We start from the raw sequence: 55,855 nt of genomic DNA, 5'->3' as shown, positions 1-55,855 counted from the left end.
CCAGGCGACCTTGACCTCGCCCAGGTCCCAGAGGGCGGCGCTGCCGTCCGGCTCGTCGGCGGAGAGCAGCCAGCCGTCCGGGGTGCGGTCGAAGGTGAGCCGCCGGGAGAGCACCGCGGGGTGCTCGTCGGCGCCGCGCAGCCGGTGGGCGAGGCCCGCGGTGACGACCAGGCGCCCGTCCGGCCCGGGCTCGGTGACGGCGCTGATCCGGTACTCGACGGCGGAGAACGGCACGGCGGCGACCCGGGCGGCGGCCTGCTCCTGCGCGGGGCGGGCCGCGGGGGCGACCCCGGCGAGCAGGGCGGCCCGGTCGGCGCGCAGCAGGGCGCGGGCGCGGTCGGCGAGCAGGTCCTCGACGCGGGCCCGGACGCCGGCGCTCGGGGCGTCCTGCGCGAGCAGCGCCGTCCGGTGGCCCTCTGCGGGCAGCACGCGGGGCACGGAGAGCTGGGCCAGGCCGCCGACGGCCAGCAGCAGGGCGGTGCGCCGGGGGAGGCGGCCGCCGGCCGGCAGGACGGCGCGGCCCGCCCCGGTGGGCCGGGGCAGGTCGGTGACCAGGGGTTCGGCCTCCCCGCCGGACGGGCCGGGCTGCCGGTGGAAGGTGCTCAGACCCGCACCACCCCGCTGACGGGCATGGCGCTGACGTTCTCGTAGCGGACCCGGGCGCCGGGGTAGGGGGCATGCACGACGACGCCGCCGCCGGCGTACATGCCGACGTGGTGCATGTCCTTGAAGAAGATCACCAGGTCTCCCGGTCGCGCCTCGGAGAGGCTGACTCGCCGCCCCGCGTATGCCTGCGCCTGCGAGGTGCGCGGCAGGGTGACTCCGGCCTGCCGCCAGCTCCAGTACATCAGACCGGAGCAGTCGAAGGCACGAGGGCCGGTCGATCCGTAGACGTACGGTGATCCGATCTTGCTGATCGCGGCGGCCAGGGCGGCGGCCGCGCGGTCGGAGGAGGGCGGCTGGTCGCCGAGGTCGAGGCGGTCGGCGCCGCGGGCCGCGCGGCGGGCCGCGTCGGCGGCGTCGGCGGTGGCCAGCCGGACGCGCTCGGCGGTGGTGAGGCCGCCGAGCAGGCGCTGGGCGTCGCCGAGCCGGCGGCGGACCTCGTCCTTGTGGCCGGCGAGGGAGCGGCGGACGTCCTCCAGCTCGGCGAGCTTGGCGCCGGCCTCGGCGCGGCGCTGGTCGATCCTGCGCTGGCGGTCGAGCACCTGGCGCAGGGTGTCGCTCTGCCGGGTGGCGGCCTGGTCGAGGGCGCGGGCCCGGGTGAGGTAGCCGGCCGGGTCGGACTCCAGCATCAGGCGGAAGGCCGGGTCGAGCCCGCCGTCGCGGTACTGCGCGGCGGCGGCGGTGGCGAGGTCGGTGTAGAGGCCGTTGAGCTGGTCCTGGCCGGCGGCGATCTGGTCCTGCAGCTGGCCGGCCTCGGTCTGCAGGCGCTTCTGGTCCTCCGCGGCGGCGTTCGCCCGCTCGCTGGCCTGCTCGGCCTCCTCGTAGAGCCGGTCGACCTTGGCCCTGACGTCGGCGGTCCGCCAGGACGGGTCGGCGGGCGCCGCGGGGGTGGCGTACGCGCCCGTGCCGACGGTGACGCCGACGGCCGTGGTCGCCGCGGCCGTGAGCAGCAGGGCCCGGGCGAGGGTGTGACCGCCCGGCAGTTGGGGGCGTCGGTGCGCGGACATGCGGCGGCGGCTCCGTTCCTGCGGCCGGACGGCCGCCGCCGCCCCGGTCGGGCGGCCGTCCTCGCGGACATCCGGGGGCAGACGTTAGCGAGTCACACCGATCTAGTCCAAACCCATCCATCATCGAATATCTGACCGCTAATCGGACATTATGGCGAGCATGGCGGGCGGGCAGCGACGACCGCGGGCCCGGCCCCCGTGGTGGGAGCCGGGCCCGCACGAGTCCGCCGGACGGGTCGTCACACCCGGATGATCGCCGAGATCGGCATGGCGGTGGCCGCGACGTAGCGGACGACCGCACCGGTGTGCGGCGCGTGGATCACCTGCCCGCCGCCCACGTACATGCCGACGTGGTGCCGGTCGCTGTAGTAGATGACCAGGTCACCGGGCTTGGCGTTGGCGATGTTGGTGCCGATGTTGGTGCCGGCGCCGGCCTGCGACTGCGAGGTGCGCGGGATGGAGACGCCCGCCTTGCCGTACGCCCACTGCATCAGACCGGAGCAGTCGAAGGTGCTCGGGCCTGTCGCGCCGTACACGTACGGGGCGCCCAGTGCGGACTTGACGGCCGCGATCGCCTTGGCGGTGTACGTACCCGACGGCAGGTCGACACTGCCGAGGTCGGGACGGGTGGTGTCCCGCGAGGCCCGGTCGGCGGACGTGCGCGCGGCGTCCGCGGCACGCTGCTCCGCGGCGGCGAGCTCGTCCTTCTCCTTCTGGGTGAGGGAGTTCAGCAGGGACTGGGCCTTGGCCAGCTTGCCCTGGAAGTCCTCCTTCTTGGCCTTGAGCGCGCGGGTGCTGGTGTCCAGCTCGGCGAGCTTGTGCTCGGCCTCGGCCTTCTGGCCGTCCAGCTTGGCCTGCTCGGCCTTGAAGGACTTCAGGGTGTCGGCCTGGGTCGCGCTCATCCGGCTGACCGCGCCGGCCTGGCCGAGGAACTCGCCCGGGTTGCTGGAGAGCATCAGCTTGACGGTGGGCGAGATGCCGCCGTCGCGGTACTGCTGGGCGGCGACCTCGGCGAGGCGGCCCTGGACGCCGCTGACCTGGTCCTGCTGACGCGCGACCTGGTCCTGGAGCGTGGTGACCTGCTTCTGCAGCTCCTGCTGCTTCTGCTCGGCCGCGAGGTACTGCTCGTTGGCCGCTTCGGCCTGATCGTTGAGCTGGTCGACCTGGGCCGCGACCTGCTCCTTGGTGGGTGCCGGGTCGGCGTGCGCACCGGTCTGCGAGGAGAGTGCCACCGCGGTGGCGGCTGCCGCAGTCAGGATCGATGCGCGGGTACGGCCGACGGGCTTGGGACGACGATGGGACGCCACGAAGGCGGACTCCTTCTTCCTCACACCGCCTACCGGGTGAGCTGACGGGTTCGGGCCGGAAGCATTGCCCTACGACGCCTCACGCCCGCCCCTGCCCGGTCGCGGCTTCCCGCGGCCCGGCCGGCGCGGCCGACCTGACGCCGATTCACCCCGGGGGAAACGTGGTTCCCCGGCTCCGTTCGACAGCACCCCCGCAGGGGTTCCCCGTGGACGGTCGGAACCGTCCAGCTGCGTCGCGGACTCGGCGGCGACCACCACCGTCACCCGGGTCGGGCGATCACTGTGCGGCGGTCCGTGGGGACGACCCTAGTAACCGATCCGTGATCCGTTCAAATCGTTGTCAGAAAATCGACGGGGAAATGTTGTCGTGAAAATGTGAGCACGACCGCCAGTGACCGAGAATCCACGCTCGGCTGACGAGATGTCACCCCGGGACGGACAAACACGACGCCCGGGCGTGTCGCAGATCACACAGTGATCACGACACGCCCGGGCGTGTCATGCGGCATCAGAAACGCCGCAGGTGAGGCTTATGTCCGAATTGCTACTGGATGGTCAGACGCGGCGGATCGTCTTGATCGGCAGGATGTCCGCGTCCATCACCTTCACCACGTCGCCGGTCCGCGGGGCGTGGACGACGAGGCCGTTGCCGATGTACATCCCGACGTGGTGCGCGTCCGAGTAGTAGATGACAAGGTCACCCGGCTGGGCGGCGGCCAGAGAGGGGACGCGGGTGCCGACGCTGGCCTGCGACTGTGAGGTACGCGGCAGCGACACGCCGGCCTTGGCGTACGCCCACACCATCAGACCGGAGCAGTCGAAGGAGTTCGGGCCGGTGGCGCCCCACACGTACGGGGTGCCGCGCTTGCCCATCGCAGCCTCGACCGCGACCGCGGCGTAGCCGGCGGCCGGCGGCAGGTTGGTCAGGTCGAAGCGGCTGGCGTCGCGCGAGGCGCGGTCGGTGCCCAGGATCGCGGCGCGCTCGGCGGCCGTCAGGGTGCTCAGCAGGCGCTGCGCCTCGGCGAGCTTCTTCTGGACGTCCGCCTTGGAGTCGTTCAGCACCTGGGTGGAGCGGTCCAGCTCGGCGAGGATGGCGGCGGCCTCCTGCTTCTGCTGGTCCAGCCGGCGCTGCTGGTCCCGAAGACCCTTCAGCGTGGAGGCCTGGGTGTCGGTGGCCTGCTCGTTGCTGGACGCCTTCTCGAGGTAGTTGTCCGGGTTCGAGGAGAGCATCAGCGCGACCGTCGGGTCGACGCCGCCGGTGCGGTACTGGTCGGCCGCCACCGCGGACAGGCCGGACGCCACCTGGGAGAGCTGCTCCTGGCTACGGGCGATCTGGTCCTGCAGCTGGTCGGCCTGCTTGCGGAGCTGGTCGGCCCGCTCCTTGGCGCCGTTGTACTTCTCGGCCGCCTGCTCCTGCTCCTCGAGCAGCTTGTCGACCTGGACCTTGACCTCGTCCTTGCTCGGCTTGGCCGGTGCGGCGTGCGCGCTGGCCTGCGCGGAGAGGGCGACCGCGGTCGCGGCGGCAGCGGTGAGCACGGATACCCGTGCGCGGCTCGGCTGCTTGGGACGGCGGTGGGAGGCCAAGGGTCTAGCTCCTTCTTCCTGCTGGACTCACCCGATCGAGTGGACGTCCGGAAAATAGGTTTGACGCCAGACCCTAGTGAAGATCCGTCCCCGGCGCCACTCCCGAGTTGGGCGAACTTGGCGCAGAGGCCACGATTTCACCACCCCGCCACAAGCCCGCCACCCGGCCCGCGCCGGGGGCCGACCGACCGTCAGGGCCGGGCGAGCCGGTTGAGCAGCAGAATCGACGCGACCGGACGCGCACCCGCCTTCCGCACGCCGTCCGCGACCTCGCGATCCGTGGAGACCACCACCACCGGCCGGCCCTGCGGCTCGGCCCGCACCAGGCGGCGGATCAGCTCGTCCGCGGTCTCCCCCGTGCGGCTGAAGCGCACCCGCACCCCGCGCGGCGGCGCCATGATCACCGGGACGTCCAGGTCCTGGCCGTCGAAGACGCAGGTCACCTCGGCCTGGGTGCGCTGCGCCAGCATGGCCAGACCGCCCAGCAGCCGCATCCGCTGCTGCTCCAGCGGCAGCGTCGGGTACCCGGTCTTGGTCACGTTGTAGCCGTCGACCACCAGGTGCACCTGAGGGATCGCCAGCAGCTGGTCGAGCAGTGCCGGGTCGTCCTCCGCCAGGCCGCGCCGCGCCACGTCGTGCGGGTTGGCCGAGCCCGGCTCGACCGCGTCCACCAGGTCGGCCGGCCGCAGCTGGGCCACCGGCAGCGCCAGCTCCCGCTGCAGCCCCTGCGCCGACTGGAGCACCGTGTCGAGCAGCAGCCGCAGCCGCATGTCCTCCACGCTGCGGCCCTCGCGCGCCGACCGCCGGCCGGCCTCGGCGGCCGTCTCCAGCTCGGTGATCCGGTGCCGCAGCCGGCGCGCCTCGCCGTCCGCCGCACTGCGTTCGGCCGCCGCCGCGGCGCGCGCCGCGTCCAGCTCCGTCTGCAGTTTGCGGGCCTCCGCCTGTGCCCGGCGGGTGTCGCTCTCCAGGCTCCGGACGCGCTTGCGCAGCGACTCCGCCTCCCGGCGCACCCCCTCCGACTCGGCGCGCTGCCGGTCCAGGTCCACCCGGGCGGCGGCGCGCACCTCGGCGAGTTCGGCCTGCAGCTTCTCCACCACCCGGGCGGCCTCGGCCGCGGCGCCCTCGGCGTCCGCCCGTTCGACCTCGTCGCCGGCCTCGGCCACCAGCCGGCTCCAGCCGGCCGGGCGCAGCAGGTAGGCGGCGGCGGCCACGTCCATCGGGTCGGCGGCTGCCGGGACGGCGCCGGACTCCAGCGCCTTGACCAGGTCCGGCTGGCCGAGCCGCAGCCGATCGGCTATCCGGACCCTGAACACCGGCTCCGCGTCCAGCGCCGCGGCCAGCGCGGTGGCCGCGTACTTGGCCCGCCGGGCTGGGGTGAACTTGGCGTACGGGCGCAGCCCCGCGGGCAGTTCGCCGGCCGGGATGGCACCGAGGGCGTCGGCCGCGATGCCGACCACCCGGCGGCGCACCCCTTCGGGGAGCGGCCGGTCCAGCTGCTCGGACGGCGTGTCCCCGGGCCCGGGCTCCGGCCCGGCCCCGGAAGCGTCCGGCAGCGCCGCGTCCGCAGCGGGCTGCTGCCCCTGCGGCTCGGCCGGCCCGCTCGCTGCGTCCACCACGTCCTCGGCTCCGATCCTGCTCCCCGGGCCCGCGCGGCCGGTGGCCGCTGCCCTCGAAATGCACCGCTCTGTGCAATTGTCCCGTCTACCGTGCCCAGCCGGGCACCTCGCCACACACCCCGGCGGGGCCCAGGCCCTCTCTTTCGGATCTTGCGCCCGGCAAGATCCGAAAGAGAGGGCCTCCGGCTCCACCGGGGTGTGTCAGGACGAGACGATACGGCTCAGGCCCCCGGCGCGTCCGCGGCCGGCTCCTCGGCGATGTCGGCGCCCGGCCGGGGGACGAGCTCCACCTGGTCGACGGCGTTGCACCAGCGGCAGCGGACCGACTCCAGGGTCTCGCTGAGCACCTCGGTCTCCTCCACCTTCGATTCGCCGCCGAGGTCGAAGTGCAGGTACTCCACCACTCGAGCCGAGCGCGTCACGTCGAAGCGGGTGAGGTTCCCGCAGAGCGTGCAACGCCAACGGGTCTCGGCGGTGGGGGCGGCGATGGTCATCGGAGGTCCTCTCGGATGGTCCCGGGTCCGGTGTCCTCCAAGCCTATTGCGTACGGCACCACCCGCGGTGACCGGTCCTGAGGGGCGGACAGGTCACCCGCTTGCAGCACCCGCGGTGTCACCGCGGGTGCGCCGAGGAATGCTCGCTGTCATGGCCGTCCCCGCCCCCGTCCCCGCCCCCGTGCGCGCAGCGGCGGGCCGGGACGCCGCCGCGCCCGCGCGCACGCCGCTGGTCACCTACGCCCTGATCGCGCTGAGCGCCCTCGTCCTGCTGGCCGGCCCGAGCTTCGGCCTCAACCCGCGGTACGGCACCGGAGCCGCCCGGGTCTGCGCGGAGCAGCGCTTCGAGCAGCACTGGGGGGCCGTCCCGGCGGAGCTGCTGTCCGGCAAACCCCTGGACGCTGCCCGGCTGGCCACCCTGCCGCCCGCGGTGCCGGGCTGCACGGTCACGCCGACCCCGCACAAGATCCCGTTCCTGTCGGTGCTCAGCTCGCTGTTCGTCCACGCGGGTTGGCTGCACCTGGTCGGCAACCTGCTCTTCCTCTATGTCTTCGGCCCGGACGTGGAGGAACGGCTCGGACGGCTGCGCTTCCTCCTCTTCTATCTGGGCATCGGCTACCTGGCGACGTACGGCTGGGCGCTGGCCGAGGCGGACTCGACCCAGTCGGTGCGGGCGCTGGTCGGCGCCTCGGGAGCGATCGCCGGGGTGCTCGGCGGCTATCTGCGGCTCTACCCGCGGGCCCGGGTGACCACGCTGGTGCCGGTGCTGTTCTTCCTGCCGCTGCGCTTCCCGGCCTGGCTGGTGCTCGGGCTGTGGTTCGCCCTGCAGTGGTGGCCGGTCGGGCCGGCGGTGCCCGGCGTGGCGTACCTGGTGCACGTGATCGGCTTCAGCGCGGGCTGGCTGCTGGCGCGCCCGGTGCGGCCCCGGACAGGGCAGACGCGCCGCCTGACGGCGGATACGCTGGGCGGTACCCCACACACAGGAGCCGAAGAGTGATCACCGCGATCGTCCTCATCAAGACCAGCGTCGACCGGATCCCCGAGATCGCCGAGGCGATCGCCGCGATCGAGGGCGTCAGCGAGGTCTACTCGGTGACCGGCAGCTACGACCTGGTGGCGATGGTCCGGGTGCGGCAGCACGAGGACCTGGCCGAGGTGATCCCCGGTCAGGTCAACAAGGTGCCGGGTGTGGAGCACACCGAGACCCAGATCGCCTTCCGCACCTACTCGCAGCACGACCTGGAGGCCGCGTTCGCGCTCGGCCTGGACGAGTAGCGGCACCGGGCCGCCCGGCCGGGCGGCCCACTCCCTGCCCGTGCGGGCCGAGGCGGCCCGAGGCCGCTCAGGCGGCCCGGCCGGTGTCGGCGACGCAGCGGCCGCCCTCGTTGCGGTAGTTCCAGCGGGCGCCGTCGGTGACGAGCTCCCGGACGGCGGCCAGGAAGCGGTCGACGTGCTCCTCGGGGGTGCCCGCGCCGAAGCTCACCCGGATCGCGTTCAGGCTACGCTCCCCCGGCAGCGACGGCTCCGGCGCGCCGCACTCGGACGGCGCCGCCTCCTCCCCGCCGAGCAGGGTGCGCACCAGCGGGTGCGCGCAGAACAGGCCGTCCCGGACACCGATGCCGTACTCGGCGGAGAGCGCCGCCGAGAAGTGCGAGCTGTTCCAGCCGCGGACGACGAAGGACAGCACGCCGACCCGGGCCGAGCCCGCGCCGAACAGGTTGAGCACCTTGACCTCGGGGATCCGCGCCAGCCCGGCGGTGAGTCGCTCGATCAGCGCCCGCTCGCGGCCCTCCAGCTCGTCGAAGCCGGCCTCCGAGAGCGCCCGGCAGGCCGAGGCGATGGCGTAGGCGCCGATCACGTTCGGCGAGCCGGCCTCGTGCCGGGCCGGGCCGGTGTGCCACTCGACGGCCACCGAGCCGTCCGCCTCCCGGGCCACGGTGCGGCTGGCGCCGCCGCCCGCCAGGTACGGCTCGGCCGCGTCCAGCCAGTCGCTGCGGCCGGCCAGCACCCCGGCGCCGAACGGCGCGTACAGCTTGTGGCCGGAGAACGCGACCCAGTCGACGCCGAGTTCACGGACCGACAGGCGGTGGTGCGGGGCCAGCTGGGCGGCGTCCAGGACGACCCGGGCGCCGTGCCGGTGGGCGGTCTCGGTGAGTTCGGCGATCGGCCACAGCTCTCCGGTGACGTTGGAGGCTCCGGTGACGCACAGCAGGCGCGGGCCCTCGGCGGAGCCGGCGGCGAGCGCGGCGTCCAGGGCGGCGACGGCCTCGGCGTGCGAGCGCGGGGCGCGCAGGTACTCGACCGTCAGACCGGCGTGGCGCCAGGGCAGCAGGGAGGCGTGGTGCTCGGTCTCGAAGGCGAAGACCCGGGTGCCGGCGGGCACCGCACCGGCCAGCAGGTTGAGCGAGTCGGTGGTGGCGCGGGTGAACACCACCTGGTCGCCCTCGCGCAGGTCGAGGAAGTCGGCGACGGTGCGGCGGCTCTGCTCGAACAGGTCGGTGGACAGCTGGGAGAGGTAGCCGGCCCCGCGGTGGACGCTGCCGTAGTAGGGGGCGTACGCGGCGACGTCGTCCCAGACCCGCTGCAGGGCGGGAGCGCTGGCGGCGTAGTCGAGCGCGGCGTAGCCGACCTTCTCACCGGTGGCGAGCGGCACCTGGACGTCGTGGCCGAGAACGGCGAGGGGGGCGCAGAGATCGGTCGACAGCGACATGAGGATGCACTCCTTCACGGGGTGGGGACCCCGGGGATGCGTCGCCGGAAGTCCGCGCTTGCCACGCGGACGGTGTGCCGCACGGCCCGGTCCTCACCCAGGGCACCCCGCCACGGACGGAGGGTTGCCGGACAGCAAGCTGGGGCTTGACGCTGCCACTCATGACCTGCCGGAGACTCTAGGTGACCGCCGCGCGACCGGTCAAGACGGACAGGGGCGCGTGGGGCTGTGCCCCACGCGCCCCTGACGGGCTCCGCCCTGCGTCCGTGCGGCCTCGGACTACTTCTGCGTGGCCTCGGCCCAGCGCTTGAGGGTGGCCTCGGCCGTGCCGGAGTCGATCGCGGCCGCCGCCCGCTCGATCCCCGCCGCGAGCTGCTCGGTCAGCGGGGCGTCGGTGAGGTCGATCGCGGCCAGTGCGGCGGCGGTGTTGAGCAGGACGGCGTCCCGGACGGGCCCCCGCTCGCCGGCGAACACCCGCCGTGCGACACCGGCGTTGTGCTCGGCGTCGGCTCCTCGCAGCGCCTCGATCCCGGCCAGCTCGATCCCGACGTCCCGCGGGTCGAACGAGGTCTCGGTGACGGCACCGTTCTTGACGATCCAGACGTGCGAGGTGGTGCAGACGGTCAGTTCGTCGAGGCCGTCGTCGCCGCGGAAGACCAGCGCGGAGGCGCCGCGGCGGGCGAAAACGCCCGCGATCAGCCCGGCCAGCCGGGTGTCGAAGCAGCCGACGGCGTGCGAGGTGACCTTCGCCGGGTTGGTCAGCGGCCCGAGGATGTTGAAGGCGGTGGGCACGCCGAGCCCGGCCCGCGCGGTGGCCGCGTGCCGCATCGCGGGGTGGAACTTGGCCGCGAAGCAGAAGGTCAGGCCGACCTCCTCGGCCACCTCGGCGACCCGGCGGGCGCCGAGGTCGAGGCTGACGCCGAGCTTCTCCAGCACGTCCGAGGAGCCGGAGGCGGAGGAGGAGGCCCGGTTGCCGTGCTTGACGACCTTGGCTCCGGCCGCGGCCGCCACGATCGCCGACATGGTGGAGATGTTGACGGTCTTGGCGCGGTCACCGCCCGTGCCGACGATGTCGACGGCGGGCCCGGGGATGTGCAGCGGCTCGGCGTGCGCGTACATGGCGTCGACCAGGCCGGCGATCTCCTCGACGGTCTCGCCCTTCGCCCGCAGCGCGACCATGAAGCCGGCCACCTGGACGGGCGAGGCCTCGCCGCTCATGATCTGGTCCATCGCCCAGGAGGTGTCCGCCTCCGCGAGGTTCTCGCCGCGCAGCAGTGCCGACAGGACGTCCGGCCAGGTGCGGACCACCTGCACGGGGTCCTTGCCGCCGTTCGCAGGGTTCACGTTCACCATGGCCGACTCCAGCTCTCATCGGTAGTGCGCCGATACAGGGACGGAGCCAGCCTAGCGAGCGGCGGCGGGCGGCCGCGCCGATCCCGCCGCCCCTTCTCTCCTGGTGAGACGGGTGGGTGGTGCGCCCTTGTCAGTGGTGCGCGGGTGTCAGTGGTGTGCGGGTGTCAGTGGTGTGCGGGTGTCCGCCGGGCGATCCGGCCGCGGAGCAGGGTGGCCGCGGCGTCGGCGAGCGCGACCGGGTCGACCGGCCGGGCGATCGCGGCGTCGGCCCGGCTCCAGGCGGCGAGCCAGGAGTCCTGCGGGCGGCCGATGAGGACCAGGACGGGCGGGCAGCCGTAGATCTCGTCCTTGAGCTGGCGGGTGAGGCCGAGGCCGCCGGCGGGGACGGCCTCGCCGTCCAGCACGCACAGGTCGACGCCGCCCTTCTCGAGGGCGCGGAGGACGGCCGGGGTGGTGGCGCACTCCAGGTACTCGACGGCGGGGAGGTCGGCGGCGGGCCGGCGGCCGAGCGCCAGGGTGACCTCCTCGCGGGTGTTGCGGTCGTCGCTGTAGACGAGAACGGTGAGCGTCTCGTCGGTCGTGTGCGCCATGGGCCCTGCTCCCGGGTGCTCGTCCTCTTATATGTACAGCTCCGAACGGCCCAGTGTGATCCGGACCACGTTCACCTCCGGATGCTACTCCGGCGGAGCCGTCCCGGTGAGTCCCTGACGCGATCTCCCTCAACCCGCCGCGCCCGGATCTCACCCGCGCGGGGTACCCGGCATCGCCCACCCCGAACAACCATCAGAAAACGGACACGCGGCCAACCGGCCCTCCGGGCGTCGACGCAGGCCAGGCCCAGGGGGGCATACCGCACGCACCGGACACTCCGAGGAGCACCCCCCGGCGTGAAGACGGAATAAGGGACCGACATAATGTCCGTCGTGGCGACAGCAACAGCAACAGAAACCGGACACGCGCACGGAGCGGTCAACAGGCCGAACCTGGTCAGCGTCGGAACCATCGTCTGGCTGAGCTCCGAGCTGATGTTCTTCGCGGCCCTGTTCGCGATGTACTTCACGCTCCGCTCGGTCATGGGCTCGGAGTTCTGGGCGGAGAAGGCGGAAGCCCTCAACGTGCCGTTCTCCTCGGTGAACACCACGATCCTGGTGCTCTCCTCCCTCACCTGCCAGCTCGGCGTTTTCGCCGCCGAGCGCGGTGACGTGAAGAAGCTCCGCTCGTGGTTCTACATCACCTTCGTGATGGGTGCGATCTTCATCGGCGGCCAGATCTTCGAGTACACCGAGCTGGTCAAGGTGGACGGCCTGTCGCTGTCCTCGGACCCGTACGGCACGGTGTTCTACCTGACCACCGGCTTCCACGGCCTGCACGTGACGGGTGGTCTGATCGCCTTCCTGCTGGTCCTGGGGCGGACGTACGCCGCCAGGCGGTTCACGCACGAGCAGGCCACCGCCGCGATCGTGGTGTCGTACTACTGGCACTTCGTCGACGTCGTGTGGATCGGCCTGTTCGCGACCATCTACCTGATCAAGTAAAGGCTGATCAGGTCGCTGGCCGCCGGCCGGAGAGCACCCGCCCCGTGCGGGAGCCCCGCCGACAGTCCGCCCCGCCCCGGGTACCGGCCCCGAGCAGACCGGCTCCCGCGGGCGCAGCCACCCAGCCGACCAGATCCTGACACCGGGGTTAATCCGTGAAAAAGCTCTCCGCACGACGGCGCCACCCACTGGCGGCGCTGGTCGTCCTACTTCTCGCCCTGGCGGCCACCGGGGGGCTGTACGCCGCGTTCGCGCCCGCCGAGAAGGCGCAGGCCGACACCTCCGCGCAGTCGCTCGCCATCGAAGAGGGCAAGAAGCTCTTCGCCGTGGGCTGCTCCTCCTGCCACGGCCTCGACGGCCAGGGCAGCTCCGACGGCCCGAGCCTGGTGGGCGTGGGTTCCGCCGCGGTCGACTTCCAGGTCGGCACCGGCCGTATGCCGGCCCAGCAGAGCGGCGCCCAGGTGCCCGCCAAGAAGGTCGTCTACTCCCAGGCCCAGATCGACCAGCTGGCCGCCTACGTGGCCTCGCTCGGCCCCGGCCCGGTCGTTCCGACCAAGGAGCAGTACACCTCCACCGACCCGAACGACGTGGCCAAGGGCGGCGAGCTCTTCCGGACCAACTGCGCCCAGTGCCACAACTTCGCCGGTAAGGGCGGCGCTCTGACGAAGGGCAAGTACGCCCCGTCGCTGGAGGGCACCTCCCCGAAGCACATCTACGAGGCCATGCAGACCGGCCCGCAGAACATGCCCTCGTTCCCCGACACCACCATGCCGGAGGAGCAGAAGAAGCAGATCGTGGCCTGGGTCAGCCACACCAACGACGAGCCCAACCCCGGTGGCCTCTCGCTGGGCAGCCTCGGTCCGGTGACCGAGGGTCTGTTCGGCTGGATCTTCGCCCTCGGTTCGCTCATCGTGGTCGCGATCTGGGTCGCCGCCCACACCACCAAGGCCAAGAAGTCATGAGCCACGAGATGTCTGACGAGAAGCTGCCGGAGTCGCACGGCTCCGAAGGGCACGAGGTCGCCGTCCACGGCGACCCGTTCGCCGACCCCGGTCTGCCGGCCCACGGGCCGCGCCGGACCGACATCGACGAGCGCGCCGCCAAGCGCGCCGAGCGGCAGGTCTCCCTGCTGTTCATCGTCTCGATGCTCGCCACCGTCGGTTTCATCGCCTCGTACGTGGCGATCGACATCGACAAGATCGTCTACATCTTCCCGCTGGGCCACGTCAGCGCGCTGAACTTCGCGCTCGGCATGACCCTCGGTGTGGCGCTCTTCTGCATCGGTGCGGGCGCCGTCCACTGGGCGCGCACCCTGATGTCGGACCACGAGATCCCGGCCGACCGCCACCCGATCGAGGCGGACGACGAGCTGCGTGCCGATGTCATCGAGCAGTTCCAGACCGGCGCCGCGGAGTCCGGCTTCGGCCGCCGCAAGATGCTCCGCAACACCCTGATCGGCTCGATGGCGCTGGTGCCGCTCTCCGGTGTGGTGCTGCTGCGCGACCTGGGCCCGCTGCCCGAGGACAAGCTGGCGCACACCGGCTGGGAGCTGGCCACCCCGGCCAAGCCCCTCAAGCTGATCAACATGAACACCAACGAGCCGATGAAGCCCGAGGACATCGTCACCGGCTCGCTGACCTTCGCCAAGCCCGAGGGCCTGGAGGAGGACCAGGAGATCTTCCAGGAGCAGATCGCCAAGGACGCCCTGATGATCATCCGGATCGCTCCGGAGGACCTGAAGGACAAGACGTCCGCCGAGCTCGGGTTCGAGGGCATCCTCGCCTACTCGAAGATCTGCACCCACGTCGGCTGCCCGATCAGCCTCTACGAGCAGCAGACCCACCACGCGCTCTGCCCCTGCCACCAGTCGACCTTCGACCTGGCGGACGGCGCGCGCGTCATCTTCGGCCCGGCCGGTCACCCGCTGCCGCAGCTGAAGATCACCACTGACGAGAAGGGCTTCCTGGTCGCCACCGGCGACTTCCAGGAGCCCGTCGGCCCGAGCTACTGGGAGCGGCCGTGAGTACCGCGAACAACGCCACTTCCGGCGCCTCCAAGCCAGCCAGCACCCGCGCCAAGCCCGCGAACAAGTTCGAGGCTGCCGCTGACTGGACGGACGGACGGCTGGGGATCTACACCCTCGCCAAGTCCAACCTGCGCAAGATCTTCCCGGACCACTGGTCCTTCATGCTGGGCGAGATCTGCCTCTACACCTTCATCATCATCATCCTGACCGGCGTCTACCTGACGCTGTTCTTCAAGCCGAGCATGGCCGAGACCGTGTACCACGGTACGTACGCCCCGCTCAACGGCATCCGGATGTCCGAGGCGTACGCCTCGACCATGGACATCAGCTTCGAGGTGCGCGGCGGTCTGCTGATCCGTCAGATCCACCACTGGGCGGCGATCGTCTTCGTCGCCGCGATGCTGGTGCACATGATGCGCGTCTTCTTCACCGGCGCGTTCCGCAAGCCGCGCGAGATCAACTGGCTCTTCGGTGCCGGTCTGCTCTTCCTCGGCATGTTCGACGGCTTCATGGGCTACTCGCTGCCGGACGACCTGCTGTCCGGTACCGGTATCCGGTTCATGGAGGGCGCGATCCTGGCGGTGCCGCTGGTCGGCACGTACCTGCAGTTCTTCCTGTACGGCGGTCAGTTCCCCGGCACCGACATCGTGCCGCGGTTCTTCACCATCCACGTGCTGCTGATCCCGGGCATCATGCTGGGCCTGCTGGTGGCCCACCTGATCCTGGTCTTCTACCACAAGCACACCCAGTTCGCGGGCCCCGGCCGCACCGAGAAGAACGTCGTCGGCATGCCGCTGATGCCGGTCTACATGGCCAAGGCCGGTGGCTTCTTCTTCCTGGTGTTCGGCGTCATCGCGGCCGCCTCGGCGATCGCGACCGTCAACCCGATCTGGGCGTACGGCCCGTACCGCCCCGACCAGGTGTCCACCGACGCCCAGCCGGACTGGTACATGGGCTTCTCCGAGGGCCTGATCCGTGTCATGCCGGGCTGGGAGATCCGCGCGTGGGGCCACACCCTGAACATGGGTGTGTTCGTCCCGCTGATGGTCTTCCCGCTGGTCCTGATGGCCATCTGGGTCTACCCGTTCCTCGAGGCCTGGGTCACCGGCGACAAGCGCGAGCACCACATCGCCGACCGCCCGCGCAACGCCCCGGTCCGCACCGGCTTCGGCGCGGCCTGGATCAGCCTGTACGTGCTGCTGCTCCTCGGCGGTGGCAACGACCTGCTGGCGACGCACCTGCACCTGTCGATCAACACGATCACCTACTTCGTCCGCGTCGGCTTCTTCGTCGTCCCGGTGCTGACCTTCTTCATCACCAAGCGGTGGTGCCTGGGTCTGCAGCGCCGTGACAAGGACAAGGTGCTGCACGGCCGTGAGAGCGGCATCATCAAGCGCCTGCCGCACGGTGAGTTTGTCGAGATCCACGAGCAGCTGCCGCAGGACAAGCTGTACAAGCTCACCGCGCACGAGCAGCCGCAGCCGATCGAGCTGCCGGCCGAGGTCGACGAGAACGGTGTCGCCCTCAAGGCCGGCCGCCTGGCGAAGGCCCGTGCCAAGCTCTCCGGAGCGTTCTACGGCGAAGGCGCCCAGATCGCCAAGCCGACCGCCGAGGAGCACCACGAGATCACCAGCGGCCACGGCCACCACTGATCCCGTACCGATCGCCACAGACCGAGGGCCCCTGCCGTACCAGGCAGGGGCCCTCGGCCTTTCCCCGGGCGCCGGGCCGGCCTGCCGGAGCCCTGCCACAATGGGCGCGTGCAGCTGACCATCGATCACACCGCCGCCACTCCCCCGTACGAGCAGGTGCGGAGCCAGATCGCGGAGCAGGCCCGCAGCGGGGGGCTTCCCGTGGGCCTCAAGCTCCCCACCGTGCGGGCGCTCGCCGAGGAACTGGGGCTGGCCGCGAACACCGTGGCCCGGGCCTACCGGGAGCTGGAGGCGGACGGGGTGGTGGAGACCCACGGGCGGCGCGGTACGACGATCGCCGCCACCGGGGACAGCGCCCACCGGCTGGCCGCCGCGGCGGCGGCCGAGTTCGCGGAGCGGGTGCACCGACTGGGCCTGGACCGGGACGAGGCGCTGGCCGCCGTCCACACGGCCCTGCAGGTGGCCTACCGCGGCTGATCGGCCGCCGGACGGGTCAGAGCTGGGGCTGCATGTCCCCGGAGGCCTGGACGGCCGTGTCGGCGGTGCCCGCGGTGGAGACCTGGGTGCCCGTCGCCGAGTGCTTCACGTAGTCCGTCCAGCCGATGTTCCAGTCGCCGAAGCCGTTGCCGAACGGCTCCATCTCGTGGCCGAGGCTGTTGACGACCTGGACGATGTCACCGACCCGGGTGTTGTCGAAGAACCACTTGGCGTTCTCCGTGCTCATCCCGGTGCAGCCGTGGCTGACGTTGGCCCTGCCCTGGGAGCCGACCGACCAGGGGGCCGCGTGCACGTACTCGCCGCTCCAGGTCACCCGGGTGGCCCACTCCACCTGCAGGTCGTAGGAGTCGGCGCTGCCGGCGGCTATGCCGATGGTCTCGCCGCTCATCCGGACGGTGGCCTCCTGGCCGAGCACCACCTTGATGCCGTTGCGGGTGTCGAACCCGGGCTTGCCGGTGGTCACCGGGATCGTGCGGACCACTTCGCCGTTGCGGCGGTACGTCAGCTCGTGGGTGGCGGCGTCGACGACGGCCTCCACGCGGTCCCCGGTGCGGAAGGAGAGGCTGCTCGGCTCGCCGCCGTACAGGCCGTCGGATATCGCGGCGCCGGTGAGGTCGTAGCCGAGCTTCACCGTGGCGTTGGCCGGCCAGTACTGCTCGGGCCGGAAGTGCAGGTTGCTGTCGTCCACCCAGTACCAGGCGCCGGTCACGGCGGGCTGGGAGGTGACGGTGAGGCCCTGCTCGACCGCGCGGCGGGCCGCCGGGTCCTTCACCGGGGCGGAGAGCTTCACCGTGAGCGGCTGGCCGACGCCGTAGACGCCGCTGCCGGAGGAGTCCGGGCCGAGCTGGGCGGTGAGCAGGTTCTGCGCCGCGACCGTGGTGAACGCGGTGCTGGTCTCGCCGCGGCCGCCCTTGCCGTCGTCGGCGGCTATTCGGGCGGTGTAGGCGGTGCCGGCCCGCAGCCGCCCGGTGGTCCGCCAGCTGCGCCGGTCGTCCGACAGCTTGCCGGCCACCAGCCGGCCGTCCGGGCCGGCGACGGTGACGTCCGTGAGCGTGCTGCCCGGTTCGGCGGTCACCGTGAAGGGCTTGGCGGGGTCCACCCGTTCCCCGGCCGAGGTCCGCACCAGGGGTGCGGCGTCGACCGTGCGGGTGACCGGTCCGATGGACGAGTCCGGGCCTCCCGACGAGCAGGCCGCTATCGGGGCCAGAAGTATGAGGGCCGTTATGCCGGCCTTGCCGTGTGCGAGTCTCCGACAACCGTTCACCGGTGCCTCCGAGGTCTCCCGACGATGTACCAGAGCCTAGGAACGGCCGGGAGCGCTCAGCACCCCGGGAGGCGGCACGATTGGACCGGCCGGGTGAGACGGCGGCGCAGCGTGACGGGCACGGCGAAGGGCCGGGCTCCCCCGAAGGGGTGCCCGGCCCTTGGCCCGACGTGCCGGAACCTACTGGTTCTGGTCCTCGCCGCGGTAGAACTCGAAGACCCAGCCGTAGATGCCGATCAGGATGATCGGCAGCGACCACCAGAGCAGCCACCAGCCGAAGATCACGCCGAGGAAGGCGAGCGCGCCGCCGATGGCGAGCGCGAGCGGCTGCCAGCTGTGCGGGGCGAAGAAGCCGACCTCGCCGGCGTCGTCCGCGACCTCGGCCTCGGGGTTGTCACCCGCGCCGCTGTCCACCCGGCGGGCGGTGAAGGCGAGGTAGTACCCGATGAAGGCACAGAGGCCGAACGCCAGGAACAGCGCGGTGGTGCCGGCCGGCTCCTTCGACCACAGGCCGTAGACGATGGCCATGATCAGGATGAAGGCGGCAAAGCCGCCGAAGATCTTGCCCTGCTCCTTCATCAGGCGTCGCCCTCCTTCTCGGACTTGTCCAGCTTCGGCCGGTCGTACTGCGCCGGGGTCACGCCCGCGAAGTGCTTCGCCGGCTCACCGTGGTTCTCCAGGTAGTCCAGCGCGGCGATCTCCGGGTGGTGCAGGTCGAACGCCGGGGATTCCGAGCGGATCCGGGGCAGCGTGAGGAAGTTGTGCCGCGGCGGCGGGCAGGAGGTCGCCCACTCCAGCGAGCGGCCGTAGCCCCACGGGTCGTCCACCTCGAGCTTCTCGCCGTACTTGGCGGTCTTCCAGACGTTGTAGAGGAACGGCAGGATCGACAGGCCGAGCAGGAACGAGCCGACGGTGGAGACGCTGTTCAGCGTGGTGAAGCCGTCGGAGGCCAGGTAGTCGGCGTAGCGGCGGGGCATGCCCTCCGCGCCGAGCCAGTGCTGGACGAGGAAGGTGGTGTGGAAGCCGATGAACAGCGTCCAGAAGGTGATCTTGCCGAGACGCTCGTCGAGCATCTTGCCGGTCATCTTCGGCCACCAGAAGTGGAAGCCCGCGAACATCGCGAACACGACGGTGCCGAAGACCACGTAGTGGAAGTGGGCGACGACGAAGTACGAGTCCGAGACGTGGAAGTCGATCGGCGGGGCGGCGAGCAGAACACCCGTCAGACCGCCGAAGAGGAAGGTGACCAGGAAGCCGATCGTCCAGAGCATCGGGGTCTCGAAGCTGAGCGAGCCCTTCCACATGGTGCCGATCCAGTTGAAGAACTTCACACCGGTCGGGACGGCGATCAGGAAGGTCATGAAGGAGAAGAACGGCAGCAGCACCTGGCCGGTGACGTACATGTGGTGGGCCCACACCGTCACGGACAGGCCGGCGATCGCGATGGTGGCCGCGATGAGGCCGGAGTAGCCGAACATCGGCTTGCGGCTGAAGACCGGGATGATCTCCGACACGATGCCGAAGAACGGCAGCGCGATGATGTAGACCTCGGGGTGGCCGAAGAACCAGAACAGGTGCTGCCACAGCATCGCGCCGCCGTTGGCGGGGTCGAAGACGTGGGCGCCGAACTTGCGGTCCGCCTCCAGGGCGAACAGCGCGGCGGCGAGCACCGGGAAGGCCAGCAGGACCAGCACGGCGGTCAGCAGGACGTTCCAGACGAAGATCGACATCCGGAACATCGTCATGCCGGGGGCGCGCATGCAGATGATCGTGGTGATGAAGTTGACCGCACCGAGGATCGTGCCGAAGCCGGAGAAGGCCAGACCCATGATCCACATGTCGGCGCCGACGCCCGGCGAACGGACGGCGTCGGACAGCGGCGAGTAGGCGAACCAGCCGAAGTCGGCGGCGCCCTGCGGGGTGAGGAAGCCGGCCACCGCGATGACCGAGCCGAACAGGTACAGCCAGTAGGCGAACATGTTCAGACGCGGGAAGGCGACGTCGGGGGCGCCGATCTGGAGCGGCATGATCCAGTTCGCGAAGCCAGCGAAGAGCGGCGTGGCGAACATCAGCAGCATGATCGTGCCGTGCATGGTGAACGCCTGGTTGAACTGCTCGTTCGAGAGGATCTGCGTCCCCGGACGGGCGAGTTCGGCGCGCATGACCAGGGCGAGGATGCCGCCGATCAGGAAGAAGGCGAACGAGGTCGCCAGGTACATCGTGCCGATCGTCTTGTGGTCGGTGGTGGTGAGCCACTTGATGATCTGGTTGCCCCGCTTGCCGACACGGGCGCTCTTGCCGGCCGTGACGCCCCCGGCGCCCCCGCCGGCCGCGGCGGGCTCGTTGAGGATGGTCACTTCTTTTCACTTCCCGTGTTCTCGGCGGGGCCCAGGAGGCCGGAGGGCACCGCGCCGGACTGGCCCTTGGCCCGAAGCTCCTTCAGGTGCTGCTCGTACTGGTCGTGGGTGACGACCTTGACGTTGAACAGCATCCGGGAGTGGTCCTGGCCGCAGAGCTCGGCGCACTTGCCGGCGAAGGTGCCGAAGGAGGTCGGGGTCACCTCGAACCGGTTCACCACGCCCGGCACGACGTCCATCTTCATGAGGAAGTTGACGGGCCAGAAGTCGTGGATCACATCGTTGGAGGTGAGGACGAACTCCACCGACTCGTTGATCGGCAGGTACAGGGTCGGCACCTCGGCCGGCGTGCCGACGTCGTACGCGGCAGTGGTGCTGGCCGGGTTCGGGATCTCGGAGTTCTCGTAGTTGAACGCCCAGTTCCACTGGAAGCCCACCACGTTGACCACGTGCTGCGGATGCGCGCTGACCTTGGTCAGTTCGGCTTCGTCGCGGGCGACGAAGTAGAAGAGCACCGAGACGATGACAAGGGGGACCGCGGTGTACAGCGCCTCGATGGGCACGTTGTACCGGGTCTGAGCGGGGATCTCCACCTTGGTGCGGCTACGCCGGTGGAAGATCACGCTCCAGAGGATCAGACCCCACATCAGTGCGCCCACTGCCAGCGCCGCGATCCACGAGCCCTGCCACATGTGGAGGACCAGGGGGCCTTCCTCGGTGACGGGCGAGGGGAGGCCAAGCCTGGGGAGGTCGTTGGCCGAGCAGCCGGTGGCGGTCGCGATGACGAGGCCCAGTGCCAGCGCCTGAGGCAGCTTCCGCCGCATCGTGCGCCGCGGCGAGCGGTCGGAGCCGTTGGGACTCACGTAGCGCCTTCCCGAAGTCTCGCCCGCGATCGCGCCGCCTCCGGGAGTGCTGTTCGCCTCCCCGGCGACCCGGCCACGGGCACGGTTTGAATGCTTATGCGGGCCAAACGCTACTGCATCCTTATGCGGCACTCACGAGCAGCCCCCGCTAACGCGCCGCCCGCCTACCCGATCAGCCCCGGCAGGCGTTCCGTTGCAGGTCATAGTAGGCATCCGAGGCTCCCACACCCGATCGGGGGACCTCACTGCGACACGCGGGTGACGGTGCGTCGTACCGGACGAATACCACCAAACCGGGTGTGCGCCCGGCCGTGCCCCGGGCGGGGATAGCGTGGGAGGGTGTCGTACTTCGATGTGGCCTCCACCGCACCCCTGCACCCCGTCGCCCGGCAGGCGCTGAACGCCGCGATCGACGAGGGGTGGGCCGACCCCGCGCGCCTCTACCGCTCCGGCCGGCAGGCCCGGATGCTGCTGGACGCCGCCCGCGAGGGCGTGGCCGCGGAGCTCGGCGCCCGGGCGGACGAGATCTCCTTCACGGCGAGCGGCACCCAGGCCGTCCAGCTGGGCATCCTCGGTGCGCTGCGCGGCAACCGGCGGCGCGGCGCCCACCTGGTGCACTCCGCGGTCGAGCACTCCAGCGTCCTGCACACCGCCGAGCTGCACGAGGCGCAGGGCGGCGAGGTGAGCGTCGTCCCGGTCGACCGGCACGGCCGGGTGAAGGCCACCCAGTTCGCCGCCCGGTTCACCGACACCACCGCGCTCGCCGTCCTGCAGAGCGCCAACCACGAGGTCGGCACCGTCCAGCCGGTCGACGAGGTCGCCGACCTGTGCGGCAACGTCGGCATCCCGCTGCTGGTGGACGCCGCGCAGAGCGCCGGGCGGCTGCCGGTGCCGCACGGCTGGTCACTGCTGACCGCCAGCGCCCACAAGTGGGGCGGGCCGGCCGGCGTCGGCGTGCTCGCCGTCCGCAAGGGCGTCCGCTACGCCTCCCCGCTGCCCTCCGACGAGCGGGAGCGCGGCCGGGTGCCCGGCTACGTGAACGTCCCCGCGATCGTGGCGGCCGCCGCCTCGCTGCGCGCCGTCCGGGCCGACGCCGAACGGGAGAACGCCCGACTGCACGCGCTGGTGGAACGGATCAGGGCCCGGGTGCCCGCGCTGGTGCCGGAGGTCGAGGTGGTCGGCGACCCGGTGCGCCGGCTCCCCCACATCGTCACCATCTCCTGCCTCTACGTGGACGGCGAGGTGCTGCTCGGCGAGCTGGACAAGGCGGGCTTCGCGGTCTCCTCCGGCTCCTCGTGCACCTCCTCCACGCTGACGCCGAGCCATGTGCTGGCGGCGATGGGGGTGCTGACCGAGGGCAACGTCCGGGTCTCGCTGCCGTTCGAGGCCGCCGAGGAGGACGTGGAGCGGTTCCTGGCCGTCCTGCCGGACCTGGTCGCGGCCGTCCGGGCGCCGCTCGGGCTGGACCTGAGGCTGCCGACCGCGACGGAGGCGACACCGGCCGACCCGGATGCGAGCCCGGAGGCGGACGCGGCGGAGGCGACGGAGACGCTCGTGCTGGACGCGCTCGGAAAGCGCTGCCCGCTGCCGGTGATCGACCTCGCCCGGCGGATCGGTGAGGTGGCACCCGGCGGCACCGTGGTGGTGCTGGCCGACGACGAGGCGGCCCGGCTGGACATCCCGGCCTGGTGCGAGATGCGCGCCCAGGAGTACCTGGGCGAGGCCCCGGCCGCGCGGTACGGCGCGGACCGGGGCACGGCCTATCTGGTGCGCCGGACGGACTGACCGCCCGGCGGCACGGGGCGGGTCAGCCCAGCTTGGCGCGGACCTCGGCCGCGGCCTCCTCGCCGTACGCGACGGCGAAGCGCTCGGCGAAGTGGGCGCGGCGCAGCTCGTACTCCTGGGTGCCGACGGTCTCGATGACCAGGGTGGCGAGCATGCAGCCGACCTGGGCGGCGCGCTCCAGGTCGAGGCCCCAGGAGACGCCGGCCAGGAAGCCGGCGCGGAAGCCGTCGCCGACACCGGTCGGGTCGGCCTTGCGCTCCTCGGCGGGGCAGCCGACGGTGATCGCGGGCTCGCCCTTGCGCTCGATCCGGACGCCCTTGGGGCCGAGGGTGGTGACCCGGGTGCCGACGCGGTTCAGCAGCTCCTCGGTGTCCCAGCCGGTCTTGGACTCGATGAGCGCGGCCTCGTACTCGTTGGTGAAGAGGTACGCGGCGCCGTCGACGATCTCGCGGATGTCGTCGCCCTCCAGCCGGGCGAGCTGCTGGGAGGGGTCGGCGGCGAAGGCGTAACCGCGGCTGCGGCACTCCTGGGTGTGGCGGACCATCGCCTGCGGGTCGTCGGCACCGATCAGGACGAGGTCGAGGCCGCCGACGCGGTCGGCGATCGGCTTGAGCTCGATGTTGCGGGCCTCGGCCATGGCACCGGTGTAGAAGGAGGCGATCTGGTTGTGGTCCAGGTCGGTGGTGCACATGAAGCGCGCGGTGTGGCGGGTCTCGGAGATGTGCACGGAGTCGGTGTCCACGCCGTTGCGCTCCAGCCAGCTGCGGTACTCGTCGAAGTCCGCGCCGGCCGCGCCGACCAGGATCGGGCGCAGGCCCAGCACCCCCATGCCGAAGGCGATGTTGGGGCCGACGCCGCCGCGCCGGATGTCGAGGGTGTCGACCAGGAAGGAGAGCGAGACGGTGTGCAGCTGCTCGGCGACCAGCTGGTCGGCGAAGCGGCCCGGGAAGGTCGTCAGGTGGTCGGTGGCGATCGAGCCGGCGACGGCGATACGCACGGGGGTCTCCTCGGGTGGCCGGTTGGCGGCCGGAAGCGGCGGTGGACCCACCTACGGTACAGCCAAGCGCTCGGGAAGCCGGGCCGACCCGAAGAGGTACTACCCCGGAGTAGCCCTGGTGGGGCGCCCTGCGGCGGCCTAGGGTCGCAGCACGGGGGCCGGTCGTCCGGCCCCCGGCCAGGCGCGCCGCGGCGACGAGGCCGCGGCCCGGCGATCGGAGCGATGACAGCGATGATGCCCACCCAGCCCCCCGGAGTCCGTACCGGCGCCCTCGGGGCCGAGGCCGATTTCGAGAGCCTCGACGCCCTGGTCAGCTCCTCGCGCCGGCTCGGCCGGTTCTGGCCGCCGCTGGCGGCCGGCCCGCAGCCCGCCGCCGCGAGCCCGGCGGGGGTGTCGGTGTCGTCCGGCGCGCAGCAGCTGGTGGCGGCGATGGCCGACTACGGAAGCTAGACCCCTCTCCGAGGGGAGGGTGGAACCGGATTCCGCCGGGGCACGTCAAACCGGCGCAGCACCGCTTCGGTGGCGGTTCGCTGGACCCTCGGGAGGAATTCGCACCATGGACGCAAGGACCGCAGTCGTACCGTTCGGGGCCGCTCGTAGTCGTCGGGCCGCCGTGCTGGCGGCGGGGGTGGCACTCGTCCTCGGCGGGGTCGCGGCCTGCGGGTCGCAGGCGTCGACCGGGGCGGACGGCGCGCCGTCGGCCCAGCCCACGGCGAGCGCCTCGGCCTCCGCCGGCGCGGCGTCGCCGAGCCCCTCCGCGGGCCAGTCCGGCGCGGCGAGTGCGAGCCCGGAGCCGGGGCAGCCGACCAAGCCCGGCATAGCCGTCGGCGAGCCCACGCCGACCGTGGCGAGCCTGCCCGCGGTCAGCTACACGGTGGAGGGCGGGACGCATCTCACCGTGTGGTTCTACGGCGGGGTGTGCGAGGAGTACGCGCTGCGGGCGAACGAGGAGGCACCCGGCCTGGTCCGGGTGCGGGTGGTGGTCGACAAGCCGGCGCCGCGCGGCAAGGAGTGCCCGGCCCTCGCGAAGAAGGAGTCGGTGTCGGCGGAGCTGGCGCAGCCGCTCGGGGACCGCAAGGTGATCGACATGACCTCCGGGTCCGGACTCACCATGACGGGCGACGTGCCGGGCGGGCCGCGCTGACGGCCGGGGACGCAAGCAGGAACGCCGGAGGGCGGCCCCGTGGTGTCGGGGCCGCCCTCCGGCGGTGCGGTGCCGGGATGCGGCTCAGCTGAAGGAGTCGCCGCAGGCGCAGGAGCCGGTGGCGTTCGGGTTGTCGATCGTGAAGCCCTGCTTCTCGATGGTGTCGACGAAGTCGACGGTGGCGCCGCCAAGGTACGGGGCGCTCATGCGGTCGGTGACGACCTTCACACCGCCGAAGTCCTTGACGACGTCGCCGTCGAGCGAGCGCTCGTCGAAGAACAGCTGGTAGCGCAGGCCGGAGCAGCCGCCAGGCTGCACGGCGACGCGCAGCGCGAGGTCGTCGCGGCCCTCCTGCTCGAGCAGGCCCTTGACCTTGGCCGCGGCGGCGTCGGTGAGGAGAATGCCACTCTCGACGGTGGTCTCGTCCTGGACGGTCATGCTTACTCCCGGTCTGTGACGACAGTGTGCCGCCAGTTCCAACCGGCGGCCGGCCGGATTCATTTCCGGTCGGTGGTGCGTTCGGGCGGTGTTTTCGCCACCCGAAACCTCTACGTCTCCCATGCTCGCACACCGGCCCGCCGTGGTCGGCGTCCGATCTCGGCAAACCGCCCGCACGGGTCCGGGCCGGGGGCCAGGATGAGACATGTGATCATTCGGCCGGTCAGGGACAGTGCCGCGGACGCCGCCGCCGTGCGGGAGGTGGCCGCGGCGGCGTTCGGGGACCGGGCCGGCGGGGTGCGCGGGGCGGCCACGGACGCCCGGGCCGTCCGTGGCGAGGCGCGGGCGCGGCACCTGGCGCGGACCGATCCGCAGGGGTGCTGGCTGGCCGAGGACGGCGGGCGGGTGGTGGGGGTGGCGCTGTCGCTGCGGCGCGAGGGGGTCTGGCTGCTCGCCCTGCTGGTGGTCGACCCGGCCGTCCAGGGCAAGGGAGTCGGCCGGCTGCTGCTGCAGCGGGCGGCCGCGCACGGGCGGGGCTGTCTGCGGGGGATGCTGTGCGCCTCGCCGTCGCCGGCGGCCGTGCGGCGGTGCCGGCTGGCCGGGTTCACGCTGCATCCGGCGATGCGGCTGCGGGGGCCGGTCGACCGGGCCGGGTTGCAGGACCCGGGCGACATCCCGGTGCACCCGGGCGGGCCGGGGCAGCTGCACCTGCTGGACTCGGTGGACCGGCGGGTGCGGGGGTCCGCGCACGGCGCCGACCACGGCTTCATGCTGGCCCACTTCGAGGAGCTGCTGGTGGCGGACTCGCTGGCGGGCAGCGGGTACTGCTACCGGGACGGCGGCGAGGTGAAGCTGCTGGCGGCGACGTCGAAGCGGATGGCGGTGCGGCTGCTGCGGGAGGCGCTGGCGCGGGTGCCGGAGGGGACGGACGCGGTGGTGGAGCACGTCACCGCGGAACAGGAGTGGGCCGTCGACGTCGGCCTGGAGGTGGGCCTGACCGTCGAGACCCACGGCTACCTGGGCCTCCGGGGCATGCGGCCGCCGGTGCCGTACCTGCCCGACGGCGCGTTCCTGTAGGACGGGATCCCCGCAGGGGCGCGGGGGCACCGTGCCCCTGCGCGCCCCTGGCGGGTCTACTCCATGGTGGCGAGGATCTCCTCGACCATCTCCATGGTGGTGCCGGGGTGGAGGAAGGCGAAGCGGGCGACGGTCTCGCCGTCCCAGCCGGTGGGGGTGACGAAGCCGATCTGGTCGGCGAGGAGCTGCCGGGACCAGCGGTAGTAGTCCTCGTGGGTCCAGCCCGTGCGGCGGAAGCAGACGGCGGAGAGCTGCGGGTCGTGCAGCAGTTCGAGGTGCTCGGTGTCGCGGATGAGCTGCGCGGTGTCCTGTGCGAGCTTGAGGCCGGTCTCGATGGCGTCGGTGTAGGCCTGGGTGCCGTGGACGGCCAGGGAGAACCAGAGCGGCAGGCCGCGGGCGCGCCGGGTGAGGTGGTAGGCGTAGTCGGTGGGGTTCCACTCGTCGCCCTCGGTGTGCAGGACGTCGAGGTAGGAGGCGTCCTGGGTGTGGACGGCGCGGGCGAGCTGCGGGTTGCGGTAGATCAGGGCGGCGCAGTCGAACGGCGCGAAGAGCCACTTGTGCGGGTCGACGACGAAGGAGTCGGCGTGCTCGATGCCGTTGTAGCGCTCACGGACGGAGGGCGCGAACAGGCCGGCGCCGCCGTACGCGCCGTCGACGTGGAACCACAGGCCGCGCTCGCGGGTGACCTCGGACAGGCCCTGCAGGTCGTCGACGATGCCCTCGTTGGTGGTGCCCGCGGTGCCGACCACGGCGATCACGGTCTCCGGGTTCGGGTCCGCGGCGAGGGCGGCGCGCAGCGCGTCGCCGGTGAAGCGGCGGTCCACGGTCGGCACGACGAAGGCCTCGACGCCGATGATGTTGAAGGTGTTCTTGACCGAGGAGTGGACCTGGTCGGCGACGGCGATCCGCAGCCGGGCCTCCGGGCCGACGCCGAGCCTGTGGCGGGCGGTGTCGCGGGCGACGACCAGGGCGGAGAGGTTGCCGGCGGAGCCGCCGGAGACGAAGGTGCCGCCGGCCGACGCGGGGAAGCCGGCGCGGTCCGCTATCAGGCGGAGCACCTGGTTCTCGGCGGCGATGGCACCGGCCGCCTCCAGCCAGGAGATGCCCTGCAGGGAGGCGCAGGAGACCACCATGTCGAAGAGCAGGGCGGCCTTGGTGGGGGCGCAGGGGATGAAGGAGAGGTAGCGCGGGCTGTCGGCGGAGATGACGGCCCGGGAGAGCTCGTGGTCGTAGAGCTTGAGGACGTCGCCGGGGTCGTTGCCGTGCTCGGTGAGCAGGCCGGCGAGGTGGGTGCGCAGGTGCTCGCCGTCGCCGGGGTGGTCGAGGGGGACGGGGTTGTACTGCAGCCGCTCGCGCATGTAGTCGAAGACGAGGTCGACCAGCTGGTTGTCGGGCTGGTGCATGCGGTCGGCGGCTGCGGACACGGTGGTCCCTCTCGTTCTGGCTGCGGGGTGTGCGGGCCGGTACCGGTGGGGTTCCTGGGGCGTACCGGACACGATCAGCGTAGGCAGCGGCGCTCGGTCGGCGCGCGTCGGAACGGGGCCGCGAGGGCAGGATTCGTGCGTGTTCGACGGGGGTCGCGCAGCTTTCCTGCGTGGCCGGTCGGCGGTGCGCGGGGCGCTCAGCCGATGAGGCGGGAGAGGACGACGGAGCTGCGGCTGCGCTGGACACCGGGCTCCTTGCGGATGCGTTCGATGACGGCTTCGAGGTGCCGGGTGTCGGCGGCGCGGAGGTGGACGAGGGCGTCGGGGTCGCCGGTGACCGTCCAGGCGGCGACGACCTCGGGGAACTGGCGGAGGCTGGCGAGGAGCTCCTCGGGGCTGGTGCGTTCGCGGCAGTAGACCTCGACGAAGGCCTCGGTCTGCCAGCCGAGCAGGGCGGGGTCGAGGACGACGGTGAAGCCGCGGACGACGCCGCGGGCGCGGAGCCGGTCGATGCGGCGGCGGACGGCGGTCGCGGAGAGGTTGGCGAGCAGACCGATCTCGGCGTAGGAGGCGCGGCCGTCCTTGCTGAGGTGTTCGAGCAGGAGGCGGTCGGTGTCGTCGAGCGACGCCCCGCCCGGGTCGATGGGTCGGTGCGCGCTCATGGCCGTGGGCTCCACTGGTGGTGCGTGTGAGGGTGGTGTGGCCGTCGGGGTGGGACGGCGCACCGCCCCATTCTGGCGGACTCCCGCGCGGGCGTGCCGGGCGGACCGGGCGGGCCCCGGGCGCACGGGCCGGGCCCCGCCCGCGCGGCGGGAAGCGAGGGCCTAGTCGACCAGGAGCACGATCTTGCCGCGGGTGCGGCCCTCGGCGTTGAGGGCCTGGGCGGAGGCGGCCTGGGAGAGCGGGAAGGTGGAGGCGACCGGGACGCGGAGCCGGCCGGTGTCGGCGAGGCGGCCGAGTTCGGCGAGGTCGGCGGCGTCGGGGCGGGCCCAGACGTAGTGGCCGCCGCGGGCGGCGACGCCGTAGTCGGCGACCGAGGCGATGCGGGAGGGCTCGGGGACGAGCTGGGCGGAGATCTCGACGGCGTCGCCGCCGACGAGGTCGAGGGCGACGTCGACGCCGTCGGGGGCGAGCGCCCGGACGCGGTCGGCCAGGCCGTCGCCGTGGGCGACCGGTTCGGCGCCGAGTTCGCGCAGGTAGGCGTGGTTGCGTTCGCCGGCGGTGCCGATGACCCGGGCGCCGTGGGCGGCGGCGATCTGGACGGCGAGGCTGCCGACGCCGCCGGCCGCGGCGTGCACCAGGACGGTCTGGCCGGCGCGGATGCGCAGCGCCTTGACGAGCGCCTGGTAGGCGGTGAGGCCTGCGAGCGGCAGGCCGCCGGCCTGGGCCCAGTCGAAGGAGGCCGGTTTGCGGGCGAGGGTGCGGACGGGGGCGGCGACGAGCTGGGCGTAGGTGCCGTGCTCGGCGGAGTCCTTGCGGACGTAGCCGACGACCTCGTCGCCGGGGGCGAACTCGGTGACGCCGCCGCCGACGGCCTGGACGACGCCGGCCAGGTCCCAGCCCATGATCAGCGGGAAGTGGACGTCCATGATGCCGTCGAGGTGGCCCTCGCGCAGTTTCCAGTCGACCGGATTGACCCCGACGGCCTTGGTGCGCACCAGGACGGAGTCGGGTCCGACCTTGGGGTCGGGCACGTCGGTGTACTCGACGACGTCGGGGCCGCCGTACTGCCTGATCACAATGGCCTTCATGCTCCAAGACAACGCGACGGCGGAGCGATATCCGTTCGGGCACGCCGGAAAGCCGCCAATCCGGCGAGCGGTTCTCGTCACATCGACAGAACGGCCATCGTCAGAGTGACGCTAACGCGTTATCATAGATAGCGTCAGATAGACGAGAAGGCCCCGCGGTGACACCGCTGCTCGGCAGGGGCCGAAGAATCGGCCTCACAGGAGGGCACCCGCCCGTGACCACCACCACCGAGACCTACGGCGTCGACCCCTCTCCGACGCCCTTGGCGCTGCTACTCCTCGGCCGCGAGGCCGACCCCGCGAGCGAGCGCGGCGTCGAGTGCCCCGGCGACCTGCCCGCCGCCTCCGACCCGGACCTGGTGGCGCGCGCCCGCGCCGCCAAGGCGAAGCTCGGCGACCGGGTCTTCATCCTGGGCCACCACTACCAGCGCGACGAGGTCATCGAGTTCGCCGACGTGACCGGCGACTCGTTCAAGCTGGCCCGTGACGCGGCGGCCCGCCCGGAGGCGGAGTACATCGTCTTCTGCGGCGTGCACTTCATGGCCGAGTCGGCGGACATCCTCACCTCCTCCGCGCAGCAGGTCGTGCTGCCGGACCTCGCCGCGGGCTGCTCGATGGCCGACATGGCCACCGCCGAGCAGGTCGCCGAGTGCTGGGACGTGCTGGCCGACGCCGGCATCGCCGACGTGACCGTGCCGGTCTCGTACATGAACTCCTCGGCCGACATCAAGGCCTTCACCGGCAGGCACGGCGGCACCATCTGCACCTCCTCCAACGCCAAGCGGGCACTGGAGTGGGCGTACGAGCAGGGCGAGAAGGTGCTCTTCCTGCCCGACCAGCACCTGGGCCGCAACACCGCCGTCCTGGAGATGGGCTTCTCGCTGGACGACTGCGTCCTCTACAACCCGCACAAGCCCAACGGCGGCCTGACCGCCGAGCAGCTGCGGAACGCGAAGATGATCCTCTGGCGCGGGCACTGCTCGGTGCACGGCCGGTTCAGCCTGGACTCGGTGAACGAGGTCCGCGAGCGGGTCCCCGGCGTCACCGTGCTGGTGCACCCGGAGTGCAAGCACGAGGTGGTCACCGCGGCCGACATGGTCGGCTCGACCGAGTACATCATCAAGGCGCTGGACGCCGCCGAGCCCGGTTCGAAGTGGGCCATCGGCACCGAGCTGAACCTGGTCCGCCGGCTGGCCAAGGCCCACCCGGACAAGGAGATCGTCTTCCTCGACCGCACGGTCTGCTTCTGCTCGACCATGAACCGGATCGACCTGCCGCACCTGGTGTGGGCGCTGGAGTCGCTGGCCGAGGGCCGGGTGCCGAACGTGATCACGGTCGACCCGGAGACCGAGAAGTACGCCAAGGCCGCGCTGGACCGGATGCTGGCCCTGCCGTAACGTTCCGCCGCACCGCAGCACGCCGAAGGGCGGGTACCCCGTACGGGGTACCCGCCCTTCGGCGTGTGTCACAAGACCTACTCCGGCAGGCCGGGGATGAGGCCGTCGCCTTCGGTCCGCAGCATCTCGCGGACCTCGTCGATGGTCGCCTCCGCGTCGGGGAGGATCAGGTCGGAGGGCTCCAGGGACTCGTCCGGCAGCGGGCTGCCGAACTTCTTGACCGCGCCCAGCAGGGCGTCCAGCGCGGCCCTGAACCTGTCGTCGTCACCCGATTCCACCGCCTTGAGCAGTTCGTCGTCCAGCTCGTTGAGCCGGTTCAGGTGGCTCTCGCCGACCTGGAACTGCCCCTCACCCATGACCCTCATGATCATGCCGGCGCGTCTCCCTGTCCGGGTTCGTGGTGTTGTCCGGTTGTTACTTGTTGTAGTTGATCTTCGACGGGTCCTGCTGTCCCTGCTCGATGGCCTGCGGGGCCGCGGTGGGAGAGCCGCCGGTCAGCTCGGCCTTCATCCGGGCCAGCTCCAGCTCGACGTCGGTGCCGCCGGCCACCCGCTCCAGCTCGGCCTCGATGTCGTCCTTGCGGCCGAGGCCGCTGGCGTCGTCGAGCGCGCCGGAGGCGAGCAGTTCGTCGATCGCACCGGCCCGCGCCTGCATCTGCGCGGTCTTGTCCTCGGCCCGCTGGATGGCCAGGCCCACGTCGCCCATCTCCTCCGAGATACCGGAGAAGGACTCGGCGATCCGGGTCTGCGCCTGGGCGGCGGTGTACGTCGCCTTGATGGTCTCCTTCTTGGTGCGGAAGGCGTCCACCTTGGCCTGCAGCCGCTGGGAGGCGAGCGTGAGCTTCTCCTCCTCGGCCTGCAGCTGCTGGTACTGGGTCTCCAGGTCGGTGATCTGGGACTGCAGGTTCGACTTGCGGGTCAGCGCCTCGCGGGCGAGGTCCTCGCGGCCCAGCGAGAGCGCCTTGCGGCCCTGGTCCTCGTACTTCGCGGACTGCTGCTGCAGCTGCGTGAGCTGCAGCTCCAGGCGCTTGCGGGATGTGGCCACGTCGGCGACGCCGCGGCGCACCTTCTGCAGCAGCTCCAGCTGCTTCTGGTAGGAGTAGTCGAGCGTCTCCCGCGGGTCCTCCGCACGGTCCAGTGCCTTGTTGGCCTTGGAGCGGAAGATCAGCCCCATACGCTTCATGATTCCGTCGCTCATGGGCCTCGGGTGCCCCCTTCTACGGGCCTGCGAATTCCGTCTCGTAACACGTCGAGTCTATGTGCAGCGAGCCGGTCGCCGCAGTGCACGAGCTGCAACAAGACTGCTACAGCCGCACACTGCCGGGCATCGTTCCTGGGGTGGAGCCGACCCTGACACCATGATCCGCCCGAAGTCGGAGGGCCCGTACGGGACACGCCGCCGATCGATATCCGTTCGTGCCGACGGTCACTGCGGAAAGCACCCGGCCAGCACGTACGCTGGGGGTGTGTTCCGACGCCGTGATGAAGCCTCCTCCGCCGCTACCGCGCTGGCCGAGCAGGACGAGAAGACCCCCCGCGACCCGCAGGCCAAGAAGGGCCGGCCGACGCCGAAGCGCAGCGAGGCCGAGGCCACCCGGCGCACCCGGGTGACCGTCCCCAAGGACCGCAAGGAAGCCGCCAAGCAGTCCCGCGACCGGATGCGGTCCGAGCGCGAGAAGCAGCGCACCGCCCTGCTCGAGGGCGACGAGCGCTACCTGCCCGCGCGCGACAAGGGCCCCGTCCGCCGGTTCGCCCGCGACTACGTCGACTCGCGCTGGTCGCTCGCCGAGTTCTTCCTGCCGTACGCCGTGGTGGTGCTGGTCCTCAGCATCGTCCGGGTGCCGGCCCTGCAGCTGCTCTCCACGCTGCTGTTCCTGGTCTTCTTCGTGCTGGTGGTCCTGGACTTCGCCCGCCTGGGTCTGGGTCTGCGCAAGGCCGTGCAGGAGCGCTTCCCGAACCAGAACACCCGCGGTGCCGTGCCCTACGGCCTGATGCGCACCCTGCAGATGCGCCGGCTGCGGCTGCCCAAGCCGCAGGTGAAGCGGGGCGAGCGGCCCTGACCGCGGAGCCGGTCCCGCCGCCCTGGGCCCTGCCGGTTCAGCAGGAGCAGCCCGGGCTGTACGCGCTGCCCGGGCAGGGTGCGGGCGGGCACGACCGGCTGCCGGCCGTGGGCGGCGGCGGCCGGCACGCGGCCGGTTCCTGGCCCGCCCGGCAGGGCGGCCTGCGCGGTCTCGTCCGAGAGGAACTGCTGACCCGGCAGCTCGCCGAGCAGCTCACCGGCCGGACCGGACTGCGCGTTCTGGACGTCGGCTGCGGGCAGGGCACCCAGACGGTGCGGCTCGCCCGCGCCGGGCACTTCGTCACCGGTGTCGACCCGGACCCGGTCACCCTCGGCGCCGCCCAGGCCGCGGTCGGGGCCGAACCCGCCGAGGTACAGGGCCGCGTCCGGCTGATCGGCGGGGACGGGCACGCCTGCGGCCGCTGGTTCCCGCCGCGCTCCTTCGACGTGGTGCTCTGCCACGGCGCCCTGATGTACCTCGCCGACCCGGACCCGCTGCTCGCCGCGCTCGCCCGGGTGCTCGACACCGGCGGCGTGCTGTCCCTGCTGGTCCGCAACGCCGACGCGCTGGCCATGCGCCCCGCGCTGTCCGGCGACTGGCGCACGGCCCTCGCGGCCTTCGACTCCTACCGCTGCACCGACCGGTACGGCGTGCCCGCCCGGGCGCACCGGCTCGCCGAGCTGACGACCACGCTCACCGGGATCTCGGTGCCGCTGCGGCACTGGTACGGCGTCCGGGTCTTCACCGACGCCGCCCCGGACGAGGCGACGCCGGTCGACGGCCGGCAGCTCGCGCAGCTCCTCGACGCCGAGGAGCGCGCCGGCCGCCAGGACCCGTACCGCCAGGTCGCCGGCCTGCTCCACCTCGTCGGCGCCAAATAGCCGGGTAGCCCGGGTAACCCGGGTAGCTGAACAGCCGAGCCCCGCCGAGCGGCCGGGCCCGGCCGGGGCCCTTACCCCTCGTGCAGGCTCATCGAGTAGATCTCCCGGTCGTCCTCCAGCAGCACCGCCTGGTCGACGCCGTCGGCCAGCAGCTGCTTCCAGGTCTCGCCGATCCACGACTCCGCGTCGCCCTGGCCGGGGAACTCCTCCTGGCCGCCGGGCTGGTCGACCCTCGTGCCGTCCTGCTGCTCGAACCGCCACGTCCACACCATGTGTCGGACTCCTCCCGCTCGGTGACCACGCCGTCGTGCGCACACTAGCGTGCCCGCCCCGCCGCTCCCCATACCTGGTGCGGCAGGATGATCCGCATGGCACTCCCCCGCACCCTGGTCCTCGGCGGCGCCCGCTCCGGCAAGTCCACCCGGGCCGAGCTGATGCTCGCCCCGCACGAGGACGTGCTGTACGTGGCCACCTCGGGCACCCGCGACGGCGACCGGGAGTGGGCGGACCGGGTCCGGCTGCACCGCGAGCGGCGGCCGGCGAGCTGGCGCACCGCCGAGACCTGCGATCTGGAGGCCGTGCTCGCCGACCGGGACGACACCGCCCCGGTGCTGATCGACTGCCTGGCGCTGTGGCTCACCGCGGTGATGGACGAGCACGCCGCGTGGTCCGACGACAGCTGGCACGGCGCCGGCGAGCAGGCGGTGCAGCGGCGCTGCGAGGCGCTGGCCGCCGCCTGGGCGGCCACCCGGCGTCCGGCGGTCGCGGTCAGCAACGAGGTGGGGATGGGCGTGGTGCCCGCGACCGCGGCCGGACGGCGCTTCCGGGACACCCTGGGACGGCTCAACATGGCGGTCGCCGACGCCTCCGAGCAGGTGCTGCTGGTGGTGGCCGGACAGGTGCTGACCGTCAAAGCCACCGCCGTGTAGCCTTCCGAGCGATGGACACGACCGTGGATCTCGACAGTTTCTCCTCCCTCGTCGAGCGGCCCGACGAGGCCGCCCGCAAGGCCGCCGAGGAGTACCGGCAGCAGCTGGGCCTGCCGCCGGGCGGCCTCGGCTCGCTGGAGGAGCTCGGCGCCTGGCTCGCCTCCGTCCAGGGCGCGGCCCCGGTTCGGCCGGTGGCCGCCGCCAAGGTCCTGCTGTTCGCCGGCGACCACGGGGTCGCCGGGATCGGCGTCTCCCGGCCCGGGTCCGGCACGGTGGACCGGGTGCACGCCGTGCTGGCGGGCACCGCGCCGACGGCCCTGCTGGCCCGCCGCTACGGCGCGGCCGTCCGGGTCGTCGACATGGCGGTCGACGCCGAGCCGCACGAGTTCCCCGCCGAGGTGTCGCAGTACCGGGTGCGCCGCGGCTCCGGCCGGATCGACGTCGAGGACGCGCTGACCGCCGAGGAGACCGCCCGCGCCTTCCGGGCCGGCATGGCGATCGCCGACGAGGAGGCCGACGCCGGCACCGACCTGGTGCTGCTCGGCGACATCGGCACCGGCTCCACCACGGTCGCGGCCGTGCTGGTCGGTGCGCTCTGCGGCACCGACGCGGCGGCCGTCACCGGGCGCGGCTCCGGCATCGACGACCGGGTGTGGATGGTCAAGTGCGCGACCGTCCGGGACGCGCTGCGCCGGGCCCGGCCCGTCCTCGGCGACCAGCTCGGCCTGCTCGCCGCGACCGGCGGCGCCGACTTCGCCGCGATCACCGGCTTCCTGCTGCAGGCCGCCGTCCGCCGGCTGCCGGTGGTGCTGGACGGCGTGGTCTCCGCGGCCTGCGCGCTGGTCGCCCAGCGGGTGGCCTTCCGGGCGCCCGAGTGGTGGCGGGCCGGCCAGGACAGCGGCGAGCCCGCCCAGGCCAAGGCCTACGACCGGCTGACCCTGACACCCCTCCAGCAGCTCGGTGTCCGGGCCGGCGAGGGCGTCGGCGCGCTGCTGGCGCTGCCGCTGCTGCAGGCCGCCTCCGACACCCTGGCGGAGCCCACCGACGTACCGGCCGCCGCGAAGGGCGAGCCGCGGCCGCCCGCGAAGCTGCCCACCGCGGCGGAGCTGCTGGGCCTCGGCTGACGTGCCGGACGGGCTGCGCTTCGCCTTCGGCACGCTCTCGGTGCTGCCGGTCCGGGTCGACCGCTGGGACCGGCCGACGGCCGGCCGGGCGATGCTCGCCGCCCCCGTGGTCGGCGTGGTGCTCGGCCTGCTCGCGGCCGGGGCCGGGGCGCTCGTCGCCTGGCGCGCCGGCGGCCTGCTCGGCGCGGTGACCGCGGTGGGCGTGCTCGCCGCGCTGACCCGAGGCCTGCACCTGGACGGTCTGGCCGACGTCGCCGACGGCCTGGGCAGCGGGAAGCCGGCCGAGGACGCGCTGCGGATCATGAAGCAGTCGGACATCGGGCCGTTCGGCGTGCTGACGCTGCTGCTGGTGATGCTGACTCAGATCGCGGCGCTGGCAGGTCAGTTCGACGCCTCGCCGGGCCGTGGGGCGCTCGCCGTGCTGACCGCCGCCCTCGCGGGCCGCTGCGCGCTCGCCTGGGGCTGCCGCCGCGGGGTGCCGGCCGCACGGCCAGGCGGACTCGGCGCGGCGGTCGCCGGCACGGTGCCGGGCACCGGCGCCGTCGCCGTCTCCGCGGTCTGCGCACTGCTGCTCGGCACGGCCGGCGCGGGGTACGGGTGGTGGGCCTGGGTGTACCCGGCGGCGCTGGCGGCCGGGCTGGGCTGCGCACTTCTGCTGCTGCGCCGCTGCGTGCGGCGGCTGGACGGGATCACCGGGGACGTGCTCGGCGCGACCGCGGAGACGGCGGCCACCGGGGCGCTGGTGGCGCTGGCGCTGATCGGCACCGGCTGACCGCCGCGCGGCGGCGACGGCGCCCGGTTCGCACGGTTCGTCACACCGTGTACGCCCGGCCCGCCGGGGTCGGGCGAGCCCTGGCGCCGCGCAGTCCCAGCATGCGGACTACCATGCGGGGTGCACCGTAGCCCTGCGCCCCGTTTCCCCGCGGAGTCAGCCGGGGTTATGCCGGTACGGCACACCCCGAGCCGTGACCGGCCGTGGACCGCGAAAGAACAGGACGCATCGTCGTGACAACACTGTCTGTGAGCACCTCCTCCGCCGCGAGCCTGCGCGCGGACGCCCTGGTGGTCGGCGTGGCGAAGGGCCCCAAGGGCCTGGTGCTCGCGCCCGGCGCCGAGGCCGTGGCCGAGGCGTTCGAGGGCACGCTGACCGAGGTCCTCGCCACCCTGGGCGCCACCGGCGCCGAGGGCGAAGCGGTCAAGGTTCCGGCGCCCGCCGGCCTGAAGGCCCCGCTCGTGCTGGCGGTCGGCCTCGGCGACGCGTCCGAGGACGGCTACGCCGCGGAGGCGCTGCGCCGGGCCGCCGGTGTCGCCGCGCGCACCCTGGCCGGCGTGAAGAAGGCCGCGCTGGCGCTGCCCGCCGACTCCGCCGAGGAGATCGAGGCCGTCGCACTGGGCGCCCTGCTGGGCTCCTACGCCTTCGGCACGTACAAGGGCGAGAACGGCAAGGCCCCGGTCGGCGAGGTGGCCGTGCTGGCCGCCCGCAAGGGCAGCAAGGACGCGAAGGCCGCGGTCGAGCGCGCCGCCGCGCTGGGCGAGGAGATGAACCGGGCCCGCGACCTGGTCAACACCGCGCCGAACGACCTCAACCCGAAGTCCTTCGCGGCGATCGCCCAGGCCGCCGGCAAGGAGCACGGCCTCAAGGTCGAGGTGCTGGACGAGAAGGCCCTGCTCAAGGGCGGCTTCGGCGGCATCCTCGGCGTGGGCAACGGCTCCGCCAACCCGCCCCGGCTGGTGAAGGTGGCCTACACCCACCCGAAGGCCACCGCCTCGCTGGCGTTCGTCGGCAAGGGCATCACCTACGACTCGGGCGGCATCTCGCTGAAGCCGGCCGGCCACAACGAGACCATGAAGTGCGACATGGCGGGTGCCGCCGCGGTGTTCGCCGCCGTGGTCGCCGCCAAGCGCCTGGGCCTGCGGGTCAACGTCACCGCCTGGCTGGCGCTGGCCGAGAACATGCCGTCCGGCTCGGCGACCCGCCCCGGCGACGTGCTGCGCATGTACGGCGGCAAGACCGTCGAGGTGCTCAACACCGACGCCGAGGGCCGCCTGGTGCTGGCCGACGCGATCGTCCGGGCCGGCGAGGAGAACCCGGACGTCATCGTGGACGTCGCCACCCTGACCGGCGCGATGGTGCTGGCGCTGGGCACCCGCACCTTCGGTGTGATGGCCAACGACGACGAGCTGCGCACCCGCCTGCACGAGACCGCGACCGCGGTCGGCGAGCAGTCCTGGCCGATGCCGCTGCCGGCGGACCTGCGCAAGGGCATGGTCGAGTCGACGATCGCCGACCTCGCCAACATGGGCGAGCGGATGGGCGGCGGCCTGGTGGCCGGCCTGTTCCTGAAGGAGTTCGTGGCCGAGGGCATCGACTGGGCCCACCTGGACATCGCGGGCCCGGCGTTCAACGAGGGCGGCCCGTTCGGCTACACGCCGAAGGGCGGCACCGCGAGCGCGGTGCGCACCCTGGTGCGCTACGCGGAGGACGTGGCGGCGGGCGCCTGACGCCCGGCGGACATCCGCGGAGGGGTCCGGCGCCCGGTGGGCGCCGGACCCCTCGGCTTTCCCCATTACCAGCCGGTAATGCACATGGGGTGGCGGAGGCCACATTCCGAGACGGTGTTCGCCGCGGGCGAAACTGTCTTCCGCAGAGCGGAAGAAGCCCGGGAGCGGGCCGCCGCAGCCGCCGCTCTCCGCCCCGACGTCACCGCTGTGAGCTGCGGCGATACCCACCCGTACGGGGCATTCGAGCGGTCCGTGACAGCCTGGCCACGGCGGTCGGGGCGGCCCCGGACACCAGTCGCCTCGAACAAGTGCAAAGATGTATTTCCGGCACGACTGGGCGCCTTACAAAGGCTTCCCACACCACCGGACCGCGACCGGCCCGGCGAACCGCACCCCTTTGCATGGAGGACGTGACGTGGCGAACGACGCCAGCACCGTTTTCGACGTAGTCATTCTCGGAGGCGGAAGCGGCGGTTACGCCGCGGCGCTCCGCGCCGCCCAGCTGGGTCTGAGCGTCGCGCTGATCGAGAAGGGCGAGCTCGGCGGTACCTGCCTGCACCGCGGCTGCATCCCCACCAAGGCTCTGCTGCACGCGGCCGAGGTCGCCGACGAGACCCGCGAGGCCGCCGAGTTCGGCGTCCTGGCCACCTTCCAGGGCATCGACATCAAGGGCGTCCACAAGTACAAGGACGACGTGGTCTCGGGCCTGTACAAGGGCCTGCAGGGCCTGGTCGCCTCCCGCAAGGTCACCTTCATCCAGGGCGAGGGCCGGCTGTCCTCGCAGACCTCGGTGGACGTCAACGGCCAGCGCGTCGAGGGCCGCCACATCGTCCTCGCCACCGGCTCGGTTCCCAAGTCGCTGCCCGGCCTGACCATCGACGGCAACCGGGTCATCTCCTCGGACCACGCCCTCAAGCTCGACTACATCCCGAAGTCGGCCGTCATCCTCGGCGGCGGCGTCATCGGCGTCGAGTTCGCGTCCGTGTGGAAGTCCTTCGGCGTCGAGGTCACCATCGTCGAGGCCCTGCCGCACCTCGTCCCGCTGGAGGACGAGAACAGCTCCAAGCTGCTGGAGCGCGCCTTCCGCAAGCGCGGCATCAAGTTCGAGCTGAAGGCCCGCTTCTCCGGCGTCGAGTACACCGAGAACGGTGTCCGCGTCTCCACCGAGAACGGCAAGCAGATCGACGCCGACGTGCTGCTGGTCGCCATCGGCCGCGGCCCGGTCTCGGCCGGCCTCGGTTACGAGGAGGCCGGCGTCGCCATGGACCGCGGCTACGTCCTGGTCGACGAGTACCTGCGCACCAACGTGCCGACCATCTCGGCGGTCGGCGACCTCGTCCCGACCCTGCAGCTCGCCCACGTCGGCTTCGCCGAGGGCATGCTCGTCGCCGAGCGCCTGGCGGGCCTGAAGGTCGTGCCGATCGACTACGACGGCATCCCGCGCGTGACCTACTCCAACCCGGAGGTCGCCTCCGTCGGCCTGTCCGAGGCCAAGGCCGCCGAGCAGTACGGCAAGGACAAGATCGTCACGCTCAAGTACAACCTGGCCGGCAACGGCAAGAGCAAGATCCTCAAGACCGCCGGCGAGATCAAGCTCGTCCAGGTCAAGGACGGCGCCGTGGTGGGTGTCCACATGGTCGGCGCCCGCATGGGCGAGCAGGTCGGCGAGGCCCAGCTGATCTACAACTGGGAGGCCCTGCCCGCCGAGGTCGCGCAGCTCATCCACGCGCACCCCAGCCAGTCCGAGGCCCTGGGCGAGGCGCACCTGGCGCTGGCCGGCAAGCCGCTGCACGCGCACGACTGATCCGCGGCACCCCCCGAGTTGTCCATTCCTGTACGCAAGACTTGATAGGAGTCGCTGAAACCATGGCGGTCTCAGTAACACTGCCCGCACTGGGCGAGAGCGTGACCGAGGGCACCGTCACCCGCTGGCTGAAGGCCGAGGGTGAGCGCGTGGAGGCCGACGAGCCCCTGCTCGAGGTCTCCACCGACAAGGTCGACACCGAGATCCCGGCCCCCGCGTCCGGCATCCTCGCGTCGATCAAGGTCAGCGAGGACGAGACGGTCGAGGTCGGCGCCGAGCTGGCCATCATCGACGACGGCTCGGGCGCCCCGGCCGCCGCTCCGGCCCCGGCCGCGGAGGCCGCGCCGGTCGCCGCTCCGGCCCCGGTCGCCGCTGCCCCCGCCCCGGTCGCCGACGCCGCTCCGGCCCCGGCCGCCCCCGCGGGCGACGCCACCCCGGTGCTGCTGCCGGCGCTCGGCGAGTCCGTGACCGAGGGCACCGTCACCCGCTGGCTGAAGGCCGAGGGCGACACCGTCGCGGTCGACGAGCCGCTGCTCGAGGTCTCCACCGACAAGGTCGACACCGAGATCCCGTCGCCGGTCGCCGGCACCCTGGTGAAGATCCTGGTCGGCGAGGACGAGACCGCCGAGGTCGGCGCCCAGCTCGCCCTGATCGGTGCCGCCGGTGCCGTCGCCGCCGCCCCGGCCCCTGCCGCTCCGGCCGCTCCGGCTCCGGCGCCCGCTCCGGCCGCTCCGGCTCCGGTCGCCGCGGCTCCGGCCCCGGTTGCCCCCGCCGCCCCGGTCGCGCCTGCCGCCCCGGTCGCCCCCGCCGCCCCGGCGCCCGCCCCGGTCGCCGCTCCGGCTCCGGTCGCTGCCACCCCGGCTGCTCCGGCCGCCCCGGCCGCGGACAACGGCGACGCCTACGTGACCCCGCTGGTGCGCAAGCTCGCCGCCGAGCACGGTGTGGCCCTCTCGGCCGTCGCCGGCAGCGGTGTCGGCGGCCGCATCCGCAAGCAGGACGTGCTCGCCGCGGCCGAGGCCGCGAAGGCCGCCCAGGCCGCTCCCGCCGCCGCCCCGGCCGCCGCGCCGAAGGCCGCCGCCGCGCCGTCCGCGCTGCGTGGCCAGACGGTCAAGATGACCCGCATGCGCAAGGTCATCGGCGACAACATGCTGAAGGCCCTGCACGAGCAGGCGCAGCTGACCAGCGTGGTCGAGGTGGACGTCACCAAGATCATGTCGCTGCGCGGCAAGGCCAAGGACTCCTTCCTCGCCCGCGAGGGCGTGAAGCTGTCCCCGATGCCGTTCTTCGTCAAGGCCGCGGCCCAGGCGCTGAAGGCCCACGCGGTCATCAACGCCCGGATCAACGAGGCCGAGGGCACCATCACCTACTTCGACACCGAGAACATCGGTATCGCGGTGGACTCGGAGAAGGGTCTGATGACCCCGGTCATCAAGGGTGCGGGCGACCTCAACATCGCCGGCATCTCGAAGAAGACCGCCGAGCTGGCCGACAAGGTCCGCAGCAACAAGATCACCCCGGACGAGCTGTCCGGCGCGACCTTCACCATCAGCAACACCGGTTCGCGCGGCGCCCTGTTCGACACCGTCATCGTGCCGCCGAACCAGGTCGCGATCCTGGGCATCGGTGCCACGGTGAAGCGCCCGGTGGTCATCGAGGCCGACGGCGGCACCGCCATCGGCATCCGCGACATGACCTACCTGTCGCTCTCCTACGACCACCGCCTGGTGGACGGCGCGGACGCCGCCCGCTACCTGGTGGCCGTGAAGGAGATCCTGGAGGCCGGCGAGTTCGAGGTCGAGCTCGGCCTGTAAGGACCGCGCCGCACTCCGCGGACGCACGCACGGCGGACCCCCGCCCCGGGACACCGGGGCGGGGGTCCGCGTTTTCGCCCGCTGGCCTCCGTGCCCTCCGAACCCGGCGCCGACACTTGTCGCTCCGTCGCTGCGCTCCCTCGCTCCGGCCTTTCGGTACCGGCGGGCCCTTCGGCTCGGGGCGGGGGTCGGTGCTTTCGCCCGCTCGCCTCCGGGCGGCTCGGGGCGGGGGTCCGTGCTTTCGCGCCGTCCGGTGTCCCGCTCCGCCTCTCCCCGTCGCGCCTCGCATGCATTGGCCGGGGTGAGCGTGGATGCTGGAGCGGTGATGTACGAGACGGACTTCTGGCAGCTGATCGACGAGACCCGCGAGGCCGCGGCGGGGGATCCGGACGACCAGGCGGACGCGCTGGTCGACCGGCTGGTGCAGCTCACCCCGGACGACGTCGTCGACTACGCCCGGCTGTTCGAGGCCCGGTTCCAGCGGGCCTTCACCACCGAGCTTTGGGCCGCCGCGCACCTGATGCTGGGCGGGGCCTCCGCGGACGACTTCGACTTCTTCCGGTGCTGGCTGATCGGGCAGGGCCGCGAGGTGTACGAGCATGCCGTGCACGAGCCGGACGAGCTGGCGGTGCTGGTGCCCGACTTCGACGAGGAGGAGGACGGCGAGGCCGAGGACCTCGGCTACGCCGCCGACGAGGCGCACGAGCAGCTGACCGGTCTGCCGCTGCCCGACCTCGGCCTGGCACCGCAGGACGACCCGGAGGGCGCGCCGTTCGACTTCGAGGACGACGGCATCATGGCGAAGCGCTTCCCCCGGCTGTGGGAGCGCTTCGGGCGGTGATACCGGTGCCCCGGCCGGCACCCGCGGTGCCGGCCGGGCCCCGGCTCAGGCGTTGCTGCCCGCCGTGGTGGAGCGGATGCCCGTGACGATCGCGTCCAGGGTGCCGGGCGTGGGCGCCTTGGGGTCGTCGTCCACGCCGCCGTGCAGCAGGACGAAGCCGGCACCGCGGGCGTCCGGCACGGCCACCATCAGCACGTAGCCGGCGGCGCCCTGCTGCGGGGTGACGTGCCAGCGCACCGCGTAGCCGATGGCGCCGGCGACGACGACGGGGCCGGAGCCGGCCTCCTCGTGGGAGGTGAGGTCGCCGAAGATCTTCGGTGCGTAGTCGACGATCGCCGCCTTGGCGACCGACGCGGCGTCCGTACCGGGCACCGAGAGCGTCTCGACGGAGAACTGGCCTCGGATGCACTGCGTCTGCATGCCGCAGTCGTACGGGCCGGTGACCTCGTAGACCGAACTGGTGCTGCTGCTGGTGTGCACCGTCCAGCCGGTGGGGCGCGGCACCCGCCAGCCGTGCATCACGTCGGGGAGGGTGCTGCCGGCGACCGGGGGCGTGCTGGTGCGCGGGCTGGGGCTGAACCGCGGCACGCTCGGGCTGGTCCGCGGGGAGGCGGAGAAGCTCACCGGCGGCGGGGCGGTGATCACCGGATCGTCGTCGCCGTCGGCGAGCACCAGCACCACTCCGGCGACGGCGGCCAGTGCCAGCACGCCGGCGGCGATGCCGATGATCAGCCCGTTGCGGTTCTTCGGGCCCGTGGCGGTCGACGGGTAGGCGTACGCCGGGCCGGCCTGCGGGTAACCGTAGGGGCCCGGCTGCTGCTGCTGTTGCGGATAGCCGTACCCGGGCTGCGGGACGGCCTGGCCGGTCCAGGCCTGGGTGGGGGCGTCGGCGATCTGCGCGGGCTGCGGGGCCGCGGCGGACTGGGCGGGCCGGACCTCGGCCGTCCAGGCGTTGCCGTCCCACCAGCGTTCCTGCGCGGTGCCGCCCGGCCCGGCCTCCGGGACCGGGTACCAGCCGGGAGGAGTCGATGTGCTCACGGCCGTACGGTACCGGTCCCGGGGCACGGCCCGGCAGGGGCGGCGAGGTCACGACTTGGACCGGACGGGCCTGGCGGTGCGTCAGGCGGGCAGCGGGCGGGACATCCAGACGTCGTCCACGTAGCCGCCGTCGAGCAGGAACTCGTCGCGGAGCACGCCCTCGACCGTGAAGCCGCACCGCTCGTACAGCCGGCGGGCGGGCGTGTTGTGGCCGAGCACCCGCAGGGTGATGCGGCGTGCCCCGGCCGCCGCGGCGGCCGCGCAGGCGGCCTCGACCAGGGCCCGGCCGACGCCGTGCCCGCGGACGCCGTGGTCGACGGCGAGGCCCTGGATCTGGCGGACGTGGCGGTTGCTGGCGAGCGGGGTGGGCGGCGCCTGGCGGACGTATCCGACGACCTCGCCGCCGAGTTCGGCGACCAGGTAGCCGTCGGGGGTGTGCTGCTCGTCGAAGAAGGCGGTGCCCTCGGCGCGCCGGGGCGCGACCTCGCTGAGGACGGACCAGACCGCGCGGTCGAGGGCGGCGAGCGCGCGGTCGTCCTCGGCGCGGGCCGCACGGATCGTCAGGTCGTCGGATGACATGGCCGCCATGCTAGGACGCGCCGGCGGGGCGCGGCCATGGGCGGCGGGGTGCCCGCGCCCGGGACGGGACGGCCCTGCCTGCGGTGCGGCGCCGCGCGCCCGGTGGGCTCGGCCTGCCCGGGCGCGGCTGGGCGGGCTGGGAGGATGGGGGTATGCGCATTGCGGTGACAGGGTCCACGGGTCTGATCGGTTCTGCTCTCGTCCGTTCGCTCCTCGCGGACGGGCACGAGGTGGTGCGGCTGGTGCGGCACCGGAGCCGGGTCGGGTGGCAGCCGGACGGGACGGTCGGGGTGGGGTGGAACCCGCACCTGCTGCAGATCGACGCGGCCGGGCTGGAGGGTGTCGACGCGGTGGTGCACCTGGCGGGAGCCGGGGTGGGCGACCGGCGGTGGACGCGGGCGTACAAGGAGGAGATCCGCAACAGCCGGGTGCTCGGCACGGAGACGGTGGCGGGTGCGCTGGCGAAGCTGAAGCGGCCGCCCAAGGTCCTGGTGAGCGCCTCCGCGGTCGGCTTCTACGGGCAGACCGGCGACCGGGTGATCGACGAGGGCGCGCCGGCCGGGGACGACTTCCTGGCCGGGGTGTGCGTGCAGTGGGAGGCGGCCGCGCGGCCGGCGGAGGACGCCGGGATCCGGGTGGTGCATCCGCGGACCGGCCTGGTGCTGGCGGCGGGCGGCGGTGCGCTCGGTCGGATGCTGCCGCTGTTCCGGCTGGGGCTGGGCGGGCGGCTGGGCTCCGGCGGGCAGTACTGGAGCATCCTGTCGCTGGCGGACGAGGTGGCCGCGCTGCGGTTCCTGATCGACCGTCCGACGCTCTCCGGCCCGGTGAACCTGACCGGTCCCGTGCCGGTGACCAATGCGGAGCTGACGGAGGCGCTCGGGCGGGCGCTGGGGCGGCCGACGGTGCTGGCGGTGCCGGGGTTCGCGCTGCAGGCGGTGCTAGGCGAGATGTCGGTCGAGGTGGTGGGCAGCCACCGGGTGGTGCCGGAGCGGCTGTTGGCGGCCGGGTTCCGGTTCCGGCACCCGGACGCCGACGCGGTGGTCCGGGCGGCGCTGCAGGGCTGAGCGGCCGCGGGCGGACGGGCCCGGGCGAACCCGGGCAGGGCTGAGCGGGCGCGCGCGGGGCGGAATCGGGCGGAACCGTGCAGGACTGAGAGGGTCCGGTTCCGGGTAAGCGGCCCCGTATGCGGGGCGGACCCGGTCCGCATACGGGGCGCACAGGGGCGCACGGTTGCAGACGGAGGGCGCGCCGTCGCGCCTGCCGTGACCGTGTGCGCCAGGCGGCGCCGGATCGCCGCTGGTCCGGCGCACGCTCGGTGACCGAGCCCCTCCGCAGTGCCACCACGACCCGGCGGGTGGCCCGATTTCACCGGGCCCGCCGGTCTGATCAGCACATTGACGGGGCATCACGTTTGACGGACCGTACCCGGCACCCCGCTGCCCGCCTCGGCCGGAGCTCCACGGTCCGGCCGTCGCCGCGCGGGCCCGGAGGCCGCCGTCAGGGAGGGAGCACACCCGTGCCCGCATACGACTTCATCCGCCGTACCCGCCAGCCGTCCGATCCGGACGTGGTCGTGGTCGGCGCCGGCCTCGCGGGCCTGGCCGCCGCCCGCGCGCTGACCGGACAGGGCCTCAGCGTCCAGGTCCTGGAGGCCGGCCGGCGCATCGGCGGCCGGATGGCCTCGGACGAGCTGGACGGATTCCGGCTCGACCACGGCGTCCACCTGCTCAACACCGACCACCCCGAGCCGGCCCGCCGGCTCGACCTCGACCGGCTGGATCTGCGCCCGCTGGCGTCCGCCGTCCTGGTGCACAGCGCGGGGCGCCGGCACCGGGTGGGCATCCCCCAGCAGTCCGCCGCCCGCCCGGCCGGCAGCCGGGGCGCGCTCGGCGGGGCGCCGGGCAGCCCGCTGGAGCGCGCCCGGCTCGCCGCGTCGCTGAACCGGCTCGCCGCCACCCCCGTGCCCCGGCTGCTGGCCCGGCCGGAGACCACCGCGGCCCGGGCGCTGGCCGACCGCGGTCTCGGCGGGCGCACCGTCGACGGCTTCCTGCGGCCGCTGCTGGGCGCCCTGCTGGCCGACCGCTCGCTCACCACCAGCAGCCGGGTCGCCGACCTGGTGCTGCGCTCGTACGCCCGGGGCCGGCTCTGTCTGCCGGCCGGCGGTTCGGCCTCGGTGCCGGCCCAGCTGGCCGAGGGCCTGCCGGCCGGGACGGTCCGGACGGGCGTGCAGGTGACCGGGGTCTCCGCGGACGGCGTGCAGACCGCCCGGCACGGCCGGGTGACGTGCCAGGCCGTGGTGCTGGCCTGTGACGGGCGGTCGGCGGCCGCGCTGCTGCCGGGGCTGCGGCTGCCCGACTTCCACCCGGTGACGACGTACTTCCACGCGGCGGACCGCTCGCCGCTGGGCGAGCCGGCCCTGCTGCTGGACGCCGACCGGTCCGGAGTGGCGCACTCGCTGGTGCTCAGCGACGTGCACCCCTCGTACGCGCCGGCCGGGCGGGCACTGGTCGCCACCGTCGTGCTGGGCCGGCGCGGCTTCGACATCGGCGGGCCGGCCGGGTTCGAGCCGGTCGTGCGCCGGCGGCTGGCGGAGCTGTACGGCACCTCCACCGCCGGGTGGGAGTTCCTGAGTGTGCGCCACGCCCCGGACGCGGTACCGGCGATGCCGGCGCCGCACCACTTCCGCCGGTCGGTCCGGGTGCTCGCCGGGCTGTACGTGTGCGGCGACCACCGGGACACCAGCAGCGTGCAGGGCGCGCTGGTGTCGGGGCGCAGGGCCGCGCAGGCGGTGCTGCGCGACCTCGGGCTGGAGACCTCGGTGCGGGCCTCCGACGTGGCGGCCTGACCCTGCCCGTCCGGTGGCCCGTCGGCGCGGCGGGCCACCGGACGACGCTCAGAGCACCCCGGCCTGCCGCGCGGCCTCCTCGAAGGCCCGGACGGCGGGGGTGGCCCGGTAGGGGGCCAGGCGCCGGTGGAAGTCCCGCAGGTACTCCACCGTGCGGGCGGAACGCATCTCGCCGGCGGCCCGCAGCGACTCGCCCGCCATCGTGCAGGACTCCTCGACCTCGCCCATCCCGAGCCGGGCGGTGGCCAGCACCAGCCGGCAGAGGATCCGGCTGCGGGCGTACGCGGGGGCGCGCAGCCGCAGCGACTTCTCGGCGTGCTGGGCGGCGGGCCGCCACTGCTGCAGGTCCCGGTAGCAGTGCGCGAACTCGTCGGCCAGCTGGGCCTCGTCGAAGTACCGCGACCAGGACGGCGCCTCGTCGCCCGGGCGGGCGGTGGCCAGTGCGCGCTCGCAGCGGACCATCGACGCAGTGCAGGAGCGGACGTCGCCGAGCAGCGCGTGGCCGCGGGCCTCGGCCGCGTGCATCAGCGCCTGCACGACCGGGGCCGCCGTGGTGCCGACGCCCTGCTGGGCGACCCGGGCGAGCTGGATGGCCTCCCGGCCGTGCCCGAGGTGGACGGCCTGCTGGCTCATGGTGGTGAGCACGAAGCCGCCGAGCACGCGGTCCCCCGCGGCCTGGGAGAGCCGCAGCGACTGGACGAAGTACCGCTGGGCGAGGCCGTGCGCGGCGATGTCGAAGGACGTCCAGCCCGCGAGCCGGGTCAGGTCGGCGACGGCGCCGAACAGCGCCCGGCCGATCTGCTCGCCGTAGCGGCCGCGCAGCATCGGCTCGGCCTCGCTCTCCAGGTAGCGCACCAGGGCCTGCCGGGCGTGGCCGCCGCCGTAGGCGTGGTCCAGCGCGCGGAACAGGTCACCGACCGCGCGGATCGCGGCGATGTCGCCGCGGCCGACCCGGACGGCGGGGCGGGAGTCGCGCCCGGGGGCGGGCTCGGCGCTCTCGGTGCCGGCGAGCGGCCGGCGGGCCTGCTGCGGCACCCGCCCGGGGACGGGGCGGGACGGCGGGCGGGTGGCGGCCCCGGGCGCGGCGGGCCGGGCGCCGGCCAGCTCCTCCGGGGGCAGCGTGGTGGCGTCCCGGGCGACCCGCTCGTCGGTGCGGCCGATCAGCCAGTCGCGGCTGGGCACCACCAGGCCGGCCGGGGTGAAGGCGATCTTGCGGAGTTCGGCGTACGGGCCGTTGTCCTTGCGCCACATGGAGGCGACGATGTCGACGGCCTCCTGCGGTGTCTCGGCGAACTCCAGCCCGGCGTAGACCGGGGCGCAGGCGTCGAGGCCGACGTCCTGGGCGGTGAGCCGGCGGCCGAGCCGGCGGGTGAAGACCTCGGCGATCAGTGCCGGGGTCGCGCCGCGGGGCTGCTGGCCGCGTAGCCAGCGGGTCACCGAGGTCTTGTCGTAGCGCAGGTCGAGGCCGTGCTCCAGGCCGAGCTGGTCGACCCGCCGGGCGAGGCCGGCGTGCGAGAAGCCGGACTCCTCGATGAGCGCGGCGAGTTGCGGGTTCTGGGTGCGGTGGTTCCCGGTGGCGCTCTCCACCGGGCGGTCGTCGTCTTCGTCGGACACCAGCGGAGGGGCCCCGGCCGGCACTTCGTGCGGGTCGAGCGCATCGAGCGGTCCGAACGCCGGGCTGTCGGTCACAGGCCGTTGGGGCATATCAGTCAACACCTCTCGAGCGCCGCACCGGTCCCCCCGGTATTCGGGGCGGCGCCCCCTGTCGGGAATCGGCGTGACAGTAGCGAGCATTCGGGCGCTATGGGCCGATTCGGGCGTGCAATCCTCCGAACGGGTGATGCAGGGGCGCCCGTTACGGGGAAGCAGGCGCACACGGGGTTTGGATTGCACCACCGGTGCGCCTGTGGCTGGCCCGTGGAACGCCCGCACATGCCGGAGCGGGCACATGTGTCGTCCGGACACATAGGTGCGCGGGCGGAGGGTTCCTACCGTTCTCGGCCATGGACACCACTTCAGCCACCGCCCCGGCGCCGGCCCTGCAGGGCCGGACGGCACTGGTCACCGGCGCCGCCTCCGGCATCGGCCGGGCCTGCGCCGAGGCCTTCGCCGCGGCCGGCGCGCGGGTCTACGTCGTCGACCTCGCCGCCGCCCCGGCCGAGGAGCTCGCCGGGCGGATCGGCGGGGTCGCCGTCGTCGCCGACCTCTCCGACCCGCAGGCGGTGGAGGCCCTGCCGGACGACGCCGACATCGTCGTGAACAACGCCGGCCTGCAGTACGTCGCGCCGCTGCACGAGTTCCCCACGGAGCGGTTCGCGCTGATCCAGAAGGTCATGGTGGAGGCGCCGTTCCGGATCATCCGCCGCACCCTGCCGCACATGTACGGGAACGAGTGGGGACGCATCGTCAACATCTCCTCGGTGCACGGGCTGCGCGCCAGCGCCTTCAAGTCCGCCTACGTGACCGCCAAGCACGGGCTCGAAGGGCTCAGCAAGACGGCAGCCCTGGAGGGCGCCCCCTACGGCGTCACCAGCAACTGCATCAACCCGGGCTACGTGCGCACGGCCCTGGTGGAGCGGCAGGTCGCGGCCCAGGCCCTGGCGCACGGCATCCGCGAGGACGAGGTGGTGGAGCAGATCATGCTCGACCGCACCGCCGTCAAGCGGCTCATCGAACCCGACGAGGTGGCGCAGCTGGCGCTCTGGCTCTGCTCGCCGTCCGCCTCCTACATCACCGGCGCCAGCCTGCCCGTGGACGGCGGCTGGACGGCCCACTGACCCTCCCGCCGGGCCCGCGGGCCCGGCGCGCACCCTCCCGCACAGCCCCTCCCCCGAGAACAGGTGACCCCATGGCCCACTCTCCCGACGTCGCGAGACAAGGCTCCCCGCTCTGGAAGGTGGTCGGCGCCAGCCTCATCGGCACCACCGTCGAGTGGTACGACTACTTCCTGTACGGCACCGCCGCCGCGCTGGTCTTCGGCAAGGTGTTCTTCCCCGACAGCGACCCGCTGACCGGCACGCTGCTGTCCTTCCTCACCTACGCGATCGGCTTCGCGGCCCGTCCGCTGGGCGCCCTGGTCTTCGGCCACTTCGGCGACCGGATCGGCCGCAAGCGGCTGCTGGTGCTGAGCCTGCTGCTGATGGGCGGCGCGACCACGCTGATCGGCTGCCTGCCGACGTACCGCCAGATCGGTGTCACGGCGCCGCTGCTGCTCACCGCGCTGCGGCTGGTGCAGGGCTTCGCGCTGGGCGGTGAGTGGGGCGGCGCGGTGCTGCTGGTCTCCGAGCACGGCGACAAGGCGCGGCGCGGCTTCTGGGCGTCCTGGCCGCAGGGCGGCGCCCCGGCGGGCAACCTGCTGGCGGCGGGCGTGCTGTCGCTGATGACGGCGACCCTGTCGGACGAGGCGTTCCTCTCCTGGGGCTGGCGGGTGCCGTTCCTGCTGTCCGCGGTGCTGGTGATGGTCGGCCTGTGGATCCGCCTCTCGGTGGACGAGTCGCCGCTGTTCCAGCAGGCGCTGGCCGCGGCGAAGGCCCGGAGGACGGCCGAGCAGCCGCCGATCGTCGCGGTGCTGCGCAACCACTGGCGTGACGTGCTGGTCGCCATGGGCGCCCGGATGGCCGAGAACATCTCGTACTACGTGATGACCACCTTCGTGCTGGCGTACGCGGTCGGCCACGTGCACCTGCCGAAGCAGACCGCACTGAACGCGGTACTGATCGCCTCCGCGGTCCAGTTCGCGCTGATCCCGCTGTTCGGCGCGCTCTCCGACCGGATCGGCCGCAAGCCGGTGTACCTGGCCGGCGCGGTGGGCGTGGGCGTCTGGGCGTTCGTCTTCTTCGGCATGGTGGACACGAAGTCGTTCGGCGCACTCGTCGCCGCGATCACGATCGGCCTGGTCTTCCACAGCGCGATGTACGCCCCGCAGGCGGCGTTCTTCTCCGAGCTGTTCGCCACCCGGATGCGGTACTCCGGTGCCTCCATCGGCGCCCAGTTCTCCTCGGTGGCGGCCGGCGCGCCGGCCCCGCTGATCGCCACCGCACTGCTCAAGGACTACGGCAGTTCCACCCCGATCGCGGTGTACGTGGCGATCGCGGCCGCGATCACCGTCCTCGCGGTGCTCTGCTCCCGGGAGACCCGCGGCGAGGACCTCGCCGAGACCGAGCCGGCCCGCGCGAGCGTCCCGGTCGGCTGACCCGCCCGGTGCGGCCCGGGGCACTCCCCCAGCCCCCGGGCCGCACCGCTCCCGCACCGCACGGATGAATGGCACGATGGCCCGCACCATGAACGAGCCCCCCGAGAGCGCGGCCCCCGCCCTGCGCCGGCTGATCGACCTGCTCGCCTCCGGCGCGGCCACCGAGGACTTCGCCGAGGTGCTCGCCGAGGCGCGCCGGCAGGGCGCGCCCCCCGCCGTGCTCGCCGAGATCGACGCCGCCGCCTGGCAGGCGCTGCGGGTGCACCGGACGCTGCGTCAGCACCGGCGGCGCGAGGCCGAACTGACCGCCCTCTTCGACACCGCGGGCGACCTCGCCGCCTCCCGGGACCTCGACGCGGTGCTCCAGGCGATCGTCCGGCGGGCCCGGATGCTGCTCGGCACCGACACCGCGTACCTCACCCTCCCCGACGAGGACGCCGGGGACACGTACATGCGGGTCACCGACGGCTCGGTCTCGCAGCTCTTCCAGACCCTGCGGCTCAGCCTCGGCGACGGCCTCGGCGGCCTGGTCGCGCAGACGGCCCGGCCCTACGCCACCCCCGACTACCGCACCGACGAGCGGTTCCACCACACCGGCAGCATCGACGCCGGCGTGCTGGACGAGGGCCTGGTCGCGATCATCGGCGTGCCGCTGCTGCTCGGCGGCCGGGTGATCGGCGTGCTGTTCGCCGCCGACCGCTCCCCGCGGGCGTTCTCCCCGGACGAGGTCGCCCTGCTGTGCACCCTCGCCGCGCACGCCGCCGTCGCCCTGGACACCGCGAAGGCGCTCGCCGACACCCGGGCCGCGCTCACCGACCTCGCCGCCGCCAACCACGTCATCCAGGCGCACGCCACCGCCGTCCAGCGCGCCGAGCAGGCCCACGACCGGCTCACCGACCTGGTGCTGCGCGGCGCCGAGGCCGCCGACGTCGCCGCCGAGGTCGCCACCCTGCTCGGCGGCGAGGTCGCCGTCCACGACACCGAGGGCCACCTGCTCACCGGCCGCCCCGGACCGGACGGCGCCGCCGGCCCCTCCCGGCATCTCGCCGAGGCGCTCGCCGCCTCCCGCACCGAGGGCAGGGCGGTACGCCGCGGCGAGGACTGGGTGTGCGCCGCCCTGGCCGGCCACGACCTGCTCGGCGGCCTCGTGCTGCGCGGCCGGGCCGGTCTCGACGACGCCGACCGGCGGATCTTCGAACGGGCCAGTGTGGTGACCGCGCTGCTCCTGCTGCTGCGGCGGTCCGTCGCCGAGACGGAGAACCGGGTCCGCGGGGAACTCCTCGCCGACCTGCTCACCGCGCCCGACCGGGACCCGGCCGGACTCACCGCGCGCGGCCGCCGGCTCGGCGTCGACCTGGGCCGCCGCCACCTCGTCCTGGTCGCCGAGGCCGACCCCGCCGGCCGCACCCGGCTCGCCGGGGCCGCCGCCCGCTACCTGTTCGGCACCCGCGGCATCAGCGCCGAGCACGGCGAGGCCGTCGTCCTGCTGCTGCCCGACGACGGCACCCCGCCCGACCTGGCCGCCGCCGACGCCGCCGACCGGCTCGCCCGGCTCGCCGGCTGCCCCGTCACCGTCGGCGCGGGCGGGCCCGCCGCCGGGCCGGCCGCGCTGGCGGCCGCGCACGGGGAGGGGGTGCGGTGCGTGCGGGCCCTGCGGGTGCTCGGCCGCGAGGGCGCCGGGGCCTCCGCCGCCGGGCTCGGCTTCCTCGGCGTGCTGCTCGGCGACGGGCACGACGTCGCGGGCTTCGTCGGGTCGGCGCTCGGACCGCTCGTCACGTACGACGCCCGGCGGGGGACGGAACTGGTACGGACCCTGCGGGCCTACTTCGACTGCGGCGGCAGCCTCACCCGCGCCAAGGACGAGCTCCACGTCCACGTGAACACGGTCGTCCAGCGCCTGGACCGGATCGAGGTCCTGCTGGGCCACGACTGGAACGCCCCCGAACGCGCCCTGGAACTCCAGCTGGCGCTGCGGCTCCAGCTGCTGGCCGACCCCTAGGACCTGCCCTCGTCGGGTCGTTCCGGGGCAGGCGTACAGTGACCGGGTTGGTCTCGAACGCCTGGCAAGGAGCAGCGGTGAGCGAGAACGTACGGTTCGTGACGATGGGGATCGGCGAGGGCGCCGTCCCGTACCCGGAGGCCTGGGAGGAGCAGCAGCGGCTGCACGCGCTGCGCGTCGCGGACGAGATCCCGGACACCGTGCTGCTGCTGGAGCACCCGCCGGTGTTCACGGCGGGCAAGCGCACCAACCCGGAGGACTACCCGCTGGACGGGACGCCGGTGGTGCAGGTGAACCGCGGTGGTGAGATCACCTGGCACGGTCCGGGCCAGCTGGTGGGGTACCCGATCGTCAAGCTGCCGGACCCGATCGACGTGGTGTCGTACGTGCGTCGGCTGGAGGAGGCACTGATCCGCGCCTGCGCCGAGTTCGGGGTGGCGACCTCGCGGGTGGAGGGCCGCAGCGGGGTGTGGGTGCTCGGCGAGGAGATCCCGGACGCGGTGGTGGATCCGTCGCAGGTGGTGGAGATCGGCCGGCTGACGCTGCGGATGGGCCTGCCGCTGGGGATCGACCCGCGGCTGGCCGGGCCGGAGTACGCGCCGTCGAACGCGGGTCAGCGGGGTGACGACCGGAAGCTGGCGGCGATCGGTGTCCGGGTGGCGCGCGGGGTGACGATGCACGGGTTCGCGCTGAACTGCGACCCGGACATGACGTGGTTCGACCGGATCGTGCCGTGCGGGATCCGGGACGCCGGGGTGGGGTCGCTGGCCGGGGAGCTGGGCCGGCCGTTCGGTGTCGCGGACGCGCTGCCGGTGGTGCAGAAGCACCTGGCGGGCATCCTCGCGGAGCTGCCGGAGCCCGCACTCGCCCGCTGAGGCGGGAATCTACCGGCAAGTAGCCCTGTTGCCCTGCGATTGAGGGGCAACAGGCCCGGTACAGGCGATGAAAGCACAGGCGTACCCTGGGGGTACCCCGTCTAGTTCTAGGAGTTGCACGTGTCCGCTGTCGCGCCCGACGGCAGGAAGCTTCTCCGCCTGGAGGTCCGCAACAGCGAGACCCCCATCGAGCGGAAGCCCGAGTGGATCAAGACCCGGGCGAAGATGGGCCCGGAGTACAACGCCCTCCAGTCGCTGGTGAAGAAGGAGGGGCTGCACACCGTCTGCCAGGAGGCCGGCTGCCCCAACATCTTCGAATGCTGGGAGGACCGCGAGGCCACCTTCCTCATCGGCGGTGACCAGTGCACCCGCCGCTGCGACTTCTGCCAGATCGACACCGGCAAGCCCGCCGAGTTCGACCGTGACGAGCCGCGCCGGGTCGCCGAGTCCATCGTCACGATGGACCTCAACTACGCCACGATCACCGGTGTCGCCCGCGACGACCTGGAGGACGGCGGGGCCTGGCTGTACGCCGAGACGGTCCGCCAGGTGCACGCGCTGACGGCCGGCCGTGAGGCCGGCCGGACGGGTGTCGAGCTGCTGATCCCGGACTTCAACGCCGTCCCGGAGCAGCTGGCCGAGGTGTTCTCCTCGCGGCCCGAGGTGCTGGCGCACAACGTCGAGACGGTGCCGCGGATCTTCAAGCGGATCCGCCCCGCCTTCCGCTACGAGCGCTCGCTGGACGTCATCACGCAGGCCCGCGCGGCCGGCCTGGTCACCAAGTCCAACCTGATCCTCGGCATGGGCGAGACCCGCGAGGAGGTCAGCCAGGCGCTGGCGGACCTGGTCGGGGCCGGCTGCGAGCTGATCACCATCACCCAGTACCTGCGGCCCTCGCTGCGCCACCACCCGGTGGAGCGCTGGGTGAAGCCGCACGAGTTCGTGGAGCTGCAGCAGGAGGCCGAGGAGCTCGGCTTCGCCGGTGTGATGTCGGGTCCGCTGGTGCGGTCCTCGTACCGGGCGGGCCGGCTGTACCGGCAGGCGCTGGAGCACCGCGAGCGCGCGGCCGTCTGAGGCGCCCGAGCGGCCGCGCGAGGGTCGTACCGGAAGCTTCGGAGGGCGGCGGGCCGCGGCCTGCCGCCCTCCGGCGTACCTCCGGCGCGGCCGTCTTGCGGTCGTGCGGCTTTCATGCGACTTTGACCGGCAGGTCACCGATCGGTAACACCTGCGGGCGACGCTGGCGGTGTCGGTCGTCCGTAGGTCCTTGAGGGGAGCTGTTGAGCATGGAGGCAGTGAGCGGATCGCCTCGCGGTCTGCGGCCGGCGCGGATGCCGTCGGTGGGCGGTGCCCTGCGCTACGCCGAGAGCGTGCTGCTGGCCGGGGGGCAGCGGCAGGCCCGCCGCAACGCCTGGGCCGCGGTCTGCGAGAACCGCC

Annotated in this window: 52 protein-coding genes, 1 pseudogene and 2 riboswitches (2 of these 55 cut by a window edge); of the genes and pseudogenes, 29 read left to right on the top strand and 24 right to left on the bottom strand. The window is 73.1% G+C overall.

What is annotated here, in order from left to right; genetic code table 11:
- The 6 genes from AB0P35_RS04235 to AB0P35_RS04210 form a co-directional block, all read right to left on the bottom strand.
- Positions 1-429 carry the beginning of a hypothetical protein gene (locus AB0P35_RS04235; RefSeq protein ID WP_363506215.1) on the bottom strand. Its footprint begins 732 nt before the window's first position, so the window shows 429 of its 1,161 coding nt (coding positions 1-429); its start codon is at positions 427-429; its stop codon lies beyond the left edge, outside the window.
- 173 nt (positions 430-602) lie between these two features.
- Positions 603-1,670, bottom strand: a complete 1,068-nt coding sequence (locus tag AB0P35_RS04230) for an NlpC/P60 family protein (protein ID WP_363506212.1) — start codon at positions 1,668-1,670, stop codon at positions 603-605.
- Positions 1,671-1,909: 239 nt separating this feature from the next.
- A complete protein-coding gene (locus tag AB0P35_RS04225) occupies positions 1,910-2,977 on the bottom strand; it encodes a C40 family peptidase (protein ID WP_095876976.1) in 1,068 nt (355 codons plus the stop codon).
- Between the two features lie 10 nt (positions 2,978-2,987).
- A riboswitch (cyclic di-AMP (ydaO/yuaA leader) is annotated at positions 2,988-3,175 on the bottom strand.
- 357 nt (positions 3,176-3,532) lie between these two features.
- Entirely contained in the window at positions 3,533-4,561 is a 1,029-nt protein-coding gene (locus tag AB0P35_RS04220; RefSeq protein WP_363506209.1) for an NlpC/P60 family protein, read from the bottom strand.
- Between the two features lie 191 nt (positions 4,562-4,752).
- Positions 4,753-6,114 carry an NYN domain-containing protein gene (locus tag AB0P35_RS04215; RefSeq protein ID WP_363506348.1) on the bottom strand — a complete coding sequence of 454 codons (1,362 nt, stop codon included), beginning with the start codon at positions 6,112-6,114 and terminating at the stop codon, positions 4,753-4,755.
- A 284-nt stretch (positions 6,115-6,398) separates the two neighbouring features.
- A complete protein-coding gene (locus AB0P35_RS04210) occupies positions 6,399-6,671 on the bottom strand; it encodes a hypothetical protein (RefSeq protein WP_095876978.1) in 273 nt (90 codons plus the stop codon).
- A gap of 151 nt (positions 6,672-6,822) precedes the next feature.
- Here AB0P35_RS04210 and AB0P35_RS04205 point away from each other — a divergent pair, with 151 nt between their 5' ends.
- Both AB0P35_RS04205 and AB0P35_RS04200 read left to right on the top strand, forming a co-directional pair.
- On the top strand, positions 6,823-7,668 hold the full coding sequence (locus tag AB0P35_RS04205; protein ID WP_363506206.1) for a rhomboid family intramembrane serine protease: 846 nt from the start codon (positions 6,823-6,825) through the stop codon (positions 7,666-7,668).
- On the top strand, positions 7,665-7,946 hold the full coding sequence (locus AB0P35_RS04200; RefSeq protein WP_030262969.1) for an Lrp/AsnC ligand binding domain-containing protein: 282 nt from the start codon (positions 7,665-7,667) through the stop codon (positions 7,944-7,946). Before AB0P35_RS04205 ends, AB0P35_RS04200 begins: the two co-directional genes overlap by 4 nt.
- 67 nt (positions 7,947-8,013) lie before the next feature.
- Here AB0P35_RS04200 and AB0P35_RS04195 read toward each other — a convergent pair whose 3' ends face one another.
- From AB0P35_RS04195 to AB0P35_RS04185, 3 genes are all read right to left on the bottom strand, one after another.
- Positions 8,014-9,381, bottom strand: a complete 1,368-nt coding sequence (locus AB0P35_RS04195; protein WP_095876980.1) for an aminotransferase class V-fold PLP-dependent enzyme — start codon at positions 9,379-9,381, stop codon at positions 8,014-8,016.
- Between the two features lie 49 nt (positions 9,382-9,430).
- A riboswitch (SAM riboswitch) is annotated at positions 9,431-9,548 on the bottom strand.
- Between the two features lie 112 nt (positions 9,549-9,660).
- Entirely contained in the window at positions 9,661-10,734 is a 1,074-nt protein-coding gene (gene trpD, locus AB0P35_RS04190; RefSeq protein ID WP_095876981.1) for an anthranilate phosphoribosyltransferase, read from the bottom strand.
- Positions 10,735-10,898: 164 nt separating this feature from the next.
- On the bottom strand, positions 10,899-11,324 hold the full coding sequence (locus AB0P35_RS04185; RefSeq protein WP_095876982.1) for a hypothetical protein: 426 nt from the start codon (positions 11,322-11,324) through the stop codon (positions 10,899-10,901).
- 324 nt (positions 11,325-11,648) lie between these two features.
- Here AB0P35_RS04185 and AB0P35_RS04180 point away from each other — a divergent pair, with 324 nt between their 5' ends.
- The 5 genes from AB0P35_RS04180 (at position 11,649) to AB0P35_RS04160 (ending at position 16,424) form a co-directional block, all read left to right on the top strand.
- A complete protein-coding gene (locus AB0P35_RS04180) occupies positions 11,649-12,269 on the top strand; it encodes a heme-copper oxidase subunit III (RefSeq protein WP_095876983.1) in 621 nt (206 codons plus the stop codon).
- Positions 12,270-12,424: 155 nt separating this feature from the next.
- On the top strand, positions 12,425-13,231 hold the full coding sequence (locus AB0P35_RS04175) for a c-type cytochrome (protein ID WP_363506200.1): 807 nt from the start codon (positions 12,425-12,427) through the stop codon (positions 13,229-13,231).
- Between the two features lie 8 nt (positions 13,232-13,239).
- Complete coding sequence (locus tag AB0P35_RS04170; protein WP_179419673.1) at positions 13,240-14,292, top strand: Rieske 2Fe-2S domain-containing protein; 1,053 nt, start codon at positions 13,240-13,242, stop codon at positions 14,290-14,292.
- Positions 14,289-15,947, top strand: coding sequence for a ubiquinol-cytochrome c reductase cytochrome b subunit (locus AB0P35_RS04165; protein WP_095876986.1), 1,659 nt, complete (start codon positions 14,289-14,291; stop codon positions 15,945-15,947). Before AB0P35_RS04170 ends, AB0P35_RS04165 begins: the two co-directional genes overlap by 4 nt.
- Before the next feature lie 108 nt (positions 15,948-16,055).
- Positions 16,056-16,424 (top strand): GntR family transcriptional regulator, encoded by a 369-nt coding sequence (locus tag AB0P35_RS04160; RefSeq protein WP_095876987.1) that lies wholly within the window; start codon positions 16,056-16,058, stop codon positions 16,422-16,424.
- Positions 16,425-16,440: 16 nt separating this feature from the next.
- On the opposite strand, the gene AB0P35_RS04155 is transcribed toward AB0P35_RS04160, so the two are convergent.
- The 4 genes from AB0P35_RS04155 to AB0P35_RS04140 all read right to left on the bottom strand — a co-directional run bounded on the left by AB0P35_RS04155 (position 16,441) and on the right by AB0P35_RS04140 (position 20,929).
- A complete protein-coding gene (locus AB0P35_RS04155) occupies positions 16,441-17,544 on the bottom strand; it encodes an Ig-like domain-containing protein (RefSeq protein WP_363506195.1) in 1,104 nt (367 codons plus the stop codon).
- Positions 17,545-17,889: 345 nt separating this feature from the next.
- Positions 17,890-18,288 carry a cytochrome c oxidase subunit 4 gene (locus AB0P35_RS04150; protein WP_095876989.1) on the bottom strand — a complete coding sequence of 133 codons (399 nt, stop codon included), beginning with the start codon at positions 18,286-18,288 and terminating at the stop codon, positions 17,890-17,892.
- Positions 18,288-19,973 carry a cytochrome c oxidase subunit I gene (ctaD, locus tag AB0P35_RS04145; RefSeq protein WP_257019530.1) on the bottom strand — a complete coding sequence of 562 codons (1,686 nt, stop codon included), beginning with the start codon at positions 19,971-19,973 and terminating at the stop codon, positions 18,288-18,290. The genes AB0P35_RS04150 and ctaD overlap by 1 nt, the downstream gene beginning before the upstream one ends.
- 89 nt (positions 19,974-20,062) lie before the next feature.
- Positions 20,063-20,929 (bottom strand): cytochrome c oxidase subunit II, encoded by an 867-nt coding sequence (locus AB0P35_RS04140; protein WP_095876991.1) that lies wholly within the window; start codon positions 20,927-20,929, stop codon positions 20,063-20,065.
- Positions 20,930-21,268: 339 nt separating this feature from the next.
- On the opposite strand from AB0P35_RS04140, the gene AB0P35_RS04135 reads away from it, so the two are divergent.
- Positions 21,269-22,714, top strand: coding sequence for an aminotransferase class V-fold PLP-dependent enzyme (locus AB0P35_RS04135; RefSeq protein ID WP_363506190.1), 1,446 nt, complete (start codon positions 21,269-21,271; stop codon positions 22,712-22,714).
- A gap of 22 nt (positions 22,715-22,736) precedes the next feature.
- On the opposite strand, the gene AB0P35_RS04130 is transcribed toward AB0P35_RS04135, so the two are convergent.
- Positions 22,737-23,711, bottom strand: a complete 975-nt coding sequence (locus tag AB0P35_RS04130) for a carbohydrate kinase family protein (protein ID WP_095876993.1) — start codon at positions 23,709-23,711, stop codon at positions 22,737-22,739.
- A gap of 222 nt (positions 23,712-23,933) precedes the next feature.
- Here AB0P35_RS04130 and AB0P35_RS04125 point away from each other — a divergent pair, with 222 nt between their 5' ends.
- On the top strand, positions 23,934-24,161 hold the full coding sequence (locus tag AB0P35_RS04125; RefSeq protein WP_095876994.1) for a hypothetical protein: 228 nt from the start codon (positions 23,934-23,936) through the stop codon (positions 24,159-24,161).
- Positions 24,162-24,267: 106 nt separating this feature from the next.
- Positions 24,268-24,855, top strand: coding sequence for a hypothetical protein (locus AB0P35_RS04120; protein WP_363506186.1), 588 nt, complete (start codon positions 24,268-24,270; stop codon positions 24,853-24,855).
- 84 nt (positions 24,856-24,939) lie between these two features.
- Here AB0P35_RS04120 and AB0P35_RS04115 read toward each other — a convergent pair whose 3' ends face one another.
- Complete coding sequence (locus AB0P35_RS04115) at positions 24,940-25,293, bottom strand: iron-sulfur cluster assembly accessory protein (RefSeq protein WP_095876996.1); 354 nt, start codon at positions 25,291-25,293, stop codon at positions 24,940-24,942.
- Positions 25,294-25,500: 207 nt separating this feature from the next.
- Between AB0P35_RS04115 and AB0P35_RS04110 the strand changes: the two genes are divergently transcribed.
- Positions 25,501-26,370, top strand: a complete 870-nt coding sequence (locus AB0P35_RS04110) for a GNAT family N-acetyltransferase (protein ID WP_363506183.1) — start codon at positions 25,501-25,503, stop codon at positions 26,368-26,370.
- 56 nt (positions 26,371-26,426) lie between these two features.
- Here the strand turns inward: AB0P35_RS04110 and AB0P35_RS04105 are convergent, their stop codons facing one another.
- The 3 genes from AB0P35_RS04105 to AB0P35_RS04095 all read right to left on the bottom strand — a co-directional run bounded on the left by AB0P35_RS04105 (position 26,427) and on the right by AB0P35_RS04095 (position 29,545).
- Positions 26,427-27,794, bottom strand: a complete 1,368-nt coding sequence (locus tag AB0P35_RS04105; protein WP_363506180.1) for a pyridoxal-dependent decarboxylase — start codon at positions 27,792-27,794, stop codon at positions 26,427-26,429.
- Between the two features lie 197 nt (positions 27,795-27,991).
- Complete coding sequence (locus AB0P35_RS04100) at positions 27,992-28,456, bottom strand: Lrp/AsnC family transcriptional regulator (protein ID WP_095876998.1); 465 nt, start codon at positions 28,454-28,456, stop codon at positions 27,992-27,994.
- 162 nt (positions 28,457-28,618) lie between these two features.
- Positions 28,619-29,545, bottom strand: a complete 927-nt coding sequence (locus AB0P35_RS04095) for an NADP-dependent oxidoreductase (protein WP_363506176.1) — start codon at positions 29,543-29,545, stop codon at positions 28,619-28,621.
- Between the two features lie 215 nt (positions 29,546-29,760).
- On the opposite strand from AB0P35_RS04095, the gene nadA reads away from it, so the two are divergent.
- Positions 29,761-30,942 (top strand): quinolinate synthase NadA, encoded by a 1,182-nt coding sequence (gene nadA, locus AB0P35_RS04090; RefSeq protein ID WP_363506173.1) that lies wholly within the window; start codon positions 29,761-29,763, stop codon positions 30,940-30,942.
- Between the two features lie 77 nt (positions 30,943-31,019).
- On the opposite strand, the gene AB0P35_RS04085 is transcribed toward nadA, so the two are convergent.
- Positions 31,020-31,313, bottom strand: coding sequence for a hypothetical protein (locus AB0P35_RS04085; protein ID WP_363506170.1), 294 nt, complete (start codon positions 31,311-31,313; stop codon positions 31,020-31,022).
- 43 nt (positions 31,314-31,356) lie between these two features.
- Positions 31,357-32,124 carry a PspA/IM30 family protein gene (locus AB0P35_RS04080; RefSeq protein WP_363506167.1) on the bottom strand — a complete coding sequence of 256 codons (768 nt, stop codon included), beginning with the start codon at positions 32,122-32,124 and terminating at the stop codon, positions 31,357-31,359.
- Between the two features lie 283 nt (positions 32,125-32,407).
- Between AB0P35_RS04080 and AB0P35_RS04075 the strand changes: the two genes are divergently transcribed.
- Positions 32,408-33,001: a DUF3043 domain-containing protein gene (locus AB0P35_RS04075; RefSeq protein ID WP_363506164.1), complete on the top strand. Its 594-nt coding sequence runs from the start codon at positions 32,408-32,410 to the stop codon at positions 32,999-33,001.
- Positions 33,002-33,189: 188 nt separating this feature from the next.
- A complete protein-coding gene (locus tag AB0P35_RS04070; protein WP_095877307.1) occupies positions 33,190-33,882 on the top strand; it encodes a class I SAM-dependent methyltransferase in 693 nt (230 codons plus the stop codon).
- Between the two features lie 71 nt (positions 33,883-33,953).
- Here the strand turns inward: AB0P35_RS04070 and AB0P35_RS04065 are convergent, their stop codons facing one another.
- Entirely contained in the window at positions 33,954-34,154 is a 201-nt protein-coding gene (locus AB0P35_RS04065) for a hypothetical protein (RefSeq protein WP_095877003.1), read from the bottom strand.
- 102 nt (positions 34,155-34,256) lie between these two features.
- On the opposite strand from AB0P35_RS04065, the pseudogene cobU reads away from it, so the two are divergent.
- The 7 genes and pseudogenes from cobU to AB0P35_RS04030 form a co-directional block, all read left to right on the top strand.
- Positions 34,257-34,811: pseudogene (gene cobU, locus AB0P35_RS04060) on the top strand (bifunctional adenosylcobinamide kinase/adenosylcobinamide-phosphate guanylyltransferase); the annotation flags it as partial.
- A gap of 11 nt (positions 34,812-34,822) precedes the next feature.
- Positions 34,823-35,935 (top strand): nicotinate-nucleotide--dimethylbenzimidazole phosphoribosyltransferase, encoded by a 1,113-nt coding sequence (locus AB0P35_RS04055; RefSeq protein WP_363506161.1) that lies wholly within the window; start codon positions 34,823-34,825, stop codon positions 35,933-35,935.
- Between the two features lies 1 nt (position 35,936).
- On the top strand, positions 35,937-36,707 hold the full coding sequence (locus tag AB0P35_RS04050) for an adenosylcobinamide-GDP ribazoletransferase (RefSeq protein ID WP_363506158.1): 771 nt from the start codon (positions 35,937-35,939) through the stop codon (positions 36,705-36,707).
- Between the two features lie 233 nt (positions 36,708-36,940).
- Entirely contained in the window at positions 36,941-38,437 is a 1,497-nt protein-coding gene (locus tag AB0P35_RS04045; RefSeq protein ID WP_363506155.1) for a leucyl aminopeptidase, read from the top strand.
- 397 nt (positions 38,438-38,834) lie between these two features.
- Complete coding sequence (gene lpdA, locus AB0P35_RS04040; protein ID WP_306454466.1) at positions 38,835-40,241, top strand: dihydrolipoyl dehydrogenase; 1,407 nt, start codon at positions 38,835-38,837, stop codon at positions 40,239-40,241.
- A 62-nt stretch (positions 40,242-40,303) separates the two neighbouring features.
- The gene (gene sucB, locus AB0P35_RS04035; RefSeq protein WP_363506151.1) at positions 40,304-42,052 is read left to right on the top strand and encodes a 2-oxoglutarate dehydrogenase, E2 component, dihydrolipoamide succinyltransferase; all 1,749 of its coding nucleotides are present in this window, start codon (positions 40,304-40,306) and stop codon (positions 42,050-42,052) included.
- Between the two features lie 325 nt (positions 42,053-42,377).
- Entirely contained in the window at positions 42,378-42,893 is a 516-nt protein-coding gene (locus tag AB0P35_RS04030) for a DUF4240 domain-containing protein (protein ID WP_363506148.1), read from the top strand.
- A gap of 45 nt (positions 42,894-42,938) precedes the next feature.
- Here the strand turns inward: AB0P35_RS04030 and AB0P35_RS04025 are convergent, their stop codons facing one another.
- Positions 42,939-43,931, bottom strand: coding sequence for a DUF2510 domain-containing protein (locus AB0P35_RS04025; RefSeq protein WP_363506145.1), 993 nt, complete (start codon positions 43,929-43,931; stop codon positions 42,939-42,941).
- Positions 43,932-44,012: 81 nt separating this feature from the next.
- Positions 44,013-44,519, bottom strand: a complete 507-nt coding sequence (locus tag AB0P35_RS04020) for a GNAT family N-acetyltransferase (protein WP_363506142.1) — start codon at positions 44,517-44,519, stop codon at positions 44,013-44,015.
- Between the two features lie 143 nt (positions 44,520-44,662).
- Here AB0P35_RS04020 and AB0P35_RS04015 point away from each other — a divergent pair, with 143 nt between their 5' ends.
- Both AB0P35_RS04015 and AB0P35_RS04010 read left to right on the top strand, forming a co-directional pair.
- On the top strand, positions 44,663-45,574 hold the full coding sequence (locus tag AB0P35_RS04015) for a TIGR01777 family oxidoreductase (RefSeq protein ID WP_363506139.1): 912 nt from the start codon (positions 44,663-44,665) through the stop codon (positions 45,572-45,574).
- 452 nt (positions 45,575-46,026) lie between these two features.
- Positions 46,027-47,355: an FAD-dependent oxidoreductase gene (locus tag AB0P35_RS04010; protein WP_363506136.1), complete on the top strand. Its 1,329-nt coding sequence runs from the start codon at positions 46,027-46,029 to the stop codon at positions 47,353-47,355.
- A 48-nt stretch (positions 47,356-47,403) separates the two neighbouring features.
- Here the strand turns inward: AB0P35_RS04010 and AB0P35_RS04005 are convergent, their stop codons facing one another.
- Complete coding sequence (locus tag AB0P35_RS04005) at positions 47,404-49,059, bottom strand: regulator (RefSeq protein WP_363506133.1); 1,656 nt, start codon at positions 49,057-49,059, stop codon at positions 47,404-47,406.
- 299 nt (positions 49,060-49,358) lie between these two features.
- Between AB0P35_RS04005 and AB0P35_RS04000 the strand changes: the two genes are divergently transcribed.
- The 6 genes from AB0P35_RS04000 to AB0P35_RS03975 all read left to right on the top strand — a co-directional run.
- Positions 49,359-50,132 carry a 3-hydroxybutyrate dehydrogenase gene (locus tag AB0P35_RS04000; RefSeq protein ID WP_363506130.1) on the top strand — a complete coding sequence of 258 codons (774 nt, stop codon included), beginning with the start codon at positions 49,359-49,361 and terminating at the stop codon, positions 50,130-50,132.
- A 71-nt stretch (positions 50,133-50,203) separates the two neighbouring features.
- Positions 50,204-51,547, top strand: a complete 1,344-nt coding sequence (locus tag AB0P35_RS03995) for an MFS transporter (RefSeq protein ID WP_363506127.1) — start codon at positions 50,204-50,206, stop codon at positions 51,545-51,547.
- 88 nt (positions 51,548-51,635) lie between these two features.
- On the top strand, positions 51,636-53,546 hold the full coding sequence (locus tag AB0P35_RS03990; protein ID WP_363506124.1) for a GAF domain-containing protein: 1,911 nt from the start codon (positions 51,636-51,638) through the stop codon (positions 53,544-53,546).
- A 104-nt stretch (positions 53,547-53,650) separates the two neighbouring features.
- Positions 53,651-54,421: a lipoyl(octanoyl) transferase LipB gene (lipB, locus tag AB0P35_RS03985; protein WP_363506344.1), complete on the top strand. Its 771-nt coding sequence runs from the start codon at positions 53,651-53,653 to the stop codon at positions 54,419-54,421.
- Positions 54,422-54,541: 120 nt separating this feature from the next.
- Complete coding sequence (lipA, locus tag AB0P35_RS03980; protein WP_095877017.1) at positions 54,542-55,495, top strand: lipoyl synthase; 954 nt, start codon at positions 54,542-54,544, stop codon at positions 55,493-55,495.
- A gap of 209 nt (positions 55,496-55,704) precedes the next feature.
- Positions 55,705-55,855, top strand: partial view of a hypothetical protein gene (locus AB0P35_RS03975; protein ID WP_363506121.1) — the 5' portion only. Its footprint extends 62 nt past the window's final position; the window shows 151 of its 213 coding nt (coding positions 1-151); the start codon lies at positions 55,705-55,707; its stop codon lies off the right edge, out of view.

Source organism: Kitasatospora sp. NPDC085879, from assembly GCF_040686255.1.
Taxonomy (GTDB): Bacteria; Actinomycetota; Actinomycetes; order Streptomycetales; family Streptomycetaceae; genus Kitasatospora.
Note: the sequence above shows the minus strand (reverse complement) of the source record. Positions and strands in the feature narration are given on the sequence as shown.

What these genes read in the sequence shown, in the direction of transcription:
- AB0P35_RS04000 (WP_363506130.1), top strand. Translation starts at nt 49,359, where the DNA reads ATGGACACCACTTCAGCCACCGCCCCGGCGCCGGCCCTGCAGGGCCGG.
- AB0P35_RS04195 (WP_095876980.1), bottom strand. Translation starts at nt 9,381, where the DNA reads ATGTCGCTGTCGACCGATCTCTGCGCCCCCCTCGCCGTTCTCGGCCAC.
- AB0P35_RS04100 (WP_095876998.1), bottom strand. Translation starts at nt 28,456, where the DNA reads ATGAGCGCGCACCGACCCATCGACCCGGGCGGGGCGTCGCTCGACGAC.
- AB0P35_RS03990 (WP_363506124.1), top strand. Translation starts at nt 51,636, where the DNA reads ATGAACGAGCCCCCCGAGAGCGCGGCCCCCGCCCTGCGCCGGCTGATC.
- AB0P35_RS04015 (WP_363506139.1), top strand. Translation starts at nt 44,663, where the DNA reads ATGCGCATTGCGGTGACAGGGTCCACGGGTCTGATCGGTTCTGCTCTC.
- AB0P35_RS04210 (WP_095876978.1), bottom strand. Translation starts at nt 6,671, where the DNA reads ATGACCATCGCCGCCCCCACCGCCGAGACCCGTTGGCGTTGCACGCTC.
- AB0P35_RS04080 (WP_363506167.1), bottom strand. Translation starts at nt 32,124, where the DNA reads ATGAAGCGTATGGGGCTGATCTTCCGCTCCAAGGCCAACAAGGCACTG.
- AB0P35_RS04055 (WP_363506161.1), top strand. Translation starts at nt 34,823, where the DNA reads ATGGACACGACCGTGGATCTCGACAGTTTCTCCTCCCTCGTCGAGCGG.
- AB0P35_RS04005 (WP_363506133.1), bottom strand. Translation starts at nt 49,059, where the DNA reads ATGCCCCAACGGCCTGTGACCGACAGCCCGGCGTTCGGACCGCTCGAT.
- AB0P35_RS04020 (WP_363506142.1), bottom strand. Translation starts at nt 44,519, where the DNA reads ATGGCGGCCATGTCATCCGACGACCTGACGATCCGTGCGGCCCGCGCC.
- AB0P35_RS04030 (WP_363506148.1), top strand. Translation starts at nt 42,378, where the DNA reads ATGTACGAGACGGACTTCTGGCAGCTGATCGACGAGACCCGCGAGGCC.
- AB0P35_RS04150 (WP_095876989.1), bottom strand. Translation starts at nt 18,288, where the DNA reads ATGAAGGAGCAGGGCAAGATCTTCGGCGGCTTTGCCGCCTTCATCCTG.
- AB0P35_RS03995 (WP_363506127.1), top strand. Translation starts at nt 50,204, where the DNA reads ATGGCCCACTCTCCCGACGTCGCGAGACAAGGCTCCCCGCTCTGGAAG.
- trpD (WP_095876981.1), bottom strand. Translation starts at nt 10,734, where the DNA reads ATGGTGAACGTGAACCCTGCGAACGGCGGCAAGGACCCCGTGCAGGTG.
- AB0P35_RS04185 (WP_095876982.1), bottom strand. Translation starts at nt 11,324, where the DNA reads ATGGCGCACACGACCGACGAGACGCTCACCGTTCTCGTCTACAGCGAC.
- AB0P35_RS04125 (WP_095876994.1), top strand. Translation starts at nt 23,934, where the DNA reads ATGACAGCGATGATGCCCACCCAGCCCCCCGGAGTCCGTACCGGCGCC.
- AB0P35_RS04085 (WP_363506170.1), bottom strand. Translation starts at nt 31,313, where the DNA reads ATGATCATGAGGGTCATGGGTGAGGGGCAGTTCCAGGTCGGCGAGAGC.
- AB0P35_RS04205 (WP_363506206.1), top strand. Translation starts at nt 6,823, where the DNA reads ATGGCCGTCCCCGCCCCCGTCCCCGCCCCCGTGCGCGCAGCGGCGGGC.
- AB0P35_RS04120 (WP_363506186.1), top strand. Translation starts at nt 24,268, where the DNA reads ATGGACGCAAGGACCGCAGTCGTACCGTTCGGGGCCGCTCGTAGTCGT.
- AB0P35_RS04170 (WP_179419673.1), top strand. Translation starts at nt 13,240, where the DNA reads ATGTCTGACGAGAAGCTGCCGGAGTCGCACGGCTCCGAAGGGCACGAG.
- AB0P35_RS04065 (WP_095877003.1), bottom strand. Translation starts at nt 34,154, where the DNA reads ATGGTGTGGACGTGGCGGTTCGAGCAGCAGGACGGCACGAGGGTCGAC.
- AB0P35_RS04230 (WP_363506212.1), bottom strand. Translation starts at nt 1,670, where the DNA reads ATGTCCGCGCACCGACGCCCCCAACTGCCGGGCGGTCACACCCTCGCC.
- AB0P35_RS04180 (WP_095876983.1), top strand. Translation starts at nt 11,649, where the DNA reads ATGTCCGTCGTGGCGACAGCAACAGCAACAGAAACCGGACACGCGCAC.
- lipB (WP_363506344.1), top strand. Translation starts at nt 53,651, where the DNA reads ATGGGGATCGGCGAGGGCGCCGTCCCGTACCCGGAGGCCTGGGAGGAG.
- AB0P35_RS04095 (WP_363506176.1), bottom strand. Translation starts at nt 29,545, where the DNA reads ATGAAGGCCATTGTGATCAGGCAGTACGGCGGCCCCGACGTCGTCGAG.
- sucB (WP_363506151.1), top strand. Translation starts at nt 40,304, where the DNA reads ATGGCGGTCTCAGTAACACTGCCCGCACTGGGCGAGAGCGTGACCGAG.
- AB0P35_RS04115 (WP_095876996.1), bottom strand. Translation starts at nt 25,293, where the DNA reads ATGACCGTCCAGGACGAGACCACCGTCGAGAGTGGCATTCTCCTCACC.